The 57,671-nt window shown below is 43.3% G+C and carries 59 protein-coding genes; 32 read left to right on the forward strand and 27 right to left on the reverse strand.

What is annotated here, in order from left to right:
• Both AC13DA_RS13735 and AC13DA_RS13740 read left to right on the forward strand, forming a co-directional pair.
• A partial coding sequence (locus AC13DA_RS13735; protein WP_482945987.1) for a PQQ-binding-like beta-propeller repeat protein occupies window positions 1–1,102 on the forward strand: 1,102 nt, incomplete at its 5' end.
• A 139-nt stretch (window positions 1,103–1,241) separates the two neighbouring features.
• A complete protein-coding gene (locus AC13DA_RS13740; RefSeq protein WP_007144491.1) occupies window positions 1,242–2,123 on the forward strand; it encodes a quinoprotein dehydrogenase-associated putative ABC transporter substrate-binding protein in 882 nt (293 codons plus the stop codon).
• 28 nt (window positions 2,124–2,151) lie between these two features.
• Here AC13DA_RS13740 and AC13DA_RS13745 read toward each other — a convergent pair whose 3' ends face one another.
• Window positions 2,152–2,619, reverse strand: a complete 468-nt coding sequence (locus AC13DA_RS13745; RefSeq protein WP_007144492.1) for a DUF302 domain-containing protein — start codon at window positions 2,617–2,619, stop codon at window positions 2,152–2,154.
• Window positions 2,620–2,695: 76 nt separating this feature from the next.
• Between AC13DA_RS13745 and AC13DA_RS13750 the strand changes: the two genes are divergently transcribed.
• Genes AC13DA_RS13750 through AC13DA_RS13760 form a run of 3 tightly spaced genes read left to right on the forward strand, consistent with a single transcriptional unit; the run spans window position 2,696 to window position 6,283 of the window.
• Window positions 2,696–3,376 carry a hypothetical protein gene (locus AC13DA_RS13750; protein WP_139031825.1) on the forward strand — a complete coding sequence of 227 codons (681 nt, stop codon included), beginning with the start codon at window positions 2,696–2,698 and terminating at the stop codon, window positions 3,374–3,376.
• 60 nt (window positions 3,377–3,436) lie between these two features.
• Window positions 3,437–4,894, forward strand: a complete 1,458-nt coding sequence (locus tag AC13DA_RS13755) for a sensor histidine kinase (RefSeq protein ID WP_284450456.1) — start codon at window positions 3,437–3,439, stop codon at window positions 4,892–4,894.
• Window positions 4,895–4,912: 18 nt separating this feature from the next.
• Window positions 4,913–6,283, forward strand: a complete 1,371-nt coding sequence (locus AC13DA_RS13760; protein ID WP_273181304.1) for a sigma-54-dependent transcriptional regulator — start codon at window positions 4,913–4,915, stop codon at window positions 6,281–6,283.
• Window position 6,284: 1 nt separating this feature from the next.
• Here AC13DA_RS13760 and AC13DA_RS13765 read toward each other — a convergent pair whose 3' ends face one another.
• The 7 genes from AC13DA_RS13765 to AC13DA_RS13795 all read right to left on the reverse strand — a co-directional run bounded on the left by AC13DA_RS13765 (window position 6,285) and on the right by AC13DA_RS13795 (window position 12,478).
• A complete protein-coding gene (locus tag AC13DA_RS13765) occupies window positions 6,285–6,689 on the reverse strand; it encodes a ClpXP protease specificity-enhancing factor (protein WP_284450457.1) in 405 nt (134 codons plus the stop codon).
• Window positions 6,690–6,692: 3 nt separating this feature from the next.
• On the reverse strand, window positions 6,693–7,310 hold the full coding sequence (locus tag AC13DA_RS13770) for a glutathione S-transferase N-terminal domain-containing protein (RefSeq protein ID WP_284450458.1): 618 nt from the start codon (window positions 7,308–7,310) through the stop codon (window positions 6,693–6,695).
• Between the two features lie 43 nt (window positions 7,311–7,353).
• A complete protein-coding gene (locus AC13DA_RS13775; protein ID WP_284450459.1) occupies window positions 7,354–8,058 on the reverse strand; it encodes a cytochrome c1 in 705 nt (234 codons plus the stop codon).
• Window positions 8,058–9,284, reverse strand: coding sequence for a cytochrome b (locus tag AC13DA_RS13780; protein WP_007144499.1), 1,227 nt, complete (start codon window positions 9,282–9,284; stop codon window positions 8,058–8,060). Before AC13DA_RS13780 ends, AC13DA_RS13775 begins: the two co-directional genes overlap by 1 nt.
• Complete coding sequence (petA, locus tag AC13DA_RS13785; protein WP_007144500.1) at window positions 9,284–9,880, reverse strand: ubiquinol-cytochrome c reductase iron-sulfur subunit; 597 nt, start codon at window positions 9,878–9,880, stop codon at window positions 9,284–9,286. The genes AC13DA_RS13780 and petA overlap by 1 nt, the downstream gene beginning before the upstream one ends.
• Before the next feature lie 184 nt (window positions 9,881–10,064).
• Window positions 10,065–10,508, reverse strand: coding sequence for a plastocyanin/azurin family copper-binding protein (locus tag AC13DA_RS13790; RefSeq protein ID WP_007144501.1), 444 nt, complete (start codon window positions 10,506–10,508; stop codon window positions 10,065–10,067).
• Between the two features lie 200 nt (window positions 10,509–10,708).
• Window positions 10,709–12,478 carry an ABCB family ABC transporter ATP-binding protein/permease gene (locus AC13DA_RS13795; protein WP_284450460.1) on the reverse strand — a complete coding sequence of 590 codons (1,770 nt, stop codon included), beginning with the start codon at window positions 12,476–12,478 and terminating at the stop codon, window positions 10,709–10,711.
• 158 nt (window positions 12,479–12,636) lie between these two features.
• On the opposite strand from AC13DA_RS13795, the gene AC13DA_RS13800 reads away from it, so the two are divergent.
• The 6 genes from AC13DA_RS13800 to nadA all read left to right on the forward strand — a co-directional run bounded on the left by AC13DA_RS13800 (window position 12,637) and on the right by nadA (window position 17,133).
• A complete protein-coding gene (locus tag AC13DA_RS13800) occupies window positions 12,637–12,909 on the forward strand; it encodes an FmdB family zinc ribbon protein (RefSeq protein ID WP_007144503.1) in 273 nt (90 codons plus the stop codon).
• A gap of 23 nt (window positions 12,910–12,932) precedes the next feature.
• Complete coding sequence (locus AC13DA_RS13805; RefSeq protein WP_284450461.1) at window positions 12,933–13,577, forward strand: DUF502 domain-containing protein; 645 nt, start codon at window positions 12,933–12,935, stop codon at window positions 13,575–13,577.
• Between the two features lie 71 nt (window positions 13,578–13,648).
• A complete protein-coding gene (aspS, locus tag AC13DA_RS13810; protein ID WP_284450462.1) occupies window positions 13,649–15,430 on the forward strand; it encodes an aspartate--tRNA ligase in 1,782 nt (593 codons plus the stop codon).
• A gap of 16 nt (window positions 15,431–15,446) precedes the next feature.
• Window positions 15,447–15,644: a zinc-finger domain-containing protein gene (locus AC13DA_RS13815; protein WP_284450463.1), complete on the forward strand. Its 198-nt coding sequence runs from the start codon at window positions 15,447–15,449 to the stop codon at window positions 15,642–15,644.
• Window positions 15,645–16,052: an 8-oxo-dGTP diphosphatase MutT gene (mutT, locus tag AC13DA_RS13820; protein WP_284450464.1), complete on the forward strand. Its 408-nt coding sequence runs from the start codon at window positions 15,645–15,647 to the stop codon at window positions 16,050–16,052.
• A 4-nt stretch (window positions 16,053–16,056) separates the two neighbouring features.
• Entirely contained in the window at window positions 16,057–17,133 is a 1,077-nt protein-coding gene (nadA, locus tag AC13DA_RS13825) for a quinolinate synthase NadA (RefSeq protein ID WP_284450465.1), read from the forward strand.
• 2 nt (window positions 17,134–17,135) lie between these two features.
• Here the strand turns inward: nadA and AC13DA_RS13830 are convergent, their stop codons facing one another.
• From AC13DA_RS13830 to pilB, 6 genes are read right to left on the reverse strand one after another with little or no spacing between them, the layout of a single operon-like run.
• Complete coding sequence (locus AC13DA_RS13830) at window positions 17,136–17,327, reverse strand: DNA gyrase inhibitor YacG (protein WP_040576155.1); 192 nt, start codon at window positions 17,325–17,327, stop codon at window positions 17,136–17,138.
• 2 nt (window positions 17,328–17,329) lie between these two features.
• Window positions 17,330–18,142: a cell division protein ZapD gene (zapD, locus tag AC13DA_RS13835; protein WP_007144511.1), complete on the reverse strand. Its 813-nt coding sequence runs from the start codon at window positions 18,140–18,142 to the stop codon at window positions 17,330–17,332.
• 27 nt (window positions 18,143–18,169) lie between these two features.
• Window positions 18,170–18,772, reverse strand: a complete 603-nt coding sequence (coaE, locus tag AC13DA_RS13840; protein WP_284450466.1) for a dephospho-CoA kinase — start codon at window positions 18,770–18,772, stop codon at window positions 18,170–18,172.
• A complete protein-coding gene (locus tag AC13DA_RS13845) occupies window positions 18,772–19,641 on the reverse strand; it encodes a prepilin peptidase (RefSeq protein ID WP_284450467.1) in 870 nt (289 codons plus the stop codon). The genes coaE and AC13DA_RS13845 overlap by 1 nt, the downstream gene beginning before the upstream one ends.
• Window positions 19,642–19,643: 2 nt before the next feature.
• Window positions 19,644–20,885, reverse strand: a complete 1,242-nt coding sequence (locus AC13DA_RS13850; protein WP_284450468.1) for a type II secretion system F family protein — start codon at window positions 20,883–20,885, stop codon at window positions 19,644–19,646.
• 3 nt (window positions 20,886–20,888) lie between these two features.
• Window positions 20,889–22,607: a type IV-A pilus assembly ATPase PilB gene (gene pilB, locus AC13DA_RS13855; protein ID WP_284450469.1), complete on the reverse strand. Its 1,719-nt coding sequence runs from the start codon at window positions 22,605–22,607 to the stop codon at window positions 20,889–20,891.
• A 141-nt stretch (window positions 22,608–22,748) separates the two neighbouring features.
• Between pilB and lptM the strand changes: the two genes are divergently transcribed.
• From lptM to AC13DA_RS13885, 6 genes are all read left to right on the forward strand, one after another.
• Window positions 22,749–22,877, forward strand: a complete 129-nt coding sequence (gene lptM / locus AC13DA_RS13860; protein WP_007144516.1) for an LPS translocon maturation chaperone LptM — start codon at window positions 22,749–22,751, stop codon at window positions 22,875–22,877.
• Between the two features lie 7 nt (window positions 22,878–22,884).
• On the forward strand, window positions 22,885–24,135 hold the full coding sequence (gene lysA, locus AC13DA_RS13865) for a diaminopimelate decarboxylase (protein WP_284450470.1): 1,251 nt from the start codon (window positions 22,885–22,887) through the stop codon (window positions 24,133–24,135).
• A gap of 3 nt (window positions 24,136–24,138) precedes the next feature.
• Window positions 24,139–24,987, forward strand: coding sequence for a diaminopimelate epimerase (gene dapF / locus AC13DA_RS13870; RefSeq protein WP_284450471.1), 849 nt, complete (start codon window positions 24,139–24,141; stop codon window positions 24,985–24,987).
• Entirely contained in the window at window positions 24,963–25,673 is a 711-nt protein-coding gene (locus AC13DA_RS13875) for a DUF484 family protein (protein ID WP_284450472.1), read from the forward strand. Before dapF ends, AC13DA_RS13875 begins: the two co-directional genes overlap by 25 nt.
• Complete coding sequence (gene xerC, locus AC13DA_RS13880; protein WP_007144520.1) at window positions 25,663–26,574, forward strand: tyrosine recombinase XerC; 912 nt, start codon at window positions 25,663–25,665, stop codon at window positions 26,572–26,574. The genes AC13DA_RS13875 and xerC overlap by 11 nt, the downstream gene beginning before the upstream one ends.
• 621 nt (window positions 26,575–27,195) lie before the next feature.
• Entirely contained in the window at window positions 27,196–28,449 is a 1,254-nt protein-coding gene (locus AC13DA_RS13885; RefSeq protein WP_284450473.1) for a hypothetical protein, read from the forward strand.
• Window positions 28,450–28,451: 2 nt separating this feature from the next.
• Here the strand turns inward: AC13DA_RS13885 and polA are convergent, their stop codons facing one another.
• On the reverse strand, window positions 28,452–31,202 hold the full coding sequence (gene polA / locus AC13DA_RS13890) for a DNA polymerase I (protein ID WP_284450474.1): 2,751 nt from the start codon (window positions 31,200–31,202) through the stop codon (window positions 28,452–28,454).
• A 95-nt stretch (window positions 31,203–31,297) separates the two neighbouring features.
• On the opposite strand from polA, the gene AC13DA_RS13895 reads away from it, so the two are divergent.
• Genes AC13DA_RS13895 through hldE form a run of 4 tightly spaced genes read left to right on the forward strand, consistent with a single transcriptional unit; the run spans window position 31,298 to window position 35,133 of the window.
• Window positions 31,298–31,630: a DUF2782 domain-containing protein gene (locus tag AC13DA_RS13895; protein WP_007144524.1), complete on the forward strand. Its 333-nt coding sequence runs from the start codon at window positions 31,298–31,300 to the stop codon at window positions 31,628–31,630.
• Between the two features lie 26 nt (window positions 31,631–31,656).
• The gene (locus AC13DA_RS13900) at window positions 31,657–32,604 is read left to right on the forward strand and encodes a homoserine kinase (RefSeq protein ID WP_284450475.1); all 948 of its coding nucleotides are present in this window, start codon (window positions 31,657–31,659) and stop codon (window positions 32,602–32,604) included.
• A gap of 7 nt (window positions 32,605–32,611) precedes the next feature.
• Window positions 32,612–33,649, forward strand: coding sequence for a lipopolysaccharide heptosyltransferase I (gene waaC, locus AC13DA_RS13905; protein WP_284450476.1), 1,038 nt, complete (start codon window positions 32,612–32,614; stop codon window positions 33,647–33,649).
• Window positions 33,650–33,687: 38 nt separating this feature from the next.
• Window positions 33,688–35,133, forward strand: a complete 1,446-nt coding sequence (gene hldE, locus AC13DA_RS13910) for a bifunctional D-glycero-beta-D-manno-heptose-7-phosphate kinase/D-glycero-beta-D-manno-heptose 1-phosphate adenylyltransferase HldE (RefSeq protein ID WP_284450477.1) — start codon at window positions 33,688–33,690, stop codon at window positions 35,131–35,133.
• Window positions 35,134–35,146: 13 nt separating this feature from the next.
• Here hldE and AC13DA_RS13915 read toward each other — a convergent pair whose 3' ends face one another.
• From AC13DA_RS13915 to AC13DA_RS13925, 3 genes are read right to left on the reverse strand one after another with little or no spacing between them, the layout of a single operon-like run.
• Window positions 35,147–35,953, reverse strand: coding sequence for an aldo/keto reductase (locus AC13DA_RS13915; RefSeq protein WP_284450478.1), 807 nt, complete (start codon window positions 35,951–35,953; stop codon window positions 35,147–35,149).
• The gene (locus AC13DA_RS13920) at window positions 35,953–37,143 is read right to left on the reverse strand and encodes an FAD-dependent oxidoreductase (RefSeq protein ID WP_284450479.1); all 1,191 of its coding nucleotides are present in this window, start codon (window positions 37,141–37,143) and stop codon (window positions 35,953–35,955) included. Before AC13DA_RS13920 ends, AC13DA_RS13915 begins: the two co-directional genes overlap by 1 nt.
• 8 nt (window positions 37,144–37,151) lie before the next feature.
• Window positions 37,152–37,706, reverse strand: a complete 555-nt coding sequence (locus AC13DA_RS13925) for a D-sedoheptulose-7-phosphate isomerase (protein WP_273178995.1) — start codon at window positions 37,704–37,706, stop codon at window positions 37,152–37,154.
• Between the two features lie 128 nt (window positions 37,707–37,834).
• Between AC13DA_RS13925 and rfaP the strand changes: the two genes are divergently transcribed.
• Genes rfaP through AC13DA_RS13950 form a run of 5 tightly spaced genes read left to right on the forward strand, consistent with a single transcriptional unit; the run spans window position 37,835 to window position 42,799 of the window.
• A complete protein-coding gene (gene rfaP / locus AC13DA_RS13930; RefSeq protein ID WP_284450480.1) occupies window positions 37,835–38,635 on the forward strand; it encodes a lipopolysaccharide core heptose(I) kinase RfaP in 801 nt (266 codons plus the stop codon).
• On the forward strand, window positions 38,625–40,043 hold the full coding sequence (locus AC13DA_RS13935; RefSeq protein WP_482945988.1) for a lipopolysaccharide kinase InaA family protein: 1,419 nt from the start codon (window positions 38,625–38,627) through the stop codon (window positions 40,041–40,043). The genes rfaP and AC13DA_RS13935 overlap by 11 nt, the downstream gene beginning before the upstream one ends.
• Before the next feature lie 56 nt (window positions 40,044–40,099).
• Window positions 40,100–41,179 carry a glycosyltransferase family 4 protein gene (locus tag AC13DA_RS13940; RefSeq protein ID WP_482945989.1) on the forward strand — a complete coding sequence of 360 codons (1,080 nt, stop codon included), beginning with the start codon at window positions 40,100–40,102 and terminating at the stop codon, window positions 41,177–41,179.
• On the forward strand, window positions 41,176–42,210 hold the full coding sequence (gene galE, locus AC13DA_RS13945) for a UDP-glucose 4-epimerase GalE (protein ID WP_273178986.1): 1,035 nt from the start codon (window positions 41,176–41,178) through the stop codon (window positions 42,208–42,210). The genes AC13DA_RS13940 and galE overlap by 4 nt, the downstream gene beginning before the upstream one ends.
• On the forward strand, window positions 42,203–42,799 hold the full coding sequence (locus AC13DA_RS13950; RefSeq protein WP_273178984.1) for a YrbL family protein: 597 nt from the start codon (window positions 42,203–42,205) through the stop codon (window positions 42,797–42,799). The genes galE and AC13DA_RS13950 overlap by 8 nt, the downstream gene beginning before the upstream one ends.
• Here AC13DA_RS13950 and AC13DA_RS13955 read toward each other — a convergent pair.
• From AC13DA_RS13955 to AC13DA_RS13995, 9 genes are all read right to left on the reverse strand, one after another.
• Entirely contained in the window at window positions 42,743–43,786 is a 1,044-nt protein-coding gene (locus AC13DA_RS13955; RefSeq protein WP_273178982.1) for a DUF6625 family protein, read from the reverse strand. The genes AC13DA_RS13950 and AC13DA_RS13955 overlap by 57 nt on opposite strands.
• Window positions 43,787–43,805: 19 nt before the next feature.
• Window positions 43,806–45,527 (reverse strand): carbamoyltransferase family protein, encoded by a 1,722-nt coding sequence (locus AC13DA_RS13960; protein ID WP_273178981.1) that lies wholly within the window; start codon window positions 45,525–45,527, stop codon window positions 43,806–43,808.
• Between the two features lie 64 nt (window positions 45,528–45,591).
• Window positions 45,592–46,326, reverse strand: a complete 735-nt coding sequence (locus AC13DA_RS13965) for a lipopolysaccharide kinase InaA family protein (protein WP_273178979.1) — start codon at window positions 46,324–46,326, stop codon at window positions 45,592–45,594.
• A 63-nt stretch (window positions 46,327–46,389) separates the two neighbouring features.
• On the reverse strand, window positions 46,390–47,502 hold the full coding sequence (locus AC13DA_RS13970; protein ID WP_273178977.1) for a glycosyltransferase: 1,113 nt from the start codon (window positions 47,500–47,502) through the stop codon (window positions 46,390–46,392).
• Between the two features lie 6 nt (window positions 47,503–47,508).
• A complete protein-coding gene (locus AC13DA_RS13975) occupies window positions 47,509–49,017 on the reverse strand; it encodes a hypothetical protein (protein ID WP_284450488.1) in 1,509 nt (502 codons plus the stop codon).
• Window positions 49,014–50,045, reverse strand: a complete 1,032-nt coding sequence (gene waaF, locus AC13DA_RS13980) for a lipopolysaccharide heptosyltransferase II (RefSeq protein ID WP_284450489.1) — start codon at window positions 50,043–50,045, stop codon at window positions 49,014–49,016. Before waaF ends, AC13DA_RS13975 begins: the two co-directional genes overlap by 4 nt.
• 2 nt (window positions 50,046–50,047) lie before the next feature.
• Window positions 50,048–50,860, reverse strand: coding sequence for a ZIP family metal transporter (locus AC13DA_RS13985; RefSeq protein WP_284450490.1), 813 nt, complete (start codon window positions 50,858–50,860; stop codon window positions 50,048–50,050).
• Between the two features lie 39 nt (window positions 50,861–50,899).
• Entirely contained in the window at window positions 50,900–51,649 is a 750-nt protein-coding gene (pgeF, locus tag AC13DA_RS13990; protein ID WP_284450491.1) for a peptidoglycan editing factor PgeF, read from the reverse strand.
• On the reverse strand, window positions 51,642–52,439 hold the full coding sequence (locus tag AC13DA_RS13995; protein ID WP_284450492.1) for an inositol monophosphatase family protein: 798 nt from the start codon (window positions 52,437–52,439) through the stop codon (window positions 51,642–51,644). The genes pgeF and AC13DA_RS13995 overlap by 8 nt, the downstream gene beginning before the upstream one ends.
• A 97-nt stretch (window positions 52,440–52,536) precedes the next feature.
• On the opposite strand from AC13DA_RS13995, the gene AC13DA_RS14000 reads away from it, so the two are divergent.
• Genes AC13DA_RS14000 through pmbA form a run of 6 tightly spaced genes read left to right on the forward strand, consistent with a single transcriptional unit; the run spans window position 52,537 to window position 57,606 of the window.
• On the forward strand, window positions 52,537–53,265 hold the full coding sequence (locus AC13DA_RS14000) for a 16S rRNA (uracil(1498)-N(3))-methyltransferase (RefSeq protein WP_040576164.1): 729 nt from the start codon (window positions 52,537–52,539) through the stop codon (window positions 53,263–53,265).
• Entirely contained in the window at window positions 53,262–53,573 is a 312-nt protein-coding gene (locus tag AC13DA_RS14005) for a DUF3301 domain-containing protein (protein ID WP_284450493.1), read from the forward strand. Before AC13DA_RS14000 ends, AC13DA_RS14005 begins: the two co-directional genes overlap by 4 nt.
• 18 nt (window positions 53,574–53,591) lie before the next feature.
• Window positions 53,592–54,587: a response regulator gene (locus AC13DA_RS14010; RefSeq protein WP_284450494.1), complete on the forward strand. Its 996-nt coding sequence runs from the start codon at window positions 53,592–53,594 to the stop codon at window positions 54,585–54,587.
• Window positions 54,587–55,423, forward strand: coding sequence for a peptide chain release factor N(5)-glutamine methyltransferase (gene prmC / locus AC13DA_RS14015; RefSeq protein WP_284450495.1), 837 nt, complete (start codon window positions 54,587–54,589; stop codon window positions 55,421–55,423). Before AC13DA_RS14010 ends, prmC begins: the two co-directional genes overlap by 1 nt.
• A gap of 31 nt (window positions 55,424–55,454) precedes the next feature.
• A complete protein-coding gene (locus tag AC13DA_RS14020) occupies window positions 55,455–56,213 on the forward strand; it encodes a HesA/MoeB/ThiF family protein (protein WP_284450496.1) in 759 nt (252 codons plus the stop codon).
• A 58-nt stretch (window positions 56,214–56,271) separates the two neighbouring features.
• Window positions 56,272–57,606, forward strand: a complete 1,335-nt coding sequence (pmbA, locus tag AC13DA_RS14025) for a metalloprotease PmbA (protein WP_284450497.1) — start codon at window positions 56,272–56,274, stop codon at window positions 57,604–57,606.
• Window positions 57,607–57,671 lie beyond the last annotated feature (65 nt).

Consider the following 57,671-nt stretch of genomic DNA (forward strand, 5'->3'; position numbering starts at 1 on the left):
CAAAACCATGTCTATGCTGAAACCAGTTGGCAAAGATTCATCTTTGAAAACTTGGCAAGGTGACCAATGGAAAATTGGTGGTGGTACAACATGGGGTTGGTATTCATACGATCCAGATCTGAACATGTTCTACTACGGTAACGGTAACCCATCTACCTGGAACCCGGTTCAACGTCCTGGTGATAACAAATGGACCATGTCTTTATGGGGTCGTGACTTAGACACCGGTATGGCGAAATGGGTTTACCAAATGACACCACATGATGAGTGGGACTATGATGGTGTGAATGAAGTCATTCTCGCTGAACAAAAAGTGAATGGTAAAATGCATAAAACCGCTGTCCACTTTGATCGTAACGGTTTTGGTTACACCATGGACCGCGTCACGGGTGAACTGTTAGTGGCTGAAAAATATGATCCAGCGGTTAACTGGTCAAACGGTGTGAACCTGAAAACCGGTTTACATGATCGTGTAGCGAAATACTCTACTGCACGTAACGGTGAAGACGTTAACACAACAGGTATTTGTCCTGCGGCCTTAGGTTCTAAAGACCAACAGCCAGCGGCATTCTCGCCTCGTACAGGTCTGTACTATGTGCCAACCAACCACGTTTGTATGGACTATGAACCATTTGAAGTGGAATACGTCGCAGGTCAACCATACGTTGGTGCAACATTAAGCATGTATCCCGCACCAGGTGGTACACACTTAGGTAACTTCATCGCTTGGGATTCACGTGAAGGTAAGATCGTATGGTCAAACCCAGAACGTTTCTCAGTCTGGTCTGGTGCCTTAGCAACCGCTTCTGACGTCGTCTTCTACGGTACATTGGAAGGCTACTTGAAAGCCGTTGATGCGCAAACAGGTCGTGAGCTGTGGAGATTCAAAACAGCGTCAGGCGTTATCGGTAACGTCAACACCTACAAACATGACGGTAAACAGTATATTTCTGTACTGTCAGGTGTCGGTGGTTGGGCTGGTATCGGTATGGCGATCCCAAGCTTAGAAAATGACACAGATGGTCTTGGCGCAGTCGGTGCATATAAATCACTGTCTAGCTGGACTAACCTGGGTGGTATTCTGAGTGTATTCAGCCTGTAAGACCCAGATGATATAGATTACTCTGTAATCTTAATCTGAATAAAAGGCCCGGCATCTTTTGATGTCGGGTCTTTTTTTTGAAACAAATATGTTAGCTTTATGGTCGAAAGTTTTTCATAATCAAAAAAAGGAAGAGAGAATGACCAAAATACAGCGTTGGACACTAGTTATTATGGGAGTCCTTCTGGGTACAACCACAGCATTTGCTGCTGGTGATTTAAAACCCCTCCCTGGACAAAAAGCCGTGCGCGTTTGTGCTGACGGTTACAACCTGCCTTATTCAAATAAAGAAGGTGAAGGCTTTGATAATAAGATCGCAGAGTTATTAGGCAAAGAATTGGGGTTACCCGTTGAATATTATTATTTCCCGCAACGTATCGGCTTTTCACGTAACACAATTAAAAAAGTAGATCCTGAGACAGGATTGTTTTATTGCGATGTCGCAATGAGTATTCCTGAACATACAGATTTCTTAAAACCGACTAAACCCTACTGGAGTTCAATTGAAGCAATGGTCTACCGCAAAGGAGAAGGCTATGAGCTTCATCAGATGAAAGATATTGTCACGGCAAAAAAAGATGGTAAACCATTACGTATCGGTATCTTTGATCGTGGTGTAACAACAAAAGCGCTATTAGACCTCGGTTTAGCTGATCAAATTCAATATTTCCAAATGATGCCTGGTGATGCTCGAGTGAATGCTGGACGTATTATTAGTGATGAGCTCGCCAAAGGTAATATCGATGTTGCGTTATTGTGGGGGCCCATTGCTGGTTACTATGCTAGTGAGTCAGATGTGCCAATGGTTGTTCAGCCTCTAAATGAGCTGGGTGAGGCCTATGTGTTCAGCTTTAGTATGGGAACGCGTTATCAAGACAAAAAATGGAATGCGCTATTAAACCAATTCCTGACAGAAAATAAAGATGAGATTGATGCCATCATGGCGCAATATCATTTGCCGTCATTGGATAACGTTAACCCTTATCCTAAAAAGCGGGTTCGCAAGGATGATGACGATTAATATTTAGCTGAACATTTTATCGGGGTGACTATTCAATCGTTGCCCCGATAATTGTTTTTAAATTGTGATTAATTTTTTTTGCAAATACCTGTTGTTTAGTGTTGTGAGAAGTTTCATCCATTAATTCGGTACTGATAATAACCTGACCAGAGTTGGACTGACGTACACTGATATTACAGGGCATTTCATTGATGAGCTGGGGATTGATTTCCATCATTTCTTTGGCATAAGTGATGTTACAAAAATTAGTAATCGTCGCTAATGGAAAATCCGTATCACCACGATCTCGAATGGCTTGGCCAATGTGACTTCGATGAATGATGCGGTAATTTTGTTCTGAAATAGCGATATCTAAGTTTAATAAGGTATCTTCAAAAGAATACGGACTTTCTTTTTCATATAGTCTGTTTTCAGTCTGCTGCTGACAGGCTGTAAAGAAGAGAAATGTAAGAATAATAAGAGTGTAGCTGACAATGCCTGAGGAAAATATTTTCATGTATTAAAGCTATATTTAATGAATGATTGTTTAGAATAACACTATAAAATCAAAGTAAAAAAGAGAGAGGTTCAAAGTGAAAAAATTGTTAATGGTATTGATGTCTGGATGGCTTATGGTGCTTTTCAGTAATGCCTTTGCTGAGCCTGGATTCTCAGAAGTAAATAATGAATTATTTGATAAAGCTCATTTAAAAAATATTACACAGCCAGGCACATTAACCTATAAATATAAAAAAGAAAGCTTCGTTGAAGATTCGCGTGAAGACACAATAAAAGTACACGTATCAAATATCCGTAATACTGGTCGTAGTGACCTATCTTTTGATTTTTTCACCAACCAGTATAAACGTCCTTATGAACCCATGGAAAACCAGCGTGGAAATGGCGTTTTTGTGCTTTTCTTAGAGTTTGATGTACATGAAATGAAACGCCTGACAGGCGGCGAATGGCGTTATTTCCAACGCAAACTTCGTTGGGCATTAGCCGCTGGCGCTGAGAAAAAACAGGTCGATATTGACTACAACGGTAAAAAGGTAAAAGGTACACAATATATTGTCCAGCCATATATTAACGATCCTAAAAATGCACGTTATAAGCTATATGCCAGCAAATATTATATTTTCACCCTTTCAGAAGATATCCCGGGTGAGATTTATGAAGTTAGAACTATTGTGCCAGATGGTGATACGTGGCATGAAGGACAGGCTGCATTAGTCGATGAAAGTATTACATTTGAAAGCTATAAGCCCGAGTAAAAAAATAATTTACTTGATCTTGGACAGCATAAAACGGGCTGAAAAGGCCCGTTTTTTTATATGAAACTATTTTCCCGCTTTCGCCGAAGTATTCAAGGCTCACTTTTGTTACATGAGCTAAGTTTCTTGATTATTATTCTTGTGACTGCCAGTGTCGGAATCGTCTGGGCTTTTGCATGGCAAAAAAGTTCTGAAGAGTCTTTACGATTGACTTCGATGAATAATCACATGCAAAACATTCGTGGTGAGTTATACCGTCAATTGAAAGAAGTATTTGATGCGAACTTTCTTGCGGATACGGACGCCCCTGAAGAGTATGAACAATATACAGATAGAATTACAGGGTTTATCCAAGACTTAAAGCAGGAAGCTGAACAACAAAACGAGTTTCAGGCAGTGATTGATATCGAACTGGCTTATCAACGGTTCCATGATGAAACGCATACTCTGTTAAGAGTCATGCAACCATCTGAGCAACAAAAAGAATTGCTGAATCTACAACTGGAGAAATATACCTTTAAAAAACTCGAAGATGCTTTCAGCCAATTTGAAAGTCTACTCAATAAAAAGCAGCAAGCATTGACCCATGATCGACAGAAGTGGATGTCGCAGTTATTCATACTTGTACCCATCCCGATCTTATTAGCATTAACGCTATTATTACTATCACGGCGTTTTGTGAATAATAATGTCATAAAACCTCTTGCTAGAGTGATGCAAGGCGCAAGGCGGATAAGCAAAGGGGAATTGAATCATGAGATTAAAGGTGGTGGGGTAGATGAGTTAATTCGACTGTCTGATGCCATTAACATGATGGCCAGTGAGATTATTGTCAATCGTGACCGATTGATTGAGGCAAAAAAACAAGCCGCTTTGGGCGAGTTGGTTCCCTTGGTTGCTCACAACATTAGAAACCCATTGGCCAGTATTCGTGCAGCAGCCCAAGTCACATTAGATGAAAATCCGGAGCCTGAAATTCAGGAAGCATTAAAAGATATTATTATCGCTGTAGATCGCCTTGAACGCTGGGTGACTTCATTATTAACGTATCTGCATCCAATAAGTGCTCATTTCACTCAGAAACCTCTGACAGAGGTGGCAGACAATACCTTGGCTATGATGGATTTACAACTCAAGGATAAATCGATATACATCGAACGGAAAGGATGGGAGTTGCAGCCTACACAGGTTTTGATTGATATTAATTTAATGGAACAAGCTATATTCAATCTTATACAGAATGCCATTGAAGCCTCACCAATTTCGTCAAAGTTAAGACTGGAATATAAAGAGAGTTCAGACCAAATTGAATTAAGTATTCGTGACCAGGGAAAAGGAATGAACTTTGATCCGTTAGATGAAAATGCTGTTGGTAGGGATGATACTAAACGGCTTAGTTTTGGTCTGGGCATACCCTTTACACTTAAAGTTGTGAAACAACATCAGGGCGAACTCTTTTATTACGCTAATGATGTTCATGGAACATGCGTGATTATCAGACTGCCAAAAATTACCTAAGGTAAAGTGAAATTGATATTGAATATTTTATTAATTGAAGACGAAACGCTTTTTGCAAAATCTGTTATGAAGCGTCTGCAACGAGAGGGTCATACGCCAACAATTGCTGAAACCATTTCTGATGCATACATGGTGTTGGAAAAAACTTTACCAGACATTATTCTGCTGGATGTAAGATTACCAGATGCCAGTGGTCTGGACTTCTTACAGGTGTTAAGAGAGCATCAAACTTGGCATGTTATACCAGTGGTTATGATGACCGCCTATGGTGAATTAGAAGATGCTGTTCGAGCCATGAAGTTAGGTGCGACAGATTATTTGAAGAAACCTGTTGATTTGGATGAGTTAGTACTCACAGTCAATAAGGTGATGCAAACACAAAAGCTAAGTCAACAGCTTGACTACTCGCATGTCCGGGAGACGCATGGTTCAGAACCTGTGGTAATGGTCGGCCAAAGTAACGCCATGCAGGCTATCAAGCAACAAATGGAACGCGTCATTCAGTTGGTTGATCGCGCTCAGACTGAATATCCTGTCATTCTCATCAACGGTGAAACTGGAACAGGCAAAGATGTACTTGCTCGCTATTATCATCAGTCAGGTAAATGGCGAGACAAGCCTTTTGTCCACGTTGATTGTGCAGCCTTACCCAAAGATTTAATCGAAGCTGAACTATTTGGTTATGAGCGCGGTGCATTTACCAATGCACATCAGGCAAAAGCAGGCTTAATTGAAGTGGCCGAAGATGGGACACTTTTCTTAGATGAAGTCGGTGAACTACCACTTGAATTGCAATCAAAGTTATTGAATGTGCTAGAACGCCGTCAGATAAGACGAATTGGGGCAACACAAGAAAGGGCGGTTAATGCACATTTCATCGCAGCAACAAATCGTGACTTACCTCAAATGGTCGCTGATGGCGAGTTTCGTTCAGATCTTTATTTCCGTTTAAACGTGATTCAACTTCAGATGCCGCCGTTACGGGAGCGAAAAATTGACATCGCACCATTAGCTGCGCATTTTGTTGAGATGGTTGCAAGACGTTATGGTTTGAAACCTCCCGTTTTTACAGAAACGGCTGTCAGTGCGCTACAAGACTATGATTGGCCAGGCAATATCCGAGAGTTACAACATGTTGTTGAACGTGCAGTGATGATGTCTGCTGATGGCTTGATTGATGTATCACAATTGATCATGCAGACAACAATCACAACATCTCAACAGCTTGATCCTGTCGAAGTCTTGGGACATATGACGCTTGAACAGGTCGAGAAGTATCTGCTGGAAAAAGCACTGGAGCGAACCGCGGGTAATGTATCTCGTGCTGCACGTGAGCTAGGATTGACAAGAATGGCCATGCGATATCGCATGGAAAAATATCAATTATAGTTTATTTGACGACTTTTAAACTGGGACGGCTTCCTGACTTATTAGTGTTATTTTGAGTCGAGGGTTCAGTTTTTGGTGGCGGTGGCGGTGTTGGCATTTCTTCTTCCGGAAAGAACATACCTTCGTTATTTTCTTTGCTGTAAATAGCCTGAACAGCAATGATGGGGATAAATATATCCATTGGTTTGCCGGCAAATCTCGCTGAGAAACTCAGCCAATCATTACTAATATTTAAATCCCGAACTGCATCAGGTGCGATATTCAAGACGATACGACTATCGCGTACGAAGTCAGTAGGAACTTGTACACCCTCGTGGTCAGTATTGACCAGTAGATAAGGAGTAGAAGCATTATCTAGTAACCATTCATGTATGGCTCGAATAAGATATGGCTTTTGTGAAGTCATAATTTATCGCATTGCCTTTTCTGCTGCCGTTAAACTCTGTTGGAAACTGTCTCTGCGGAAAATCTTCTGTGCATATTTTTCTACAGCACTGGCACTTGCTGGTAATCTTATTTTTAATGCCGGAAGACGCCATAATAGAGGGGCTAGCGTGCAGTCCAACACAGAAAACTCATCACTCATAAAAAACGCTGAGTCTTCAAATAATGGCGCAAGCACCGTTAAATCTTCCTGAATCGTTTTACGTGCTTTACTGACGTTACCTTTTTCGCGTCCTGAAATAACATTCCAGTGTGAGTACCAGTCTCTGTCTATTCGGTAGAGCATCAGTCGTGTTTTTGCCTTTGCTACAGGGTCGACAGGCATCAGTGGTGGATGAGGGAAACGTTCATCCAGATATTCAGCTATCACACTTGCGTTGAATAACACTAAATCACGATCAAATAAGGTGGGACCAATTCCATAAGGATTGGCAATCGCGACCTCTTCCGGCCAAGCGCCATCAATTAAGGTTTCAATATTCGCATCAATATCTTTTTCCTGAAGAATAATGCGAACCTGATGACTAAAGGGACAAATAGGATCTGAGAAAACCGTCATTTTAGAACGGCGAGTACTATTCATTTTTTATCAAATCCTATCATGTCTTCGCTATGCCAAATAATGATCAATGTATATCTTTCCAGAAGGCTTTTTTAAGTGGATAAGCAATCAAGAAAAACACTATCAGGTAGAGCAGAACCCATTTTGCAAGAGCCATTCTTTGTAGTTTAGATGGCTCACTCATATAGGCAAGAAAGTTAACCAGATCATGCACTAATTGGTTGTACTCATGCGTTGATAACGGTGCATTTTCTGGAGCAATTAATTCGCCTGTCTCTGGATCCTTTGTTTGATAACCTTGTTGCTCCCATAGAACATGAGGCATACCAACATCTTTAAATGCAAGATTATTGGTACCCACTGGGCGAGAAGAGTCAAGATAGAATGTTCTCAGATAGGTATATAGCCAATCGGTACCTCTGGAACGAGCAATAACCGATAAATCAGGAGGCGTCACGCCAAACCATTTCTTTGCATCTTCCGGACGCATTGCAATAGTCATTGTGTCGCCAATTTTGTCAGAGGCAAACATCAGATTATCTTTAACCTGATCATCTGTTAAACCAAGATCTTTTGCCATACGGTTGTAGCGCATGTATGCAGCTTGGTGACAACTCAGGCAATAGTTAACAAATGTTTTTGCACCACGCTGTAAAGACGCTTGATCGGTGATATCAATGTCTGTGTGATCCAAATGGACACCACCCCCGGCAGCCATAGCCTGTACCGAAAACAGGCTGAGGAAAACAGTAAAAATTAAATGTTTCATTAGCTTGTTACCCTTTCTGGTACAGGTTTATCTTTATCAAATTTCGTGTAGAACGGCATAAAGATGAAAAATGCAAAATAGATAACTGACGAAATTTGAGCAATCAGCGTGTAAAGCTCTGTGGCAGGTTGTGTGCCTAAAAAGCCTAAAACTAAGAAGCTGATAATAAACAAGGTTAATGCAATCTTGAAATAAGGGCCACGGTAACGAATTGATTTTACTGGGCTTCTATCTAACCAAGGTAACAAAAATAAGAACACGATGGATAAGCCCATGGCAACAACGCCAGGGAATGCTGATGCATTGATGCTTGGCACCGCTCTTAAAATTGCATAGAAAGGCGTGAAATACCAGACAGGGGCAATATGCTCTGGTGTTTTCAACGGATCCGCTGGAATGAAGTTAGCATGTTCCAAGAACCAACCACCCATTTCTGGCATATAGAACAACACCAACGAAAAGATAAATAAGAAGACAATAACGCCAACAATATCTTTCACCGTATAGTAAGGATGGAATGGAATACCGTCTAATGGTTTGCCTTCTTTATTCTTAAGTTTCTTAATTTCAACGCCATCAGGATTATTAGAACCAACTTCATGCAAGGCAATGATGTGGGCAACAACCAGTCCCAGTAACACGATTGGTAAAGCAATAACATGGAAAGCGAAGAAACGATTCAGAGTTGCATCAGCTACAACGAAGTCACCACGAATCCATAAAGCGAGTTGTTCGCCAATGAAGGGAATAGCGCCGAACAGTGAAATAATAACCTGAGCACCCCAGTAAGACATTTGTCCCCACGGCAGCAGATAACCCATAAAGGCTTCCGCCATCAATACGAGATATATCAACATACCAAACAGCCACACGAGCTCGCGTGGTTGTTTATAAGAACCGTAAATTAAACCCCGGAACATATGCAAATAGACGACGATGAAAAAAGCAGAAGCGCCAGTGGAATGCATATAGCGGATTAACCAGCCCCATGGAACATCACGCATGATGTATTCAACGGAAGCAAAAGCTAGTGCCGCATCAGGTTTGTAGTTCATTGTCAGGAATATTCCAGTGACAATTTGTATGACCAAAACCAATAAGGCTAAAGACCCAAAGAAATACCAGAAATTGAAATTCTTCGGTGCGTAATATTCAGAAAGATGTTCTCTCCACATTTTAGATGCGGGAAAACGGGCATCAACCCAATTCATAAATCCGGAAAACATTATGCAGCTCCTTCTGAACTTTCACCAACGATAACGACGTTATCACCCTGGAAATGATAAGGAGGTACCAGCATATTCTTAGGAGCAGGCATATTTTGAAAGACACGGCCAGCTAAATCATATCGCGAACCGTGACATGGGCAAAAAAAGCCGCCTTTCCAATCTTTTCCAAGATCTTCCGGTGCTAATTCGGGCCTGTATGTAGGTGAGCAGCCCAAATGGGTACAAATACCGACAAGTACCATCAATTCGTCACGGATAGAGCGAGCTTCATTTTGACAGTATGATGGTTGTTGGCTGGCCATTTCACTACGAGGGTCAACGAGTCTATCGTCTAATGAAACAAGCGTTTCAATTGTTTCCTCGCTGCGTCTGAAAATCCAGACGGGTTTTCCTTGCCACTCAACGGTCAGTAATTGCCCTTTTTCTAATTTACTAATATCCACTTCAACAGGTGCGCCAGCAGCTTGAGCTTTTGCACTAGGTAGCATGGATGAAACAAATGGTACGGCAACGGCGACTGCACCAGCCCCACCAACAACACTGGCAGCTGCGGTTAGAAATCGCCTTTTGCCTGTATCGACATTGTGACTCATTGACGGAGTCCTCCCAGCTTTCTGAAAATCTTAAAATTCCCTATTAACCGCATGAATTATTATTGTTCAATGCTGCGGTTAACTACAAAACTCATAAATATTATCATAGTACTGGAAGCAAAGGATCAAAAAAGCCCGCCTAGAATTAGGCGGGCTTTTCATCTTGGAACGATTTTAATCGAACTTATTTAGCAGCTTTTGCGGCTTTTTTCACCAGACGTTTCAGAGCGCCTTTAGGTTTAGTGGCTTCGATAGCTTCTAAGTTAGTTGGTTTACCAACGATAACGACACCACCCATACCAGCACCCCAATGCGGGTCACATTTGTATAAGTAAACACCTTCTACTGTTAAAGGTTGTGTTGTGAAGTTTTCACCCATTTGTGAAGTCCAACCTGTTGCGCCTTCTGGGATGTACTCATGTTCACCATCAGCTTCAACAAATTTAGTGTTGGTGATGTGACCGTTCATGTTTTCGAAAGAAACTGTATCACCTGGTTGAATTTGAATAACCATTGGTTTGAATGATGTCACTTGGGCTGTTACTGTGTGGTTTTCAGCCATTACTGAAGTTGACATCAAAGTCGCTGCAGTTAAAGTAGCAGCAATAAGTGATTTACCATATTTCATTATTAATCCTCTTGTTTTCTTAGGTTATTTGACCCAGTGCGATGCAAGTTTGGCACAACCAAACTGAACCGAAACTGAACGGATAAAATAGTTATCTCTTTGGTATATATTGATTTAAGTCGGCTAGAACCGCGCGACATACTAACCTGACTTTTGTCATAAAGTCCAAAAAAGTGAGTGGTTAGCCTCAAATAACTCACTTATACAACGTTATTTGTTTCTGTATGACTTTGCTGTAGCTGCCACATGGAAGCATAGACACCGTTCTGGGCTAGTAATTGTTGATGAGTGCCTTGCTCTATAATCTCACCTTTGTCCATCACCAAAATCTGATCTGCGTCGATGATAGTGGACAGCCTGTGAGCAATAACCAAAGTCGTCTTATTCAGACTAATATTGATGATTTCCTTGCCAATACGTTGTTCAGAATGACTGTCCAGTGCTGAAGTGGCTTCATCAAAGCATAACACTTTGGGATTTTTCAGAAGGGTACGAGCAATGGCAAGCCGTTGTTTTTCGCCACCCGATAATTTCAAACCTCGTTCGCCAACGATAGTGTTATAACCATCAGGTAATTGTTGAATGAAGTCATGTAGATTGGCTTGTTTCGCCGCTGCAGTCACAGCTTCAGTGTTGGCAGATGGTTTGCCATAAGCAATATTGTGGTAAATCGTATCGTTAAATAAAACGGTGTCTTGAGGCACTATGCCAATGTGTTTTCGCAGGCTGTTTTGGGTCACGTGTTTAATATCTTGATTATCGATTTCTATATGACCCATTTGTGGATCATAAAAACGATAAAGCAGCCTGATAATGGTAGATTTTCCGGAACCACTCGGTCCTACAATGGCAAGTTTTTGCCCTGCTTTCGCGGTGAAACTGATATTTTTCAGGATTATTCTATCGGGGTGGTATGAAAAACCGACATTTACAAACTTGACCTCTCCCAAGCTTATATCAATATCCTTTGCATCGTCATTATCAGAAATTTCTTTTTCTTGTTCGAGTAAATGAAACATGCGTTCCATATCGGCCAGTGAATGACGAATTTCTCTGTAGACAAACCCTAAAAAACCCAGAGGCATATAAAGCTGGAGAAGATAAGCATTAATCAGTACAAGATCGCCGAGTGATAACTGACCATCAACCACTCCTTGTCCGGCAAGTAGCATGAGTGCGGTCAAGCCAGCAGAAATGATAACACCCTGACCAATATTCAAAACGGACAGTGACGTCTGGTTATGGATGGCAGATTTTTCCCACGACGCTAATTTTTTATCGTATTGCGAAACCTCCAGTTCCTCATTATTAAAATACTTAACGGTTTCGTAATTAATCAGACTGTCTATCGCTTGATTATTCGCTTGAGAATCCATTTCATTCATGCGCCTGCGATAGCGCATCCGCCACTCAGTGATAATGAGGGTATAAAAGATATATATGAGAATTGTACTGGTGGTGATAATCGCAAAAATACTGTCGTAATTAATGAGTAATATTGCAGTGACTAATCCAATTTCTACCAATGTAGGTAAGATATTGAATATCATGAAGTTCATCAGAAAACTGATGCCGCGACTACCGCGTTCTATATCGCGTGAGATACCACCGGTTTGTCTCTGCAAATGAAATTGAAGTGATAACTCGTGTAAATGAGCCAGTATCTGTGAGGCGATTCTACGAACAGAGCGAAAAATGACTTTGGCGAATAGCGCATCTCGAAGTTCACTAAATGCACTGCTAGCCAGTCTCAGAAGTCCGTAAGCTACTAACATCATCACGGGCAGATAGATGATATTCTGATGCTGGGGATCTAAAGCATCAATAGCGTGTTTAAGTGTCAGGGGGACAGCAACGTTAGCCAGCTTTGCTAGGGTGAGCAGGCTAAGTGCAAGTAATACACGGCCTTTAAATTTTTTTATAAAAGGAATAAGTCGGCGTATTGCCTGCCAATCATTTTTGGATGTCATTAGTATAGTTTAGCGCATTAAATTAGCGATGATGTAAGTGAGCACGGCGGCAATAAAGATTTTTAGTTATAATTAATGGGTTTAACTCTTGAAATGCGGCTTTCGAGACACTATAAAAGTGGTCTCCAATATTTGTTTTATCGTATGAGGAAGGAATAATGCCACTTTATGAATATCGCTGTGATGCGTGTGGTCATGAATTTGAAGCATTGCAAAAAATTAGTGATGAACCATTGGTTGATTGTCCAGCCTGTCAAGAAGCGCAGTTACGTAAATTGGTATCGGCGTCAGGGTTTCGTTTGAAGGGTGATGGCTGGTATGAAACTGATTTTAAAACAGGCAGTAAACGTAATTTAGCAGATACAGGAACGAGCGATAGCGGAAAAAAGACTAATGCAGCCGCATGCGGTACCGGTTGTGGCTGCCATTAATCATGTTTGAACCTAAGTCATAAATGCGTAAATATCTGATAGCGGGATTGTTAGTCTGGATGCCGTTGGGCATTACATTCCTTGTTATCCGCGCTATCGTTGGATTTCTTGATCAAACATTACTACTACTACCCGATGCTTATCAACCGGATAATTTCTTAGGTATCCATATCCCCGGGCTGGGAGTGTTATTAGCGGTTGTATTGGTATTAGCAACGGGTATGATCGTTGCCAATCTGTTAGGGCGACGGATAGTGAATGCCTGGGAATCCTTGTTATCAAGGATTCCTCTGGTCAGAACACTCTATGCGGGTATCAAGCAAATACTAGAAGCCGTATTAGCAACAGATGGACAGTCATTTCGCCGTGTACTTTTGGTGGAATATCCAAGAAAAGGGGCTTGGAGTCTCGCTTTTATGACGTCAGATCAGCTCGGTGAGGTACAAGAAAAAACACGATCCGAAGTGATCAGTGTTTTTATACCAACAACGCCTAATCCAACCTCCGGCTTTGTGCTCATGTTGCCAAAAGAGGATGTGATTGAGTTGGAGATGAGTGTCGAACAAGGCTTAAAAATGATTATCTCAATGGGGGTCGTTGTGCCTGATTGGGAAAAAGAACAATTATTGAAACAACAGGCTCAGCAGAAAAAGCCTGAACAAGCGTAAAATTAAGGGTTCGAATTCTATTTTTCAGAACTCAATTGCAAACTATAAAAATTTAAAGATTGGAAGTTATTATGCGTAGCCATTATTGCGGCGAGGTAAATGAAACCCTCGAAGGTCAGTCAGTTTCTATTGTTGGCTGGATGCACCGTCGACGAGATCACGGTGGAGTTATTTTTATTGACCTACGAGATCGTGAGGGATTAGTTCAAGTTGTTTGTAACCCTGAAGATGCTGAGTGTTTTGCTGTAGCTGAACGTGTCAGAAGTGAATATGTCTTAAAAATTGAAGGGCTTGTTCAGCTTAGACCTGCCGGTAGTGACAATGCCGATTTGCGTAGTGGCAAGATTGAGATTATTGCGAAAAAGCTGGAAATTCTGAATGCATCAGAAACACCGCCTTTCCCGCTGAATGAGCTGTTGGATGTGAACGAAGATATCCGTCTGCGTTATCGTTACATTGATTTACGCCGTCCAGAAATGCAGCAACGTTTGCGTTTCCGTTCACAGATTACCCGTCAGTTACGCCACTTTCTGGATTCAAACGGCTTCTTAGATATTGAAACGCCGATTTTGACGAAAGCCACGCCAGAAGGAGCACGTGATTATCTGGTACCAAGTCGTACCCATCAGGGTGAATTTTTTGCTTTGCCGCAATCACCACAGCTATTCAAACAATTATTGATGATGTCCGGTATGGACCGTTATTATCAGGTTGTTCGTTGCTTCCGTGATGAAGATTTGCGTGCTGATCGACAACCTGAATTTACTCAGATTGATATTGAAACTTCTTTTGTTGAAGAAGAAGATTTCATGAATATGATGGAAGAAATGATTCGCAGTCTTTTTGCCAATGTATTGGAAGAAGCCTTACCGAATCCATTCCCGAGAATGACCTATGCTGAAGCCATGGATCGTTTCGGTAGTGATAAACCGGATCTCCGTATCTCTCTTGAATTAGTCGATGTCAGCGATTTAATGGGTGAGGTTGACTTTAAAGTCTTCTCTTCACCAGCTAATGATCCACGCGGTCGTGTCGCAGCTCTAAAAGTACCCGGTGGTAATAATCTGAGTCGTAAAGAAATTGATGACTACACCAAGTATGTAGGAATCTATGGTGCCAAGGGATTAGCGTATATCAAGGTGAATGATATTGATGCGGGACGTGAAGGTTTGCAGTCACCGATTCTGAAATTCCTACCTGATGAAGTTATCAGTGCCATTATGCAACGTGTAGAAGCAAAAACTGGCGATTTGGTTTTCTTTGGCGCTGATAAAGCGACGATCGTTAATGAGTCTCTCGGTGCACTTCGTGTGAAACTGGGGCATGACTTAGACATGGTGGAACGTGGCTGGAAACCTTTATGGGTTGTTGCTTTCCCAATGTTCGAATGGGACGAGAAATCAGCTCGTTGGCATGCGCTTCATCATCCGTTTACCGCTCCCCGCGAATCAGATTTGGCACTGTTGGACTCTGATCCTGAGAAATGTCTGTCACGAGCGTATGACATGGTCTTAAATGGTACAGAGCTGGGTGGTGGTTCTATGCGTATTCACAAGACCGATATTCAGCAAAAAGTATTTGAATTACTTGGCATTAACGAAGAAGAAGCGCAGGATAAATTCGGCTTTTTGTTAAATGCATTGAAATACGGCTGTCCCCCTCATGGTGGCCTAGCATTTGGTCTTGATCGTTTAGTGATGTTGATGACCGGATCTGCCTCAATACGTGATGTGATGGCATTTCCAAAAACACAATCAGCAAGCTGTTTATTAACGGATGCGCCAAGTCCTATTGATGATGCATTATTGAAAGAACTGAATATCAGGTTGAGAAAAAATCCTCAGGCTGAGTAGTCGTTAAGGAGATCTTATGGGTGAGCAAAGTAATGATAAATCATGCACAGAAAAACATTATTGGGTTCACCCTAAAGATCTGCCGCTAAGCTGTCCAATGCCGGACATGGCGGTGTGGAATGCGCATCCCCGGGTTTATTTAGATATCGAAACAAAAGGTGAAGTGGCCTGCCCTTATTGTGGGGCGCTTTTCACACTAAGTGGTCAGGATTAAATGAGTCAAATACATGTCGCTGTAGGAGTTATTGTTCAGAAACAGCAAGTATTTATCGCCTTACGCAAGCCCGAGCAGCATCAGGGTAATTTATGGGAGTTTCCCGGCGGTAAGGTCGAGGCAGGAGAAAGTACTTTTCAGGCCTTAAAAAGAGAAATTAAAGAAGAGCTGGCGATTGAAGTTCAGTCAGCAAAACCACTCATTACTATTAGCCATGATTATGGTGATAGAACTGTTTTATTGGATGTGTGGTGGACTGATGCTTTTGATGGAACGCCAATAGGTCAGGAAGGTCAAATTACCCAATGGGTAGATATTTCTACCTTACATCAATATGAATTCCCGGCTGCCAATAAGGCCATCGTTGAATCAATACAACAGCAATTGAATACCATACAGGCATTTTAGAATTATGAGTTTAGCAGAAGCCATTCCACAATCACTTCAATCAAAGATTGACTCAATCATTGATAATGTTGCCCCAACGCCTTGGCTGTCTGAAGAGGAAAAAGCGGACTATATTGAGAAAATAAAACGTCTGTTAGAAGAAAAGAATGCCGTTATGATCGCTCATTATTATGTTGATGATGAGCTACAGGCTTTAGCAGAACAAACAGGCGGATATGTTTCTGACTCACTGGATATGGCGAACTTTGGAGCTAAGCATCCTGCTGAAACACTAGTGGTTTGTGGCGTTCGTTTTATGGGGGAAACCGCGAAAATACTGAGCCCAGAAAAGACGGTTATCATGCCAACACTCGAAGCCGAATGCTCACTTGATCTTGGCTGTCCGATTGAAGCCTTTAGCGAGTTTTGTGATCAGCATCCTGATCGTGTTGTTGTGGTTTACGCTAACACGAGTGTTGAAGTAAAAGCGCGTGCTGATTGGATTGTCACCTCCAGTAATGCTATTCAGATTATTGACGCCTTAAAAGCGGAAGGCAAAAAGATTATTTGGGGGCCAGATCGTCATTTGGGTCAGTACATCAAAAATAAAACTGATGCCGATATGCTGTTATGGCAAGGGCATTGTGTTGTACACGATGAGTTTAAGTTGTACGAACTGGAACAGCTTATGGCGAAATATCCTGATGCTGAGGTTTTAGTTCATCCGGAGTCGCCTGAGGCGGTGATTGCCAAGGCAGACTTTGTTGGTTCGACAAAACAAATTATTGCGGCAGGTAAAGCTTCTAAAGCCGATACTTTAATCATCGCAACAGATTATGGTTTGTTTTATAAAATGAGCCAGGCTGTGCCTGATAAACGTTTAATACCCGCGCCGACAGGGGGCAAAAGTGCGACCTGTAAAAGCTGTGCCCATTGTCCATGGATGGCAATGAATACTCTTGTGAACTTACACAAAACATTAGTCGAAATGAATAATACGATTGAAGTAGATGAGGATATTCGTCAAAAAGCGCTAATTCCGTTGAACCGCATGCTTAACTTTTCTTATGAAAAAGGTATTCTCACAGCCGGTGACGCTTAGTCTTAGTGATAATCGGATTCGTCGTTATCATCCAAAGGTGAGTGAACTGGTGGCCCAGGAATACGGTGTCCTTCAGAAGCCCATTCACCGAGATCAATTAGTTTACAGCGCTCACTACAAAAAGGTTTCCAGACTTGATCTTTTTGCCATGGCACTAATGTTCCGCATTGTGGACAATTAACAGTGGTTACCATAATTACATTGCACAACAGCTAAGTTTAAAAGGGATGGTTTCAAACGATTGCTGTGGTCTTTGCTGGATATCAAATAACATAAAGCGAACGGTAAATCGGTGTTTACCACCACTCACCTCCGGGAAGAAGGCCTTGTCACGAGGGATTTCAACACGGATAAGTTGATAAGGCTGATTTGAATCCAGGCTGCGTTGATAGAATCCCGCTTCTGCTACTTCATCTTTAAAACCCACACTACCACGAATAAGTCGAAGACTTAGTTCTACCGCATTTCTGACGGAAATAAATTCATTTAACCACAGCCGAAGTTGTTCACTGCGTGTTTCGGCAAGCGTATGCTGCAACCAGAAGTGGTAAGAGGGTAAGTCGAATTCACAGGTGCCGCCAGGAATACTGGAACGCTGCCGAATGCTGTAGAGGAATTCGTTATCACGTAACGGTTGACCTAACCCTGATTTTTGTACGTGCAAAGCATCCAAGCTTTGATCCAAATCAGAAAGCAATGCATCCAATGCCTCTCTATCAACACCTGGAGTATTTTCCAGCGCTGATAAATTAGCAATCAACCGCTCAATTTCTTTCATCAATTCTTGTTTCATATCGCTGCGCTCAAAGACACTGAGCATGCTTAATATTCCATCCAAAGCATCGCGATGATGCATCTCGGATTGGCCCATTAATGCAGAATCAACACGTTTAAATAGAAATTCTAACCTTAGGAAGGTTCGAATTCGTTCATTGAGTGGTTGTTCAAAAATTATCGAATCTGACACGGGTCTATTTTTTAACGATGAATGGATAGGTTTATTGTCCATGACTCTTTGCTGGCAAGCAACTTAATGTCATTTGTCAGCAAACTTTAAGTAGAGTTCATGCAATTGAGCAACTTGATGTGCTAAAGAATCTACAGAGTCATTATTATTGATAATATCATCTGCGTGTTGCAAGCGGAGTTGGTGGTCACACTGACTCTTAATCATCGCTTGAGCTGTTTCCATAGAGATATTATCACGCGTTTGTAATCTTTCTAGCTGCTTCTCAAGGCTGACATCAATCACACAGACGCGGTCTACTTGTTTATAGATGCCTACTTCAATCAGTAGCGGCACAGACATTATGCAGTAAGCAGATGTAGAGCTTGCCGCTTGAGTGAATAATTGCTGGCGAATAGCCGGGTGTAATATTTTTTCGAGACGTTGTTTATCATTATCATTGTGGAAGATACGTTCGCGTAAATAGCGTCGGTTAATTTCTCCATTATCCAACAAAACTGACTCACCAAAAGCCTCGACAACTTCGCTGTAGCAGTCTGAATCTATTGTTAAAAGTGTATGAGCAATACGATCGGCATCAATAATGTCGATGTGGTATTTATCATGAAATAGTGAAGTGACAGTAGATTTGCCACTGGCAACACCACCAGTGAGGCCAACCTTAAACACCATTAAACGAGACCTGACCAATGCAGGTAAGCACTGTTTATGATTTCTCCCCAGACGAGTGCTATCCACCCTGCAATGGCAAGATAGGGGCCGAAGGGGATAGGAATCTCACGTTGATGCTGTTTTAGCAGAACCAGTGTGATGCCGATTAACGCTCCAACAAACGATGATAATAATACAATCATAGGGAGTGCTTGCCAGCCCAGCCAGGCGCCCAGTGCGGCGAGAAGCTTAAAGTCACCATAACCCATACCCTCTTTACCAGTCACCAGTTTAAACAGGTGATAGATGCTCCACAGCGATACATAACCGGCAATCGCACCAATCACACTGCTATGAAGGTCTGTGTAGACACCTGAAAGGTTAAAAGCCAAACCTAGCCAGATAAGCGGTAGCGTGATTTTGTCAGGTAACAGTTGGTGATCAACATCAATAAACGTTAATGGTATCAATGCCCAACTAAGTAGCAGCGCACCAACTGCACTCCAGCCAAAACCAAAGTGCCAGGCAATAATGACTGACACCAGAGCTGATAGAGCTTCAATAGTAGGATAGCGTATTGAAATCGGGGTTCGGCAAGCTTTGCATTTGCCTGCAAGAAATAAATAACTGATCACTGGAATATTTTCCAGTGCCGTAATGGCATGTCCACAATGCGGACATGCAGACCGAGGCCTTGAAAGCGTGAATACCGCTTCGGGATGGCTTGCTTGGTCACGTAGTTCTGCACATTGTTCAGTCCACTCACGCTCCAGGATGATAGGCAGACGGTAAATAACCACGTTTAAAAAACTGCCAACGAGCAGGCCAAGAATGCCGGCAATGATGATCCATGCAACTGGCGATGTTGCCAGGTAATCGATAAGCGACATATTTAGATCGCTGCGCCGAGTTTGAATATTGGCAGATACATGGCGATGACTAGTGTACCTACGATGCCACCCAGGAAGACCATGATGAGTGGCTCTAATAAGGCCGTCATATTATCTACCGCGTCATCAACTTCACTTTCATAGAACTCGGCGACTTTGGCCAGCATGGCATCAAGTGAACCAGACTCTTCACCAATAGCTACCATTTGCACAACCATATTGGGGAATAACTCGACATCAATCATCGCTTTATTCAATTGTGTGCCTGTAGAAACATCATCCCGCATAATCAGCGTTGCTTCACCGAAGACCACATTACCTGTCGCACCTGCAACAGATGTCATCGCTTCGACCATAGGAACACCTGCTTTGAACATGGTGGAGAATGTTCTGGCAAAACGTGCAATGGCCGCTTTTCTCATGATTTCACCGACCACAGGGATTTTAAGTAGCATCCTGTCTAAAAAGTGTTGAACTTTACGTGAACGCTTGCGTGACTCCATGGCGCCGTAAACCGCCGCAATCAGTAGCCCGAAGATTAACCACCATTTTTCCTGAAAGACTTCGGATACCCGAATCACTAATTTTGTCAGACCCGGCAAGTCAGCACCAAAGCCTTTGAATAAAGACTCAAATTGTGGAATAACAAAGATCATCAAGATGGCTGTGACAATAAACGCAACGACGATAATCGCCGAAGGGTAGACGAGTGCTTTTTTAATTTTTGCTTTTAATGCTTCGGTTTTCTCTTGGTAGGCGGCAATTTCATGCAAGAGTGTTTCTAATGCACCTGATTGCTCACCAGCATTAATCAGATTGACGTATAAATCATCAAAGTGATGAGGAAATTTAGATAAGGATTCAGCTAAGCTGGTACCTGATTCAACGTCAGCTTTTATCGCCAGAATCATTTCTTGCATACTACTATTTTCATGGCCTTCGCCGATAATTTGCAGTGACTGCATTAATGGCACGCCAGACGACATCATGGTAGCAAGCATACGACTGAAAACGGCAATATCGGAAGGCTTGATTTTCGGTTTTCTGGGAGCGAAAAGATCTTTGGGTTTTTTACGGACTTTTAACGGGGTTATTCCTTGGCGTCGTAAATCGACTTTGGCCTGATTCAGGTTTTCTGCACTGATTTGGCCTTTGACTTTCCGACCCTGTTTGTCCGTTCCCTGCCACAGGAAGATATCGGGTACTTTGACTTTTTTTGCTTTAGCCGCTTGTGCTTGTGCCACATCTTACTCCTTGATTACCCGATTGACTTCTTCGAGGCTGGTTAAGCCTGCTGCGACTTTTTTGAGTCCGGACTTACGAAGATCATCAATACCTTCTTTTTCTGCCTGATCCGCCAACTGAATTGCATTTCCGCCTTCCATGATGATGCGACCCATCGCATCGGATACCGGCATCACCTGATAGATACCGACACGGCCTTTGTAGCCTTCGGTACAACTATCGCATCCCACCGCTTTATAAACTGTGACACCAGCATCAATTTGCGCTTGTGTGAACCCTTCAGCCAACAGCGCTTCGTTTGGAAGCGTATCCGGTGCTTTGCATTTTGAGCACAGTCTCCTAGCCAGACGTTGTGCAATGATAAGGGAAACAGCGGAGGCGATATTAAATGCTGGCACACCCATATTCATTAATCGCGTTAAAGATTGTGGTGCGTCATTGGTATGCAGAGTTGAAAAAACCATATGTCCGGTTTGTGCCGCTTTGATGGCAATTTCTGCTGTTTCCAGATCACGAATCTCACCGACCATGATGACATCCGGATCTTGACGTAAAAATGCACGTAAAGCTTCAGAGAATGTCAGTCCTATCGCTGGGTGAACGTTAACTTGATTAATGCCGGGCAAACTGATTTCAGCCGGATCTTCTGCGGTAGAGATATTACGATCACCGGTATTGAGAATATTCAATGCGGTATAAAGCGAGACGGTTTTACCACTACCTGTCGGTCCGGTAACGAGCACCATGCCGTAAGGTTTGTGCATGATTTCCAAAAAGGTTTTCTTTTGGTTTTCTTCATAACCCAAGGCATCAATACCCAACTGTGCACTGGTGGGATCCAAAATACGCAATACGATTTTTTCACCAAACAAAGTTGGACAGGTGTTCACACGAAAATCAATGGCTTTGGTTTTCGACATTTTCAATCGCATACGGCCATCTTGTGGGACACGGCGTTCTGCGATATTCAAGCGTGATAATACTTTTAAGCGAGCAGCGATGCGGCCACCAAGAGCGACAGGCGCTGTTTTCATTTCGTGAAGCATGCCGTCGATTCGAACCCGGACCCGGTATTTTTGTTCATAAGGTTCAAAGTGAATATCGGAGGCACCTGACTTGATAGCATTCGTTAAAATGCCATTTATAAAACGAACGACCGGGGTGTCATCAATATTTTTGTCGTTGAGCTGATCGTTTTTGTTGTCATCTTCGTCTGGACCAAGATCGATATCGTCGAGCTCTTCGTCATCAAAGTTATCCAGTTTTTCGTTGGTTTTATCTAATGCCTTTTCGATAATGTTGGAGAGTTTTTGTTCATCGACCAAAACCGGAAAGGTGTTCATGGCCGTATTGAACTGGAATTCGTCCAAGGCCTGCAAGTTAGTGGGGTCTGAAACAGCGACATATAAACGTTTGCCGCGCTGGAATAATGGTAAAGCGTTATGCTGGCGAATTAATTTTTCTTGAATTAATGAGGTCGCCGCAAGATCCAGGTTCATTGCGTCAATATCGAAGAGCGGAACACCAAATTCCTGGGAGGCAATTGCCGCAATGTCGGCACTAGCGAGAATTTTGTGATTAACCAGATACGTAACGAAAGGCTGCTTGGCTTCTTTGGCTGCGGACTGGGCATGCAGTGCTTGCTCTTCAGTTAAAAGACCTTCATTAACCAGTCGTCGAGCGAGGCCACTGAGTCTCATGGGGGCTGCCATATTTGCCATGACTATTTGTGATTCCTTAACATAAGCTGATCTAGGAACCCTAATAGTATGTAACTTAAACAAGAAATTCTAGTTTTCAGATTCAAGACGAATAAGTCTGCGACGTTATATACTGCCGAATAAATTTTTTGAGGAAATAAAATGCGAGCAATTTCTTGCTGGACCAGACTGGCGTTGCTGGTTTGTGTACTGATGGCCGTCACAGGCTGTGGACAAAAAGGTGATCTTTACTTGCCGGAAGGCCAGACTAATTTAATCGCGGCAGGGTAAGGTAATAATGAACTATTTTGATTATCAGGCGGGCACCTTGCACGCAGAGAATGTGCCGGTTGATAAAATTGCGGAGCAATATGGCACGCCAGTCTATATTTATTCTCGTACCGCTCTGGAAAACCACTGGAAGGCCTTTGATGAGGCTTTTTCGGCCTATCCTCACCTTGTCTGTTATGCCGTGAAAGCAAACTCTAACCTTGCTGTGTTAAATGTGCTGGCAAAACAAGGCTCTGGTTTCGATATTGTCTCCATGGGGGAATTAGCGAGAGTGCTAGCTGCTGGCGGTGATCCCGCGAAAACCGTATTTTCTGGTGTCGGCAAAACGGAGCAGGAAATTGAATATGCACTGCAACACGGTATACGTTGCTTTAACGTAGAATCGATTCCTGAATTGGATCGCATTAACACAGTAGCTGGTCGTTTAGGCAAAAAAGCACCTGTGTCAATTCGAGTCAATCCTGATGTCGATGCACAAACGCATCCTTATATTTCAACAGGACTGAAAGAAAATAAGTTTGGTATCGCTATTGAGGATGCACGTGAGGTATATCGTTCTACCCAAGCCATGCCGCATTTGGATGTGGTTGCGGTGGATTGTCATATCGGCTCGCAACTGACCTCTGTTTCGCCTTTTGTGGATGCATTAGAGCGTGTTTTGTCATTGATTGATGAACTTGCTGAAGATGGTATTGAGATTAAACATCTGGATATTGGGGGCGGATTGGGTATCCATTATCGCGATGAGACACCACCTACACCTGCAGAATATGCACAAGCGCTGGCACCGTTATTAAAGGACCGTGAGTTGGATATTCTGTTGGAGCCTGGACGTGCAATTGCTGGCAATGCAGGCATTTTATTAACAAAAGTGGAATTTATTAAGCCAACAGAAGCGAAATGTTTTGCGATTGTTGATGCGGCTATGAATGATTTGTTACGTCCCGCACTTTATCAATCATGGCAAAATATCCAAACAGTCAAACAACATTCTGATACAGAAGTGGTCAGCTATGACATAGTAGGTCCTATCTGTGAAACGGGTGACTTTTTGGGTAAAGATCGTGAGCTTGCGATTAAGCAGGGCGATTTATTAGCTATTCGTTCGGCGGGGGCTTATGGTTTTGCCATGAGTTCAAATTACAACTCTCGTCCACGAGCCGCAGAAGTGATGGTAGAGGGCGATAAGGTTCACCTTGTTAGAGAACGTGAAACGATTAATGATCTATTCGCTGGCGAGCATGTTATACAGGCATAAATGATGTTGAAATTCAGCAAAATGCATGGTTTAGGCAATGATTTCATTGTGATTAATGCCATACAGCAAAAAGTAGAGCTGACCACTGAGCAGATTCGTTTTATGGCGGATAGGCATTTTGGTATCGGTTGTGACCAGCTTTTACTGGTTGAAAAAGCATCATCGTCAGACGTGGATTTTCGTTACCGGATTTTTAATGCAGATGGTGGTGAAGTCTCACAATGTGGAAATGGTGCGCGTTGTTTTGCCCGCTATGTCAGTGATTATGGTTTAACAACCAAAGATACCATTGCTGTAGAGACCGCTTCAGGCATCATTTATCCGACAATCCAGGCTGATGGACTGGTCAGCGTTGATATGGGTAAACCCGTTTTTGCACCAGAAAAAGTGCCGTTTATTGCTGAATCAGAAGCGGTTACCTACCTGATCGATGTCCCGGATTACGATAAAGTCGAAATTGCCAGCGTCTCAATGGGCAATCCGCATGCAGTGATGCTGGTGGACAATGTCGACACTGCTGCGGTAGAAAAAATAGGTCCTGCCATGGAGTCTCATACACGTTTTCCAGAACGAGTGAATGTTGGCTTCATGCAACTTGTGAACTCAGAAACGATTCGGTTGCGTGTTTTTGAGCGTGGTTCGGGTGAAACGACAGCTTGTGGTACAGGGGCTTGTGCCGCAGTCGTAACGGGGATTCGCCGAGGATTATTAGCCAGAGATGTGACTGTCTCTTTACCAGGAGGGCAGTTGCACATTAGCTGGCCAGATGAAAATGCCTCTGTATGGATGACCGGCCCTGCAGAGCATGTATTTGACGGAGAAATTGCGTGGTCGACACTACAACAGATTTAACACTGGAACAGATTGAACAGTATTTAGAGGCCCACCCCGATCTGTTTCTTGAGCAGCCTCATCTGCTGGAGTCGCTGAACCTTAACAGCTCTCCGGAAGGGACGATTTCCCTTGCCCAGAGACAAACTCAACGTTTACAAGAGAAAAACCAACAGTTAAATGAACAGTTACATGCTCTGATAGACAATGCACACAGTAATGCTGCGCTAGAAAAGCGTGTACATAGTTTATGTTTAAGTGTCATGGATGCAGTGGATTTGGCCGATCTGATTAACTTAATCCAGACCGAGCTAAAACAGGAGTTTGCAGCGGATGATGTTGCGCTAAGATTGTTTTATCAGGGACAGCACAAACTTGATTTGCCTCAGGTTGCAGCAAATGTGTCACAGCTTCATGCTGATGATAAAAAACTACGTATATTTGATAATTTATTTACCAAACAGGAACCCGTGTGTGGTCGACTGACAAAAGCACAGAAAGGGCTATTGTTTGATGAGCGTGCAGAGGCAATTAACTCTGTTGCCTGCCTGCCTTTAGGGCATCAACCTTGTGCGGGCTTATTGGCCATTGGCAGTGTTGATGCTAACCGGTTTCATGCGGATATGGCCACCGATTATCTGAGTTTTTTAGGTGAAGTGGTGATGCGAGTGATTAGACAACATACTCACCAACAGCATGCGCAATGAGATAATCAATCCGATAGACGATTTCCTTGACAATTTGTCGCTGCAACGTCGTCTGTCGGAGCATACGGTGAGTAACTATCGCCGGGACTTGCTCCAGCTTGCTGAATATGTCGAGCAACAAAACATCTCAGACTGGACCGTGCTTAAGTCCAGTCAGCTCAGACAGTTCATTGCTTTTTTGCATAGAAAAGGACTGTCTGGTCGGACCATCCAGCGTATGTTGTCTTCGATACGTTCCTTTTATCAATTTCTTATCAAATTTGGTTTGGCTGAGAGTAATCCGGCTAAAGCGGTTCAAGCCCCAAAAAGTGAAAAAAGATTGCCATCAACATTGGATGTTGATCAGATGAATGCCTTACTGGACAACACACGTCCCGATACCTTTGTCGCAGCCAGAGACAGAGCCATAATGGAATTGTTTTATTCCTCAGGCTTACGTTTAGCCGAGCTGGCTGCACTGGAATTACGAGATATCGATTTTGGTGATCATTTGGTTCATGTCACCGGCAAGGGGAATAAAGACCGTGTCTGTCCTTTCGGTGGCAAAGCCTTGGCAGCACTGAAGGACTGGTTAGATAAACGCGATCAGCTGGGTTTTTTTGACCAGCCAGCCGTGTTTATTACTCAACAAGGACGACGTTTAGGGGTACGTTCCATCCAAAAACGATTGAGCTACTGGGGTAAAAAACAAGGGATTTCTGATCGTGTTCACCCACACAGATTAAGACATGCTTTTGCTTCGCATATGCTTGAAGCCAGTGGTGATTTACGTGCGGTCCAAGAGCTGCTCGGGCATGCCGATATCAGCACGACACAGATTTATACTCATGTGGATTTTCAGCATCTTGCTAAGGTGTATGATTCGGCTCATCCGCGAGCGAAAAAGCGTTCAGACTCCTAAATATAATCACTATTTATCGTCTAAGTCTGACTTTATAAATAAAATCCAATTTAACATCAGTTGCTGACTAGTAATATTATTTTGAGTTAATCGCCGTACATTTACATTGATATCGCTGCCGCAAGGCATTCATTTATTTTGCATGCCCAAAATAAACGAACCAAACAAAAGGGCACCCGATATTGCCTTTTCTCTAAAAATTCACTGCATTTTATGGCGTGGACACCAACTCGCTGCGCTCAAACACGTGCCCACTTAATCCATAAAATACAGCGAATTTTTAGCGGCAATAGACGGGAAAATGGGGCTTTTCTAATCCCCCGTTTGTGCTGACGAGGAGTGACATTTATTCAGGTCTGAGGGAGGCTAGTGTTTGATTCGTGGCATCCATGCCACTCACCCTTTGGGCGCCATCGGCGTCCAAATTTGTTCCAGACAAATTTGTGAGCGAAGCGAGTTTTAGCCGACCGCCTGAATCAATGTTATGACGAGTGAAGCCGCAGGCCAGCACTGTGGGGTGCCCTAGGGTTGTTAGGGAAATGGGCAAACATTTCCCTGACTCGCCATTAAGGCGAATTTATAAGAGACTAAATCAAGCCAATATATTTAGTGTAGGCAGAAATGTTAACTGAAGAACAAGTTGTAGAGCTTTTAAGACGTTGTGAGTTATGTGTCGGGCATCGGCTTAATATGATCAGAGGAAATTTAATAAATGCTGAGACTCGTTCTGCTGCAATTTGGGAATTACTTGTTTTAGAGGAGGCTTCGAGACATGGCACTGTTGAGTATGAACCTTTATCTGGAGCCAGCCCAGATATTCTAATTAACCTAAAGTCAGGTGGAAAAATTTGGATTGAAGTAGCTTTCTTATACGGTCGGTTTTGGAAGCAAGAGCGTCTAAGTATGGAGGTGGTTAACTGGCTTAATAAAGAAGTGAGTAGACGCAATATTGACCCAGCGAAAGTAAGTTATCGATTTGATGGAAATAATGATCACAAAGCTGGACCAGTTAGAGTTTTACCTGGCTCTCATCAGAAAAAAATTTTTCTGAATGATCCTGAATTGAAACGGTTTTATTTGGAAATAGAAAAACACCCGGATACGGTTTTACAATTCAAACACTCAGCTTTCTCGATAGAACTTACTTATAACCCAAAAGCATCTATTTCATTTAGCGGAGGGCTTGTGCAAGAGGTTCCAACAGATATTAAACAACACTCTGTATATCGACTACTAAAGGAAAAAGCACGTCAACACTCTGTAGATGAGCCTCGAATAGTTTGCATCGGTACAGATCAAAACCGAGTATTATCTGATACAAATACTCATTTTCCGGAGATTACATTGAGTCAAGCCATTGGTGCTGGCTTCATGAAGTCTAGTGGGTTATCAGCGGTAATAACTGTATCTATTAATGATGCAGTAGAAGGTTTTAGTGCCAATTTTAGGAGAGCCTCTTCAAAAATATTTCTTAACCCTGATACAAAAGTCCCTCTTATGGAAAAAGACGTATCAGAAATTAAAACTTTTAATTTTAATCGTTGGAATTATTCTTTCAGATTAGAAAAGTTTGAGCCAGAAAGTACAGAGCCGTATAGGCGAAATAATGGAAACTTAACGATGAGAACAAGAGGAACTAGAGTCATTTTTGATGTACCCACTAATTTAGTTGTAGATGCTTTAGCTGGTAAAAGCAATCTTCGAGATGTGTATCGTATAGATGAGAATGATAACCTTGTGAGATGTTTTAACGATGGTTGGATCATAAAATCATGTAGCTTAAAAAAAGGGAATATAGAACAAGGCGAACCTGACATGATGACTTTAGAGCTTGAACCTCCATTCCCATCGGTATTGTTTCCTAAAAAAATATAAAGCTAATGTGCTTGTTCCCAGTTATCACCCACACCAATCCCGACTTCCAGCGGCACTTTTAATTCTGCAGCCTTAATCATAAAGTCTTCGATAGTGTTTTTTGCCATATCAAGCTGGTCTTTCGGTACTTCAAACACTAACTCATCGTGTACTTGCATGATCATTTTGATGCCAGTATCGGCGTTAGATAACCAAGTATGGATATCAATCATGGCGCGTTTGATGATGTCAGCAGCGCTGCCCTGCATCGGGGCATTAATCGCGGTACGTTCGGCATATTGGCGGCGCATACCATTACTGGAGTTAATTTCTGGTAGGTACAGACGGCGTCCAAAGATGGTTTCAACATAACCCTGATCTTTGGCCTGCTGGCGGGTGTTATCCATGTACTGACGAACACCGGGGTAACGTTCGAAATATACATTCATATAGTCCGCAGCCTGATGACGTTCGATGCCGAGTTGACGGGAAAGGCCGTGAGCTGACATGCCATAAATCAGGCCAAAATTAATGGCTTTAGCGCTGCGTCGTTGATCGCTGGTGACTTCTTCTAATGCGACGCCAAATATTTCTGAAGCGGTATGGCGGTGAATGTCTTCACCATTGGCAAAGGCATTGAGTAAGCTTTTATCACCTGATAAGTGCGCCATAATTCGCAGTTCAATCTGTGAATAATCCGCTGCCAATAAAACATAACCATCAGAAGCAACAAAGGCTTCACGAATGCGACGACCATTCTCACTACGAATAGGGATATTCTGTAAATTGGGATCCGATGAGGATAATCGTCCAGTAGCGGTGACGGCCTGATGATACGAAGTGTGTACTCGCCCACTGGATTTATTGACCTGCAATGGCAGCTTATCGGTATAAGTGGATTTCAGTTTGCTGAGTCCACGGTATTGCATAATGATTTGTGGCAGTTCATAACCTTCATCTGCTAATTCTTGTAAGACTTCCTCTGCCGTTGATGGCTGGCCTTTAGGCGTTTTCTTTTTCACGGGTAATTGCTGTTTCTTGTAAAGAATTTCCTGCAATTGTTTTGGTGAACCCAGATTAAATTTCTGACCAGCAACGGTGTATGCCTGTTCTTCGAGATCGGCAATTTGTCTGGCCATATTGTCGCTTTGTTGTTGCAACATCCAGATATCAATATTGACGCCATTACGTTCAAGTGTGTTTAACACTGGCAATAATGGCATTTCCAGCTCTTTATAGACCTTGGCGAGAGAAGGAATCTTTTCAATTTTTGGCCAGAGTGTCTGATGGAGTTGTAAGGTGATATCAGCATCTTCAGCCGCATATGGCGACGCTTGTTCTATGCCAATTTCATTGAAGGTGAGCTGTTTTTTACCCTTGCCGGCAATGTCTTCAAAGTGAATGGTGTCTCGGCCCAGATATTTTTGCGCTAAGGAATCCATATCATGTCGTGTGGCCGTACTATCAAGCACGTAGGACTCGAGCATGGTGTCATGAGCAATACCTTGCAGGTCAATGCCATGGTTGAGTAAAACATGTCGATCGTATTTCAGATTTTGGCCGACTTTGAGGTGCTTAGGACTTTCGAGTAAGGGTTTGAGATCATGCATAATCTCATCAAAGTCCAATTGGTCTGGTGCGCCTGGATAGTCATGTTTTAACGGTAAATAAGCGGCTTCACCTGCTTTCACGGCAAACGACACACCGACAATTCGGGCATCAAGATAATCAAGACTGGTGGTTTCCGTATCAAAAGCAAATAAATCGGCTTTTTGCAGTTTGTCTAACCAGGCCTGCCATTGCTGTTGTTCAAGAATCGTTTCGTAATGTTGCTCAGTGGTGTTTTTACTTGTTTCTGCGAGAGCATCGTTATCTGATATGGAGGCACTTTCAGACGATTGTAATTCGCTTATCCAACTGCGAAATTCCAGTTTTTTAAACAATTCAAGCAGTGCTTCAGTGTCTTGAGGCTGATTTTTAATGTCTTCAAGATGAATATCTAATTCAACATCACATTTTATTGTGGCGAGTTGATAACTTAGATCAGCCATTTCTTTATTTTCAGCCAGTTTTTCCGGCATTTTTTTCGCACCGCGAAAATCAAGCTCACGAACCGCTTCCAGATTGGCGTAAATATCTTTCAGACTGCCCAGGTTTTGTAACAGACTCAATGCCGTTTTTTCACCGACACCGGGCACACCGGGAATGTTATCCACCTTGTCGCCCATTAATGCCAGAAAGTCGATAATCAGTTCTGGTGGCAGACCAAACTTTTCTTTCACACCTTCGATATCTAGCACGGTTTCTGTCATGGTATTCACCAGTGTGACATGCTGGTTGACCAGTTGGGCCATATCTTTATCACCTGTGCTGATAACCACATCCAGACCTTTTTCGGTAGCCTGACGTGCAAAGGTGCCAATGACATCATCTGCCTCGACCCCATCAATGACCAGTAGTGGCAGGCCCATCGCTTTAATAATGTCGTGTACAGGCTGCACTTGCGAACGTAAGTCATCCGGCATCGGCGGACGCTGCGCCTTATATTCAGCAAAAAGTTCATCACGGAAGGTTTTACCTTTCGCATCAAAGATGACGGCAATTGGACTGTTGGGATAATCGGCCAGTAATCGACGTAACATCGCGGTCACACCTCTGACAGCCCCCGTTGGTTCACCGGCGGAGTTTCGGAGATCGGCTTTGAACATGGCATGAAATGCGCGATAAAGGTAAGAAGAACCGTCGACCAGAACGAAAGGGGCAGATTGACTCATAAGTTATAACGACCAATTGGATAATAGGGAACAGACTGCTTTTCTCCAAGCAGCGGAAATGCTATCTTTAGTGCCAAATGACACGGAGCATCCACATGTTTAACAAATTCGCTATTGTATGCGCAGTTACCCTGGTAATGACAACCCAAGTTTGGGCAGATGAAAAATCAGTGATGGAAAAACCACCTGTGATTCCTGAGCCATTACAAAGCGGTGAAAGCATGGAGCCCGATATTAATATTATTCAGGAAGATGACCGTACGGTTGAAGAATATCGTATGAACGGTCAACTTTATATGATTAAAGTCACGCCATCTATCGGCAAACCTTATTACTTGATGGATTCTGATGGTGACGGTTCTCTGGAGACAAAAAGCTTTGAGCTGGACTCTGGTGCCGTGCCAAACTGGATTCTATTGGAGTGGTAAGTCGTTTATTTATCTGAGTTCTTTTAATGTCAGTTTATACTGAAGTCGAGCGCGACGATTTAGTCGCGTTTCTAAGTGATTATTCGGTCGGAGAATTGGTGTTCTATCAGGGCATCAGTGACGGCATCGAGAATACCAATTATTTTGTCACCACAAGCAAAGGTGAGTATGTGCTCACTTTATTTGAGCAACACACCTTTGGTGAGTTAGCGTATTTTCTAGATGTGATGACGTTTTTCTACATGAACGACATTCCTTCTGCCCATCCGGAAGCAGATAGCCAGGGGCATTATCTCAAAAAATTGTGTGGTAAACCCGCAGCTTTAGTTGTGCGATTACCTGGTAGAGGTGTCAATGCCACCGCCACCATTGAACAATGCGCACAAATTGGTGCTGTGATGGCTGATATGCATTTAGTTGGACAGTCGTTTCAATCACGACGGCCCTCTGAACGCGGACCTGAATGGCGGCAGCAAACGGCACAACAGTTATTGCCTCAGTTGGATGATGAAAGAACGAGCATATTGAAAAATGAACTTGCTTATCAGCAAGGTTATGCGACGTTAGGTCTCCCTGAAGGGGTTACGCATTCAGACTTGTTTCGTGATAACGCTTTATTCGAAGGGAACAAACTAAGCGGTATTATCGACTTTTATTTTGCCAGTGATGAATATTTACTTTATGACCTGGCCGTTGCCGTCAATGACTGGTGTGTCGGTGAGGATGGTTTACCCGAAGCCACACGTTATCAGTCGCTTATGACACACTATCTGCAGAAAAGGGCATTAACAGAATCTGAGCAGGCTAACTGGAATATGGTTTGTCGGGCAGCAGCACTGCGTTTCTGGCTGTCTCGATTACAGGATCAACTCTTTCCCCGTGAAGGTGAGCTGACTCAAATTAAAAACCCGGATGCGTTTTTATCCATTCTCAAGTATCACCGTGAGCATCCTCTAACGCTGGATTTTAACTAAACAGCTGATGCGCGTTCTGATAATTAAACTGACTTCAATGGGCGATCTGATGCATGCTCTGCCGGCGCTCACTGATGCCGCTCAAGTATTCCCAGATATTGAATTTGACTGGGTGGTTGATAGTGCCTTTGCCGCCGTGCCGCAATGGCATCCTCGTGTAAAACGAGTCATCACCACATCACATCGGCGCTGGCGTCAGAATTGGTTCGGTCATTTGTTCAATGGCGAGATTGGACATTTTTATAAAGCATTAAATCTCGATGACTATGACCTTGTGATTGATATGCAAAACAATCTGAAAAGTGCGTTGGTCAGCCTGTTAAGAAAGGGTCCTGTTGCGGGTCTGGATAAATACAGTTGTCGTGAGAAGCCTGCTTATCTGGCCTACCGTCATAAAATCAATGTGAATCCTAACCAACACGCGGTTGAGCGTATGCGTCAGATCATGGCGAAAGCCCTTGATTATCCGCAGCCTGACACTGAGCCAGACTATGGTGTGGATTTAGCACATTGCCAGTTGCCGCAATTAGCATTTGAGTTACCCAAAAAGTATGTGATGCTAGTTCACAATGCGAGCTGGTTAACTAAATTATGGCCAGTGCAACACTGGCAGGCGCTCACATTAAAAGCCGTTGAGGCTGGGTATTCTGTGGTGATTCCATCAGGGAATGATGAAGAGTATCAACGTGCATTGCAGATTGCCGCTGTGAGTGACCATGCTTATACCTTGCCCCGGTTACCACTTGATAATGTCGTGGCTATTATGCAAGGCGCAAAAGCGGCTCTCTGTAGCGATACCGGTCTTGCGCATATGGCCGCGATGATGGATAAACCGGCAATTACCTTATATGGCTCAACAGATACCCATCTGATTGGTACCGCCGGTCATCATCAGCAACACTTGATTACCGGAATGTCGTGTTCACCTTGTTATAAACGTCGTTGTCCTTTGCCTGAGGCGAAATCCGGTATGCCGGTGTGTATGGCTGAGATGCAACCCGACCAAGTCTGGAATAGACTCGCTGCCGTTTTACAAGCACAATAACGCCTCTGACTTCTATTCTGGCGTGATAAAACCGCATTATGAAATTTGATTTTCCTGAATTCCATCAAGCTCGCATTGCTGTTATTGGTGACTTGATGCTCGATCGTTTTTACTATGGCAAAGCTAGCCGTATTTCACCTGAAGCCCCGGTGCCGGTAGTGAATGTGGACCGTTTGGAAGATGTGCCGGGTGGCGCGGCCAACGTAGCCATGAATATTGCTTCACTTGGTGCGCAATGCAATATTACGGGCATTACCGGTGCCGATGAAGCCGCCAATGTTCTCAAACAAAAACTTCATGCGGTGGGTGTGAATTGTCTGTTCCATCAAGCCGCTCATGCCTGCACAATTATCAAATCGCGAGTCATTAGCAGTCATCAACAACTGATTCGTCTCGACTTTGAAAAACGCTTTACTGAACAAGTGGCTCAGGATATGGAGCACTTAGCAGAGCATGTCACTGACAACGCGAAAGTGATTGTCCTGTCAGACTATAACAAAGGCACCTTAGCTCACCCTCAGTACTGGATTGAAAAAGCCAGAAACAAGCAAATTACCGTACTGGTTGATCCTAAAGGCGATGACTTTACTAAATATCGTGGCGCCGATCTGATTACACCGAATATGAGTGAATTTGAAGCGGTTGTCGGTGCAGTAGAATCAGAACAGGATCTTATCAGTAAAGCGCAGACGCTGATTAAAACACTGAATATTAAAGCGATTCTGATTACTCGCAGTGAACATGGTATGACGCTGGTTCAGGTGGAACAGCCGGAATTCCACTTACCCGCTATCGCCAAAGAGGTCGCCGACGTTACAGGTGCAGGCGATACCGTGATTTCAACATTAGCCACGGCATTAGCGGCCGGTGTAAGCCTTGAGCAGGCGGTGACATTAGCTAATGTGGCTGCCAGTATTGTTGTCACAAAACTGGGAACCTCTACGGTCAGTGAGCCTGAACTACGTCAGGAATATGAACGTCATCAGGGCATTAACAACACGGATCACTGTATTGGTGGTGCTGTTACGGTTGAACAGTTAAAAATGGCGGTAGAACAAGCCAAAAAACGTGGTGAGAAAGTCGTGTTTACCAATGGCTGTTTTGATATTTTGCATGCCGGGCATGTGACTTATTTGCAGCAGGCCAGAGCATTGGGTGACCGCCTGATTGTTGCTATTAATACCGATGAATCAGTCACCAAGTTAAAAGGCGAAGGTCGGCCGATTAATACCGCAGACCGACGCTTAACGGTGCTTGCCGGACTGGCGGATGTGGACTGGGTGACCTGTTTCCCCGGTGATACACCAGAAGCTTTATTGCGACTGATTCAACCAGACATTCTGGTGAAAGGGGGCGACTACGACAAACAAGGTGTCGTTGGCTGGGAAATCGTTGAAGCTTACGGCGGTGAAGTCAAAGTGATGGGGCTGGTGGAAAACTGCTCAACGACGGCTATAGTGAATAAAATCAATCAACGAAGCTAGTTTTAGTTCGTATTTATTTCGTCAAAGCCTTAACAACTTTACTGATATTGTCACGCAGATGGTCAGGGTTAATCGTACCGATAATCACACTACTGACTGCTGGTTCATTAAAGATAAAGTCGAAGTTTGCCTGAACATTATCATCGGCTGAATTTTTTGCAAGATGACCGCTGCCCAAAGCCTTTTTAATAAAAATGCCTTTATTAAGTTTGGCGGCTTGTTCAATCACCGACTGTTCTTCCTGATACTGCAGATTATGCATCACCATGGCGATATCGGACTGTTCCAACGTTAATAGACCGCCTGTGACGGTCTTAGTCGACATGCCACTGGCGCGAATCCAGCCGCGTTGTTTTAAGTCAGCTAAGACTTCCAGCGCCCCATGATGACGAATAATCTGTTCATCATTGCCATCAGAGTGAATCAATACAATATCTAATTCATCTCGATGTAGGGTTTTCAAACTGTTTTCAATACTTTTAATCAGTGATTCAGGGGTGAAGTCATAATGCGATTCACCTGTTTCCGCATCAAAATATTCACCGGCTTTGGTGGCAATGATCCACTCGCGCCGGACTTTTTTTAATAACTGTCCAAGACGTTGTTCACTGCGTCCATAAGCCGGTGCCGTGTCGATCAGATTGATACCGGATTCCCAGGCTTGTTCAAGTAATATCATCACTTGTTCATCATCTGGAATCTGAAAGCCATCAGGGTATTTCACTGCTTTATCACGACCGATTTTAACGGTGCCCATCCCCAGTGGGGACACGCTTAGTCCAGTATCCGCTATCGGATTTCTTCGTTCTAAATAGGCCATCAGAATGCTCTGTCCCATAACGGTTTAGCGATTTCTGGATGAGGAAAGTCAGGATTGTCGTAAGTCTGTTTTTCTATGGCGTCGACATTGATTGCTTTCAGTACCTGATCGGCTAAATCTGGTGCCAAGGCTAATTTGGTTGGCCAGCAAATATGAATATTCTGTTGTGAATCAATAAAGGCATTATCAGGCCGAGTCAGGCTGGATTGTTTAGGCTCCGCGCGGTTAACGGCATGTGTTGCCCAATCCAGATCTGGAAGTTCAAACCAGGGCAGAATATTGTTGAGTAGCTGCTTTGCTTCAGCAATCAAGTTTTCTCGGGATTTACCGACACCTTCTTCGGCAATATAACCGCCGATGTACCATACGGTCTCGCCTTGTTGTGTTTTATGGCTGGAAATCGTTGCTATCGGCTTGGAACCACTTCCCAGGCTATGAGCATAGATCGTTGGCAATGGCTGAGTTGAGTCGTGACTTTTGCATAACACCATCTGCAAGGGGCGACGTTGCATCGCGGGCTGTTTGATACCTAATGATTGCAGCAGGGCTTCATTGCCTTCGCCTGCGGTCAAAACAAACTGCTTTGCATGGATTGTCATATCACCAATCTGAACCGTTTCTACTTTTTGCCCTGTGCGTTGCCAATGATATTGACTATCTTTAGGTACTAAAAGCATACGTGAGTGCCACTTTTCAGTGATCTTTGTTAGCAGACTTGGAATATCTAACACAGGCTCATCAAGCTGATAGAGCGTGCCTTTAAAGCCGGCATCCTGAAATAATGCCGGTGCCTCGCGTTTCTCTACCCGTTGCATACGACTACTTAAAGCTTTGCTGGCAAAAAACGACACCATTTTTGAGGACAGCTTGTCTTTAGACCATAACAATTGATGATCCGCCAGTTTTCTCACTGAGCGGAGATCAATATCACCTTCACCATTTAAGGCGCTTTTCCAACGGGCAGGCATGGTGCTAATGACCTGCGCGGCTTTGGATAACACACCATTAAGGGCATATTTACTGCCACCATGAATAATGCCCTGTGAGCTGAGCGTTTGTCCTTGGCCAATGTGTCCGTGTTCCAGCAAGATGGCGTGAATACCCATATCGTTAAGGCGATGATGAAGCCACAGGCCAGCAATACCTGCGCCGATAATGACAACATCGGTGTTAAGTGTGGTTTGCGTCATGAATAAATTTAGTCTGTTTCGTCGAGGGTTTCACACAGCCAGTGACCGATCAGAATATGCCCTTCCTGCACGCGTGCCGTTTCTTTGACTGGGACGGCAATATATTCATCAGCTATTTCAGCTAATTTCCCGCCACCTTCACCAGTAAACGCACAGCTCCAAATGCCCATTTCTTTTGCGGTTTTAATACCGTTAATGACATTACCGCTATTACCGGATGTGGATAAACCAATCGCAATATCACCTGGACGCCCTAAAGCAGCAATTTGGCGATCAAATACGGTATCAAACTGATAATCGTTACTGTGAGCAGTCAGAATAGACGTATCTGTTGTTAAGGCGATGGCACCATAGGGACGACGATCTTTGTGATAACGAACCACAAATTCGGCAGCTAAATGTTGCGCATCAGACGCGCTGCCACCATTGCCAAAGAACAGAATTTTATTGCCTTGTTTCACACAGCTTGCAATACGAGCAGCAAGTGCTGTGACTTGTGGTTCAAGTGCAAACAGACTTTCGATCATCGCCTGATGGCGTGTGATGGTGGCTTTAAATGACACGGCTTCCCCTTAAACTGGTGTAGTGATGATAACATCTCACTTTTTGACATCGACAGTTTAACAAAATTCAGACTGACTGGCGGTTTTAAGCCATAACTGAGTTTGACTGAATCACATCATAAAACTGAATGAAAACATACACTCTCTATCTACGTGAAGAATTAGCTCATGCCTGGCAGGATAAAGCCATATTTACCTGGTTACAGACCATACCGGGTGAGATTTTTCGTGATAAAGAGGGGCGACGTACTTTACGGTTTAAGGTGAATCAGAAAAGCTATTTTCTTAAATATCATCAAGGCGTTGGCTGGGCTGAAATTGTAAAGAACCTGCTGTCATTACGTTTGCCGATCATCAGTGCCCGTAATGAATGGCAGGCGGTGCAGTTTTTACAGTCTCATGATCTGGATACAATGACCCTAGCCGGTTACGGTGAAAAAGGCTGGAATCCGGCGAAGCGTCATTCATTTGTGATTACCGATGATTTAACCGACACGATGAGTCTGGAATATCTGGGCCAACAATGGCGAAATACGCCGCCATCATTCACAAGTAAATACCAGTTAATTCAGAAGTTGGCCCATATCGCAGGGACTATGCATAAAAACGGCATGAACCATCGGGATTTTTATCTTTGTCACTTTTTGTTGGATAAGTCGTTTGCTGAAACGAATATTTATCAGCCAACAATGCCAATCTATCTTATCGATCTTCACCGTGCTCAGATCCGGCTGAAAGTCCCACGTCGCTGGCAAATAAAAGATCTGGGTAGCTTATACTTCTCGGCTTATGCCGTGCCGCTGACACAACGTGATTTATTTCGGTTTATCAAAACTTACACTCAGCTACCTTTGCGTGAGGCATTAACCCAACAGGCTGATTTGTGGCAGCAGGTTAAACAGCGGGCAGATACCTTATATGCTGAATAAAATGTCAGATATCAATGCCATCATCAATCCTGTAACTCGGCCTGAGCTGCCTTTTGAGTTACAGCTGCAGCAGCAAACGTTTCAATGCCAGCAAGTTCTTCGTGATTTGCCTGGGCGCCGTTTAGTGATTAAGGCATTAGACAGTGCTGGAAAGGCTGTAATCATTAAACTTTTTGCGAGTGAAGGCAAAGCGCAGAAAGACTTTCAGCGAGAAATTCAGGGTATTGATGCGGTAAAAGATAGTGAGGTAAACACGCCGGCATTATTAGCGACGGTTGAGGAAGCTCATGGTTCTGCACTGATATATCAATTTATAGAAAACAGTGAGCGTTTTCAGCTTGGTGATTCATCTCCAGAACGTTTGAAATTGCTATCAACGTTAATGCTGACTCTGCATCTGGGTGGGCTTTATCAAGACGATATTCATCTTGATAATCTATTGCTCAATGGGCATGAACTTGTGTTGCTTGACCTGGGTTCTGTTAAACAATCAAACGATGGAAAAGCACTTGATAAGGACACCAGTTTAACTAATCTGGCGCGACTCATTGCTCAATTCTCACTACAGGAACAAATGACGCTAAAACCACTGATCGAGATGTATTATCACGGTCGTGGCTGGGAATACACTGAGGATGAACAGCAGCAGTTTACAACAAGGCTGGAAAAGGTTTGGCAAAAAAGAAAGTCACAGTATCTTAAGAAGTGTTTTCGCCCCTGTACGATGACCTTTTATCAACAGAACTTTCGCTGGCAGGTCGCTGCCAAACGTGACTTTTGGCAACAGAGCCAGATTCAGTCAGTTGACGATATTGAAGCATTATTCACTGATGCACAGATATTAAAGGCCGGTAATACCGCTACGGTGTTACGTACTCAGATGGGCGGCCTTGATGTTGTGATTAAACGTTACAATATTAAAAGTCTTGGTCATGCACTGAGCCGTTGCTGGCGACCAAGCCGCGCTACTATATCCTGGCGTAATGCAAACTTACTGATGTTTATGGGCATTCCGACAACAATGCCTCTCGCTTTTATTGAGCAGCGCTTTGGTCCATTGAGACGTATAGCTTATTTTATTAGTGAATATCGGGAGGCTGAGGAGTTGTTGGATGTCTATCAACAGCGAATGCCTACCGAGTCTGAAGTGCACCAGATTCAAGACATTTTCGCTGGCCTTGAAATAGCGAAGTTGGGTCATGGCGATATGAAAGCACAAAACTTGTTATTAGATGTAAAAGGCAAAGTCTGGCTAATCGATTTAGATGCCATGCGAGAATATACCAATAAAAAACAGGCAGTCATGGCTAACTTGCAAGATAAAAAACGCTTCCTGAAAAACTGGAAGAATCCTGAGCTGGAGGCTTTTTTCAGAGTGATGCTACAAAGACAAAAAATACGTTTATGAAATACGCCGTTTGTTTATATAAATTTTTTCCTTTTGGCGGGCTTGCACGTGATTTTATGAATATCATGCAATGCTGTCTTCAGGACGATGATACGGTCGATGTTTATGTGATGGAATGGCAGGGTGAGGTGCCTGAACAGTTTAATGTGCAGATTATTGAAACATCCGGCTGGAGTAATCATGCCCGATTGCAATCTTATATAGATCAAGTTCTGCCACAATTACATCAGGGTGCTTATGACCTCGTTATTGGCTTTAATAAAATGCCTGGACTCGATGTTTATTATGCGGCAGATCCTTGTTATATCGACCGTATTAAATCCCACCCTTTGCATGTTTTATTACAGTATTCTGGACGAGTCAGATTTTATAAAGCCTGTGAAGAAGCCGTTTTTGGTAAACAGTCAAGCACCGTATCGATGATGATCTCCGATGTGCAACAAGCTTTGTTTGAGCAGCATTACGGTACGCCAAAACAGCGCTTAGTCAGCTTACCTCCAGGCATTGACCGTGACAGACAACGTCCAGCCGATGCTGAACAAATTCGTTTGCAACTGCGAGAAGAGTTTAATATTCGTGCAGATGAGTGGTTGCTATTGATGGTGGGCACGGGCTTTAAAACAAAAGGGGTTGATCGGGCGATTGCCGCCTTAGCCAACTTACCCGACAAACTTAAACAGCAAACCCGATTAATGATCGTTGGCGATGGTGATAACCGGTATTTACAGCGTCAGGCAAAACAATCTGGTATTGCTGAACGAGTAACATTTCTTGGTGGACGTTCAGATATTCCGCGCTTTCTTCTGGCGGCTGATTTATTAATTCATCCAGCCAGAAAGGAAAATACGGGTACGGTTATTCTGGAAGCCATGGTTGCTGGTCTACCCGTGTTAGTTTCTGATGTCTGTGGTTATACCAAACATGTGATTAAGGCCGATGCCGGTCTGGTTATTAAGAATGCCGATAGTGCACAGCAAACAGCCTTAGATCTTGTTGAAATGTTAGATAAAGATAAATTACAACAATGGTCTGAGCACGCTTTGCACTATGCTGCGACGGAAGATTTGTACAGTATGCCGCAACAGGCAGCCGCAGTGATTAGGTCACAGGCAAAACAAAAAAGGAAAAAACAATGACAACAACGGTCTTGGTTACCGGCGGTGCAGGGTATATTGGCTCGCATATCTGTGTAGTGTTACTGGAAGCAGGATTTGATGTCGTGGTCGTGGACAATCTTAGTAATAGCTCCTCTTTAGCTATCGATAGAGTAAGTCAGATTACAGGGAAAAAAATCGCTTTTTACAAAGCAGATTGTCGTGATAAAGCGGCTTTACAAGGTATTTTTAATACCCATCCTATTGATGCTGTTATTCACCTGGCAGGATTAAAAGCTGTGGGTGAGTCCTGTGCTTTTCCTTTGATGTATTACCAAAATAATCTGGATGCCACCTTTGTTTTATTAGAGGTGATGCAGCAATTTTCCGTGAAAAACTTTGTATTCAGTTCATCAGCCACCGTCTATGGCGATCCGGCTTCAATGCCCGTAAATGAAACGTTTCCGACTTCGGCAACGAATCCTTATGGCCGTACCAAACTGATGATAGAAGAAATTCTGGCAGATATGGTCAAAGCGACACCTGATGAACTTAGTGTGGTGTTATTACGTTACTTTAACCCAGCTGGTGCACACGAGTCTGGTCTTATTGGTGAAGACCCGAGCGCTATTCCAAATAATCTGATGCCTTATGTCACGCAAACAGCCATTGGTAAACGAGAGTGCTTATCCGTTTTTGGAGGCGATTATGACACCGTTGATGGCACAGGTGTTCGAGACTATATCCATGTGATGGATTTAGCTCGGGGACACCTTGAGGCGCTGAACTGGCTGGAATCGGATGCGACAGCACCCTGCTGTAAAGCGGTTAATCTGGGCACGGGGCAGGGATACAGCGTACTTGAAGTGATCGCTGCTTTTGAACAGGCATCGGGCAAGCAAGTGAATTATAAAATTGTCGACCGCCGTGCGGGAGATGTGGCAATTAATTATGCCGATCCGGCCTTAGCAAAATCACTATTGGGATGGACCGCTGAGAAAACACTGGATGATATGGTGACGGATGCCTGGCGCTGGCAAAGTCAAAACCCTAATGGATATGGCGATGCTTGAATTATCGCCCGCTACATTAGTCGGAAAAGGATTACACAGAGAAGTCCATGTCCATCCTGACGATGATTCAAAATGTGTGAAGGTCGTTGTTTTACGGGGTAAGGAAGAGACTCGTCGAGAACAGGCTTATTATCGGTTCCTGCAGCGCCGAAATATTGATTGGATCAGCTTACCCCAGTTTTACGGTAACGAAGAAACAAATATGGGCCCTGGCGCTGTCTTTGATTTGATTCGTGATGATGATCGGCAAGTGTCCAAAACTTTGGCGTTTTATCTGGATAATCTGAGCTCGACACCAGAGTTAGTCGAATCCATTAGTCAGGCGCTGATTAAATTGAAGCGGGACTTGCTAGAGCAGAATATTATTACCATGACGCTTAAGCCTAAAAATATGGTTTTGCAGCTGCGAAACGACGGCGTGAGATGTTTGATTATCGATAATATAGGTAACTCGGACATCGTACCGATTAGTAGTTATGTTCGTTTTTTCGGCAGAAAGAAAATTGAACGGAAATGGGGAAAGTTTAAACAATTATTGAAGCGTGATGATAGTCAACAGCAAATAGAGGTTATTTGTAAGAGAATTTGATAGTTGAGTTAACTTATCTTTGATTGCTTTTTTTATTGGAGTGAAACCGCTCTCTGAAATCTGAAAACCATTTTCATTTACGCTTTTCCAATCAATATTGATTATATCTTTCACCTCACTCCAAGCTGCAGGCATATGCCGATATTGTTTGGGTAACCAACGATTTGACTTCCAGTTCATAAAATGTAAGTACATAAATTCACGCTCATTTCGCTCATTTAATAATTTACCTTTGTACCAATACCATTCTTTAGGGTGCGTTTTCGAGCCATCAAACCAAGGTATCGGTGAGAGGATAGTTGTATATTGCTCACGAAAGAGGACTTTTCGTTGGTATCTTGAGCTTAAAGACCAGAGTTTGCGTAACCATAGAGGGTGTTTTCTATGAGGTATAAAAATTTTTGAAAACTTTGATTCATCAAGACTGACGTGGTTTGGATTTGATAAATATTTTTTCCAATCCTTTATCTGCATGAATGCTTCACGGTTACGCTGATTATTTCTAAACACACAGAAATGCCCGGAAAGACGCAAGTCATGCGTTCCTATTACATCGTATTTGTTTAGAAGGTCATCTGTAAGGAAACGACGTAAATCACCATAAATAACGTCAATATCACCAAAACAAAAAAAGTCATATTCTCTAATCTCATCTCTGTGGATATACCCCAAGGCTGGTTTTAAATCACAGAGTTTGTAGGCATTATTTGGATTAAATGTAATCCCTAGCTGTTTGGAGACTAAACACTTATATTCTGAAAAAGAGATTTGAATATATTTGATATTGTCTGAGTGATTCTCTGGCAAAGGGCAGTTTGTATAAAACAACCAATCGATATCATGGTTAAATTTACAACTTTCAATATACAAATTTATCCATTCTGGCCAATGCCCAAAATAAGGAATAACTACAACAATTTTATTATTTACTGTTGTAGCTGTCCGTCGCTTTGCTTGTGTAACAGTATCGTGAATTTGTTCCGTCATTTTCACTAATCCTGATGTATTATTTAGTAATGAGTATATCTTCCATGACTAAGTATTCTAAGTCTGAGCCAAAGAACATATTCAATGCATCTGTAGGGCTGCATACCATTGGTTCACCACGGCGATTCAGAGAAGTGTTAAGTACCACGCCATTACCGGTAAGTTTCTCCATTTCCTGAAGCAGTGAGTAATAACGAGGATTGGTGGCCTTTGTGACAATTTGAGCACGGGCTGTTCCATCTTCATGTACGACTTCTGGAATGCGTGATTTCCAGCTTTCTGCCACATCAAACGTAAATGTCATATATGGACTAGGGTGATCCGTCTGTAGTATTTCTGGTGCGATTGTATTCAGCATGCTCGGACAGAATGGACGCCAGCGTTCACGGTATTTGATTTGGGCATTAATTCTGTCAGCAACCCCAGGATGGCTGGGTGAGCCGAGAATACTGCGGTTACCTAAAGCGCGAGGTCCGAACTCCATATGTCCCTGAAACCAGGAAACCGGATTACCATCAGCCAGAATTTTGGCTGTTTCTGCAGTAACATTGGTCATTCGTTGCCATTTGACTGGCTGCTCGTATTGCTCACATGCTTCAATACATTGTTCTGTTGTATACGCAGGTCCTAAGTAGACATGTTCCATTTTTTCTACTGGTACCCCCGCTAATTGTGAAGCATAGCTGGCCGCACCAATGGCCGTACCCGCATCACTTGCAGCCGGTTGTACAAACAGTTCTTTAACGCCAGGCATGGCGATAATACGTTGATTCAGTTTGACGTTTAATGCAACACCGCCTGCATAAGCAATTTTGCCGGTCTCTTTAATAATGTCACCGAGATAAAAATCAATGAGTTTTAAGGCTGTCTTTTCTAACAGATCTTGGATACTGGCGGCATAGTCGATGTAAGGCTCGTCTTTTTCATCACCTTCACGCATTGGCCCGAGCCATTCAATTAATTCAGGGCTGAAAAAGTAACCTTTGCCGTTCTTTTTGAAACGGCGGGTACCTACAACGTTCACTAGTTTTGTATTGACTTTGAATTCACCGTCTTTGTAGTCAATCAAGCGTGAAAAATCGAAACGTTTAGGATCACCGTAAGGGGCCATACCCATCACTTTGAACTCGCCATCCAGCATTTCAAAACCAAGGTATTCAGTCAGTGCTCCATAAACCCCACCAAGCGAATCTGGATCATAGAATTCTTTGATTTTATGAATCTTGCCATTTTCACCATAACCAAAGAACGTGGTGGCATATTCACCCTTACCATCGATACCGATAATGGCTGTTTTTTCTTTGAAACCGCTTAGATGGTAAGCACTGCTGGCATGAGCTAAATGATGTTCGACGGGAACAAATTTAACGCGATTTGCGCCGATACCCAGATCATCTAATAGCTTCATCACATTTCGGTGATTACGCCAATATCGACGATTGCCACTGAATAAGGCGGTAAGTGCTCGGTCTGGAGCATACCAATGACGTTTAGCATAATGCCAGCGGGCGGGTGATTTCAGACCAATTTCGGCGTAAGGGAAAGCTACAATATCAATCTGATCGGGACGAATACCAGCTTGTTCCAAACAAAATTTAGTTGCCTCGTAGGGCATTTTTCCTTTGGCATGCTTGTCACGGAGAAAGCGCTCCTCTTCAGCAGCAGCTACAAGCTTTCCATCAATATATAAAGCAGCGGAGGCGTCGTGATTTACCGCGCCAGACAAACCTAAAACGATCATGATGTGATATATGTCTTTGAGTTAAACAGCGTGTAAGTATATCGCATGCAGTCGGCCAACACGACTAATGACGTTTTGCTTTTTTGGGCTTAGCAAGCTTCTGTAAAAGTTGTCTGGTTTTTTTAGATAACGGTTGCTCGTTGAAGTACTGCTGTAAAAAGAAAACGCGATCTTTCTTCGACCAGTCTTGATTAGCATGACGTTCTAATGTGCCCAGATCCCTCATCATCGATTGCCGCACGAACAATGTACGTTTCATTTTCTCCAAATCGATTATTTTTATATCCCAACCACTGCTGATTGGCTTGGCAAAAATATGTTTGGGATAAAGTGAGTTATGCTGAAAATGTGCCTGATGCATATCTGCTAACACATGGGCGACTGCTTTCAGCAACTGTTTACGAGATACACTTGATAGACTTAAAGGAGAAATGTTTTCCAGAGATTGGTAACCAGTCAGTTCTTTTGTTACCAGTATCGCCCTGGACTTGTCACATGAAAAATAAACCGGATCGAGCGTCGGAATGTGTTTTGCTGTCAGCCTGAGAATATTGTTATATTCCTTTTGAAAGGTATGAATGCCTTTTAGTGGATGACACCATGTTTTAGTGCGGTGATTCTCCTGACGTTTGATGAACACATCAACCGCGCCATTTGCTGTTTTCAATACATATTTAACCACACCACTCCAGCCGCCACGTCTATGATTTGGGGGCTCGAACCAGTCTGTATCCAGTTGCCATAACTGTTCAAAATACTCTGAGTTGGATAATAGTTGTGCTTCTTTTAGTACTGACATTTTAGCGCTCTGATTGCTTTTCTCTCTATAATCACAAACATAAATTATCACACTATTAAATACTTATTTCTTCAAACGTGCTTTAAGTGCAGGCATGGACCAGAAATATTGCCTTACCGCGCTTTCAGTAAAATGTTGGCTGATTTTCCTATTCACTTTACCAACTATGTTCATACGTTCAGCGTTATTGAGATGGAAGGTTTTCTTTAATTGTTCTGCCAATTTTTTATGGTCACCTATTGGAAAAGAGTAGCCAGCCTCTGAAATAGCTTCTTTATTTCCATTGCACTCAGAAGCAATACAGACCTGCTCTGCTGCAAACGCTTCAAGCAAAGAAACCGGTAATCCTTCACGAATAGAACTGAGTACAAAGGTGTCAAAAGCCTTCAAATATTTATAAAACTCGGGAACCATACCAAGAAATATCACCTTATCAGTTACACCTAACTCACTTGTTAATGATTTAAGTTCCGTTTCAAGTCTGCCTTTTCCAGCAACTATAAGTTTTGAACCTGGTAACGCATCGCGAGCATGAGCAAACGCTTTTATTAGCGTTTTCTGGTCTTTATCTTCATGCAAACGTCCTACATTCACAAACAAATAGTCATTATCAGGAAGGGATAAGGCTTGTCGAGCTTGATCTCGAGGTAGTTGTTTTTCCCTTATCGACTGAAAGTCGAGGGAGTTATAGAGGTGTTGAACTTTTTCATCATCAAATAAAAAAAGACTTTTTCTTATATCGTCTCGTATGGCTTTCGATACACCTAAAAGTAATAAGTTCTTGCGATGAAAGAAAGCAAATAACTTCCTCATTAAAGGCGTAAAAACGCCGTCTATGTGTGCGACACCGATAACAAACAAGTTTTTGACATGACTAGCGATGTATATAGATTTATAACGATGCGCTATTGCGAACTCAAATTGATATTGCTTATCAAGCTGGCGAATTTTTTTGATTAGCTGCTGTTTCAATCCTTTCATTTGCTTTGATGAAGCATCCAAGAATATCACTTCATCGGCACCACACTGCTCAACGACCTCAGAATTGTGTTGTCCTTTAATAAACACAGTAATAACCCTGAAATCTGTATTCTTGAATAAGGCAGCATATTGATTTGCCACGCTTAAGAAAGGGGCTTCATATCCATGACACAGCAGTAATACATTTCGCTCCACGAGCAACTACTCCTTCATTCCAGTGGGAGTAATATGTTTGTAGACAATGGCTCTGTCACCTCTGGCATTTTGACTTTGATGAACGGGTTCAAGAGCCCAGTCACTATAGATTTTTTCATCATCCTGATGAGACTTTTTTTCTACAACGAGCAAGTAATCAAAATCAGGCGAACCTTCAAGTTCTCGATTCAGTTTTAGTTGCGTCTTTGGCTCATTTTCATGGAAATAAAAATCAATAAAAATATCATTGGTGAGAACTTGGCTATTTTCTGGCAAATGTTGGCTTGCCCAGATCGCCGTTTCTTTTATATAGCCTTTGGTTACACTCGTCGTGCATGAATCAATCAGACTGGCTAGAAGCAATAGCGAAATTAATACAAGCGCAACTTTATTTTTTGCTTGCCAATACTCATCTATTAGTCTGCACATGGATGGTAGCATTAGTAACATCAGAGCAGTGATTAGCATCACAGCATAACGCGTACTCATGAAGTAATGTTTAAATAGGAAGGAAAGCAAAATGACGACGTTTATACCGACGAAAAAAAGTAAAAAACGCCGAGTCTTAGCATCAGATGAGCTCTTTTTGTGCTGAAGTCTCGCGAAGACAAATAAAATAAGATTAAGAGGTGATAAGCCAGTAATGATTTTTGCCAGTAACATATAAACCAGGCCTGAAGCCAAAATCATCCCGCTGTATCTTTCAGAATACTGATTCAATAATTCATTACCGAGAATGGCTGTTTTAGTATGAAATTCATCAGTAATGGCTGAGTAGTCTAGAAATTGCGTCACGCTAAGGACTTTACCAAATGCATTCATTAGTCCTTGCTGTTGGGTAAAGGTGACAGCACTTATTACTCCAGCGAACAGGAAGAATGAACAAAGCTTGACACTGGCTTTTGAGCCCTCTTTAACACCTAGTTGGAAGAGGATGAAGAGAGGTGTTGCCAGAATAATAGTGATAGCTTCAACACGAAATAACATGGCTAACAAGCTGGATAATTGCCAGTAAAAGCCATTTAACCAGCTGGGTTTTTCCAGAAAAATAATGGTTCGATACATGGATATAGATATAAAAGCCCAATAACCAATATCTCGAATAATATAACTGCGATAGTCATTTAAGGTGGAAAAGCACAGAATGAGCAACGCCGCAATAAAGACGTATCGCTGGGTTGTGAGTAGCTTGCTGGCGATAAGAAAAAGTGCATCGGTGAAAACGACAAAAAGCAGGCTATTGATTAGCTGACCGCTAAACTCCAGTTTGAAACCGCTAAATTGATGAAACTTTGCAATCAACATGGAAAAAAACGGCCAGTCATACATTGATGCTGTGGCTGTAAGTCCCCCGTCAATATAGGCTTTTGCCATATTCATGTACAAAACACCATCACTGTTGATTAGCTGATCATTGGTGAATGCCAATATGGAAAGTAGAAGACTAAATAACGCCGTAAATAAGCGTAACTGGTTATTATTAAGTTCTGAAAAAAACGAGTTTAGCGATTTCATTTTGTTGTTTTTATTTGTTCAATAACACTTTCAACAGAAAGTTGTTTCATACAGTTATGATGCCCCAGAGGGCAGGTGCGTTTAAAGCATGGGCTACAGTCTATATCAATCTGGATGATATTAGCGTTGTTGGCTAAGGGGGGAGTGAATGCGGGTGATGTTGGACCATAAACTACTACTAATGGCACCTGTAACGCCGCAGCAATGTGCATTAAGCCTGAATCATTGGAAACAACGTAATCTGCAGTGCCTAATAAGTCTATGGCTTCTTCTAACTGTGTCTGACCAGCAAGGCTGATTAAATTATCAGACTTATCCCGACAAAGACTGACGATTTCGTCTGCCGTGCTGATATCCGCCTTGGAGCCAAGAATTAATACTTGCCATCCTGACGTAAGAAAAGAGTCTGCTAGCGCTGCATAATGCGATGTCGGCCATTGTTTGGCTGGCCCAAATTCTGCACCAGGACAAAGGATAAGTCGTTTTTGCTGAACAGACTGGCGTTTAGGATTAATGACTTCATTTGGGGGCTCACCAATCATCAACGGTGCTTGATAAGTCGGTTTTATCTGTGACTGTGATGCTGGATGTGCCAAAGCAACAAAGCGCTGAACCATCATCGGTAAAGCTTTTTTGTCCAGTTTTCGGGCATCATTTAGTAAGCCATAACGATATTCGCCACGCCAACCGGTTCTTACAGGGATTTTGGCAAACCAGGGAATAAGCGCTGATTTCCATGAGTTGGGTAAAACAATCGCCTGATCGTAATGTTTATCACGCAGAGAGAGGCCTAATTCTCTACGCATTTTCCAAGCAAAGATACCATGAGATATTGGCATACTGATGGCGTTGTTAACTTCAGGCATACGCTGCAACAATGGTCGTGTCCAGTCCATCGCGAGGACATCAATGATAACCGCTGGATCTTGTTGCTTTAGCGCAATAAAAAGTGACTGTGCCATGACCATGTCACCCACCCAAGATGGGCCGACAATTAAGATCTTTTTATTGGGGTTCCTTCCCGCCATGACTAATGTAATGTGCTATGAGCGATATAAATAAACACGACACCGAGAGCAATCAAACTGATTTGCTGTAAAGATTCAATAGGTTTGACCTTTTCGTGCAGGCCAGGAATTAAATCGGCAACAGCCACATAAATGAAGCTGGATGCGGCAACCAGCAGAACATAAGGCAGGAAATGCTGCATACCGGATAACGCAAAGTAACCAATTAACGCGCCGGCTAATGTACCTAAACTCGACAAGATATTGTAATAGAGGGCTTTTTTTCGGCTAAATCCACTGTGTAATAAAATGACAAAGTCGCCCAATTCTTGTGGGATTTCATGAGCTGCAATAGCTAAGGCAGTGACGACCCCAAGATGTACGTCAGTCAGAAACGCTGCGGTGATTAAGATACCATCCACAAAGTTATGTATCGTATCGCCAATCAGAATTAACGGGCCAGCCGATTTATGCTTGTGACTATGGTGGTGTCCACCATGATGATCGGGTCTGTCCAGTTCAGGGATATGTTCATGACCATGATGAGTATGACAGTGTCGCCATAACACCATTTTCTCTAGTGCAAAAAAACTGAGTAAACCGAGAAGTAATGTTAAACCGATAGCATGCGCATCAATGGCATACTCATGCTCAATAGCATGTGGAATTAAACCCAAGAAAGAAGCGCCGAGCATCGCTCCTATCGCAAAACTAACAAGGTGTGGCACGGCCAGTGTGCGATGTTTTTCAGGCAATAATAAAAACGATGAAGCCACAACAACGCTCAAAAGTCCGCCTACCAGACTAAAAACAATGATCCAGATGAGTAATTCCATAATGATCCAACAAGGCTGAATTAAGCCGCTAATGATACCTTATTTATCACTGATCCAGATAAGCGAAACCATACGACCAGTCTCTCCATTCCGTCGATAGGAGAAAAAACGGGAAGCGTCAGTCATCGTACAATAATTGCCACCGAATAATTGCGAGACACCATGCTGTCTCAATCTCAGGCGGGCGAGTTGATAGATATCAGCCAAGAAATGACTGTCATCGCTTTGCTGAAAAGCGACTTCAGCCATCGGATCGTGACTGAGAAATGCCTCATAGACATCTAAACCCACTTCGAATTTTTCCGGACCGATGGCAGGCCCCAACCAGGCATAAATATGTTCTGCGGCAGCATCAAATTGCGCTAAGGTTTTTTCAATAATGCCATCGGCTAAACCTCGCCAGCCGGCATGTATTGCAGCAATTTCAGTACCAGATGCATTACTGAGCAATAGTGGCAGACAGTCAGCAGTCATAATCGCGCAGACGTGATTGGTTTGATTAGCGTAAATCGCATCCGCTTCGATGCCTTCATGCCAATCCTGACTATTAACTACCTGAGTGCTGTGTGTTTGTTGCAGCCATAGCGGGGAGGCTGGCAGTTTTAGGACAGAGCTAAGTGCCGCGCGGTTTTTTTCCACATTCTCAGGCGTATCGTTAACGTGATTGGCAATATTCAAGCTATCGTATGGGCTAGGGCTGATACCGCCCTTTCTGGTTGTTGTGTATGCCTGAATATGGTCAGGCATGGTCCACTCTGGCGTAATAAATTCCAGTGTTTTTCTAACCATTCACCGCATCCAGTAAGTAGCTTTGCCAAACCTGAAATAATTGTTCATCAATGGCGGCACATGAAGAACGTGGCTGTAAGGTGTAACGAAACGAAGGATCGCCATACAGAGTAGAAGCAAAACCACCTGCTTCTTCTAAAATTAAGTCGCCGGCGGCATAGTCCCAGATTTGCTGACTACCATGCAGATAAATATGTCCACGGCCAGCCGCTAACCAGCATAACTCCAACGCGATAGAGCCCAGATTTCGCTGTGAGGCAAAAGGGCGATCTGCCACGATTTTAGAGGCTAAGGCTGGCGGTAAACGCTTAAAGTCGACAAACGCAATGGTGTTGTCGAGGCTAAGATTAGGTGAGGTCAGACGCAGTGGTTCATCATTCAGCCAAGCGCCCTGACCGCGAATAGCGGTGAAACTCTCATTACGAGAGGGATCCAATACCATGGCAAAGGTCACTTCACCTTGTTCAATCAGGGCCAGTGAGATGGAGTAAAACGGTAAACCTGAAGCAAAGTTGCTGGTACCGTCCACAGGATCAAGACACCAGATTGGTTTGCCGGAATCAAATAGTTGTTGCTGCTGTTCAGCAGACATTTCTTCGCCGAGTAAAGCGATATCAGGATGCAAGTCAGCAAGCCGTTTGGTTAATGAGCTTTGCACCGCACTATCCGCGGCTGTGACGATACTACCGTCCTTTTTATAGTCACGGCTGACATTATTGGTATAGGGCAAAAGGGTCGTGGAGGCCACGTCCCTGACAAGTTGCTGAATTTGTTGCCGGTCTATATTCATGTCTCGAGTATAACAGCGAAAAAAGGAATTTGATTCAATCTATCGATGACAATCTGTAAACTGCTAGTCACTTTAGTAGCTTTTTGACTTCAACACCATGCGAATGCCCCGATTTTATACTGAAATATTGTCATCTTCTGAATCAGAATTTGTCTTGCCTGATGACGTGCATCGTCATGCCGTTCAGGTGCTGCGTCTGAAACCTGGAGCAAATATCCGCTTGTTTAACGGCCAGGGAATGGAGTATGAGGCAGAATTAACTCTTGTTGAAAAACGACAGTCACGCGTTTGTCTTGGTCAGCTTGTAGAAACGCAGAAAGAATCACCACTAGACATTACCCTGCTACAAGGCATTTCTCGTGGTGAACGCATGGATTTTGCCATTCAGAAAGCGGTGGAACTGGGTGTGAAAAAGATTGTTCCGGTGATTACCGAACGTTGTAATGTGCAGTTAAGTGGTGATCGTGCTGATAAGCGTTTTAATCACTGGACAGGCGTTATGGTCAGTGCCTGTGAGCAGTCTGGACGCAGTTTCCTGCCTGAGTTAACGGCCGTTCAAACCTATTCAACAGTGCTTGCTGACTATAAAGATGAGTTGAACTTAGTGTTGGATCCTTTGGCACAAAAAGGATTTTCTGAATTGAGCAAACCGGCGTCCCTGACCATGTTAATTGGGCCAGAGGGTGGTTTGTCAGATACTGAAATTGAGATGGCAAAAAACGCCGGCTATCAAGCAGTACAGTTTGGCCCTCGTATTCTTCGCACAGAAACGGCTGCGGTGGCAGCTTTAGCTGTTGCACAAACATTATGGGGTGATCTGGGATGAATGATAGTGGTTTACTACTGATTATTCTCGGTAGCCTCGCCTGGTTTTGGTGGGACAGTCGTGGCGTGGCTGAGCGGGCCACGATAGCCGCAAAATCTTATTGTGCCAATACCGGAGTCGCCTTCTTAAATGATACGGTGTTCTGGCGTAAAATCCGTTTTAAACGTAACCGCCAAGGACGAATACAGTTACAGCGTTATTATTTTTTTGAATTTGCCAGCGATATGCAGCAGCGCTATCGGGGGGAAGTCATTATGATGGGGAAAAAAGTGGAGTCGATTAGCATGGATGCGTTTCGGGTCGGTTAATCACATCAGAGGATAAACATGTCTAAATTTACGGCATTGGTGGTGGATGATTCTCGCGTTGCCAGAATGACGTTGAGTAAGCTATTACGTGACCACAGCTTCAACAGTATTGAACTGGGGAGTGCTGAAGAAGCCATGCACTGGCTGCAAACTACCGACAAACTGCCTGATCTCATTTTTATGGATGTGATGATGGCAGCAATGGATGGACTCACAGCCACTGCTCAGCTAAAACAGCATTCACAATGGGGACGGATTCCGGTCGTTATTTGTACCGGTAATGAAACCGAAGCCGATCAGAAAAAAGCCTTTGATGCCGGTGCCTCTGCTGTGTTGAGTAAGCCACCTGAGGCAGATAAGGTGGCCGCCATATTAGATGAGATTGAGCTCAGAACAATCGACTTCCCGGAGATGAGCCCATCAGGAGTCGAACCACAACAGCTTGATATTGAGGCGATAGTGACTTCGCTTAAAGCTGAGTTGATGAACGATCTTGATATGCGTTTGCAACAAATTCAGCTGCCGGAAAAGACTACAACGGAATCTCAATTAGGGGCAGTTGAGATTACTCAGTTGGTGAAAGAGCTGACGCAACAGCAGTTTTCTGATCTGAAACAATCTCTGTCAGTGCAATTGAATGAGCTGGTTACGATAACGGCTGAACCAGTTTTACAACAGGCGCTTAAAGATATGGATTTGAGTTCGAGTATTGATCGGGCTCTGGAGCAACATGCTGGGAAATGGTTGGATAAACAACAAAATATCGTACGTGAGTCGGTGTTAAGGCAGCTTAAGCACGATTTAAATCCATTGGTCGCAAAAAGTCTGGAACGATTAGTCAATGAAAAAATCCTGCCGCTTATCCGCAATCAAGTGACGGCGATGAAGCAGGAGTTTGACAACAGTCATCAAGAACAATGGGCTCAGCTTCATACACAACTGACCATGCAGCGTAATATCAGCATCGGAATCGGCGTTATAGCAATATTAGCGTTGGTGTTTGTGTTTATTTAATGTTGCCCTCTATACGTGAAGCTCAGGCCTATGGCCGTGCCTGTTTAAGCAGTTCAATCAGTCCAGATATCGATATACAGTATCTTCTGTGTCATCTTCTGGACTGTTCTCCAACACGATTATTACTGGATGCCGAAAGCGATCTCACAGAAAGCCAATGGCAACAATTTAAACAATTTATTGAACGCCGAAAGAACGGTGAACCGATAGCTCACATCACGGGCTCGCGAGGCTTCTGGTCGTTGGAGCTTGAAGTAAATGATTCAACACTGATTCCTCGGCCGGATACTGAATTATTAGTCGCACTGGCCTTGGCGAAAGTAGAAGCCGGCATGAAAATTATTGATCTGGGCACGGGTAGCGGGGCCATTGCTTTATCCATCGCAGATGAGCGGCCGGATATCACCATGTTTGCCACAGACTTTCATCTGCCTGCAGTGCAATTAGCTCAGGCAAATGCACGTAAACACATATTAAATAATGTGCATTTTATGCAGGCTTTCTGGCTGACGGCATGTCAGCAAAATCAATTTGATATGGTGATATCAAATCCACCCTATATCGAAGCGGATGATCCGCATTTGCAGCAAGGTGATGTGCGATTTGAACCTCTTTCTGCGCTCATTTCTGGCCCGGACGGTTTGGACGATATACGGCTTATTACCCAGCAGGCGGCAAACTGTTTGCGTCCAAATGGCTGGTTGCTGGTGGAACATGGTTATGATCAGTCTGTGGCTGTGCAACAGCTTTTTTCCGCCGCGGGCTTTTCTCATATTTCAGCACACCAGGATTTTGGCGGAAACGACCGGGCCGTGATGGGCCAACTCACGTTATAATGCTGCACTACGCTATTGAGTCTAATCACTGATGAATGACGAACAATTATTACGCTACAGTCGCCATATTTTATTGTCGCAAATGGATATTGAAGGGCAGCAGCGTCTGCTGGACGGCCATGTGATGATCATTGGTTTAGGTGGGCTAGGCGCGCCTGTTTCGATGTATTTAGCGGGCTCTGGTGTGGGTCATTTAACCTTAGTTGATGATGATGTGGTTGAGTTAGCTAATCTGCAAAGACAGATTGTTCATACCCATCAAAACATCGGTCGAAAAAAAGTTGAATCGGCGGCAGAACAATTACATGCCTTAAATCCTGATATCAGGATTGATATGATCGATAAACGTCTGGATAAACCAGCTATGCTGGCGGCATCTAGAGATGTCGATGTGATCGTAGACTGTACCGATAATTTTGAGACACGTTTTTTCTTAAATGAAGTCAGCAGGGAAAATAAGATTCCCCTGGTATCAGGTGCGGCCATTCGTTTTGACGGACAAGTGACAGTCTATGATCCACGACAGGCTGATTCACCATGCTACCGCTGCTTATATGAAGACAAAGGCGAATTACAGGAAACCTGCTCTGAGAGTGGTGTGTTTGCCCCCATGCTCGCGATGATTGGCGGAACGCAGGCCGCGGAAACATTAAAACTACTGGCAAAAATTGGGACACCTTTAACGGGGCGTTTATTACTGCTGGATGGGCTTTCCATGAGTTGGCGAGAAATAAAACTCAGGCCAGATCCAAGCTGCCCGGTTTGCTCCGATAGCCACCACAGAACATAAGCCGATAAGGCATCTCAAACCATTGAGAAAGACAAATAAGTCGAGGATTTGAACACAGATGAGTCAAATGACAAACACCGTTGAATTAGAACGTGCCGCTGATATGGCATTAACTGAAGCCAAAAAGCAGGGGGCCAGTGCTGCTGAAGTGGGCATCAGCCATAGTGAAGGACTATCGGTCACGGTCCGCCAACGTGAAGTCGAAACGCTGGAGCACAATAACGATACTGGTTTGGGCATCACGGTGTATTTCGGACACAGCAAAGCCTCATCCAGCACATCTGACTTAAGTGAAGCCGCTATTGCTGAAGCAGTCAAAGCGGCTTGTAATATTGCTAAACATACTCAGGCAGATGAAGCGGCAGGGCTTGCCGATGCAAATTTAATGGCCACAGCGTTTCCGGAATTATCGCTTTATCACCCCTGGGCAATTGACGTGGATAAAGCCATTGATTTAGCGACATTGTGTGAACAGGCCGGTCTTGATCGCGATAGTCGGATTTCAAACTCAGAAGGCGCCACTGTCTCCAGTCATAGTGGACAACGTGTGTATGCAAACAGTCATGGTTTTATCGGAGCAACACAAAGCAGTCGTCATAGTCTGTCTGCGACGCTGATTGCTCAAGATGAGCGAGGCATGCAGCGTGATTATTGGTATGACATTAAACGCGATGCTAACGATCTGGCTAGTGCCGAGTCGATTGGTTTAAAGGCCGCTGAACGGACGTTATCAAGATTAGGTGCCGGTGAAGTGAAAACCGGAAGTTATCCGGTGATTTTTACTGCGCAAATGGCCCCTTCTTTATTTGGCCAGTTAATCTCTGCTATCCGTGGTGGTGCTTTATACCGTAAAGCTTCTTTTTTGTTGGACAAAAAAGGCGAGCAAATTTTTCCTGAATTTATTCATGTGCATGAGCAACCGCATATTCTTAAAGCATTAGGCAGTGCAAGTTTTGATGGTGAAGGCGTGGCGACACAAAACCGTGACATCATATTAGATGGTGTACTGCAAGGTTATGTGCTCGACAGTTATGCTGCCCGACGCTTAGGCATGCAAACAACCGGAAATGCGGGTGGTGTGCATAATTTAACCATTGATAGCAGTACTGACGCTGATTTAGCGGCGCTGATAAAGCAGATGGATAAGGGCATTATCGTCACGGAAACCATGGGCATGGGCGTTAATATTGTGAATGGTGACTATTCACAAGGCGCAGCGGGGTTTTGGGTTGAGAACGGTCAAATCCAATATCCGGTTGATGAATTTACCATCGCCAGTAACTTGCAAGACATGTTTATGGGGATTGTGGACGTAGGCAGTGATGTGGATATACGAGGCAATACCCGTTGTGGTTCAGTGTTGCTCGAAAAAATGATGATAGCGGCGGCTTAAATGGAATTGCAGGTTCTCAATAGACATTAAGGCCCAATTCCGTATCACTGATAATTTAACGCAGC

The sequence above is a fragment of the Methylophaga sp. F-2 genome (assembly GCF_056859315.1).

Bases quoted from the DNA above. Each gene is read 5' to 3' on its own strand.
- AC13DA_RS13975 (WP_284450488.1), bottom strand. From the start codon at position 49,017: ATGAAATCGCTAAACTCGTTTTTTTCAGAACTTAATAATAACCAGTTA.
- AC13DA_RS13885 (WP_284450473.1), top strand. From the start codon at position 27,196: ATGTTAACTGAAGAACAAGTTGTAGAGCTTTTAAGACGTTGTGAGTTA.
- lysA (WP_284450470.1), top strand. From the start codon at position 22,885: ATGAACTATTTTGATTATCAGGCGGGCACCTTGCACGCAGAGAATGTG.
- AC13DA_RS14000 (WP_040576164.1), top strand. From the start codon at position 52,537: ATGCGAATGCCCCGATTTTATACTGAAATATTGTCATCTTCTGAATCA.
- waaF (WP_284450489.1), bottom strand. From the start codon at position 50,045: ATGGCGGGAAGGAACCCCAATAAAAAGATCTTAATTGTCGGCCCATCT.
- AC13DA_RS13765 (WP_284450457.1), bottom strand. From the start codon at position 6,689: ATGACTTCACAAAAGCCATATCTTATTCGAGCCATACATGAATGGTTA.
- dapF (WP_284450471.1), top strand. From the start codon at position 24,139: ATGTTGAAATTCAGCAAAATGCATGGTTTAGGCAATGATTTCATTGTG.
- AC13DA_RS13845 (WP_284450467.1), bottom strand. From the start codon at position 19,641: ATGTCGCTTATCGATTACCTGGCAACATCGCCAGTTGCATGGATCATC.
- galE (WP_273178986.1), top strand. From the start codon at position 41,176: ATGACAACAACGGTCTTGGTTACCGGCGGTGCAGGGTATATTGGCTCG.
- AC13DA_RS13995 (WP_284450492.1), bottom strand. From the start codon at position 52,439: ATGAATATAGACCGGCAACAAATTCAGCAACTTGTCAGGGACGTGGCC.
- aspS (WP_284450462.1), top strand. From the start codon at position 13,649: ATGCGTAGCCATTATTGCGGCGAGGTAAATGAAACCCTCGAAGGTCAG.
- pilB (WP_284450469.1), bottom strand. From the start codon at position 22,607: ATGGCAAATATGGCAGCCCCCATGAGACTCAGTGGCCTCGCTCGACGA.
- pgeF (WP_284450491.1), bottom strand. From the start codon at position 51,649: ATGGTTAGAAAAACACTGGAATTTATTACGCCAGAGTGGACCATGCCT.
- AC13DA_RS13830 (WP_040576155.1), bottom strand. From the start codon at position 17,327: ATGGTAACCACTGTTAATTGTCCACAATGCGGAACATTAGTGCCATGG.
- AC13DA_RS14010 (WP_284450494.1), top strand. From the start codon at position 53,592: ATGTCTAAATTTACGGCATTGGTGGTGGATGATTCTCGCGTTGCCAGA.
- AC13DA_RS13800 (WP_007144503.1), top strand. From the start codon at position 12,637: ATGCCACTTTATGAATATCGCTGTGATGCGTGTGGTCATGAATTTGAA.
- AC13DA_RS13805 (WP_284450461.1), top strand. From the start codon at position 12,933: ATGCGTAAATATCTGATAGCGGGATTGTTAGTCTGGATGCCGTTGGGC.
- AC13DA_RS13775 (WP_284450459.1), bottom strand. From the start codon at position 8,058: ATGAAACATTTAATTTTTACTGTTTTCCTCAGCCTGTTTTCGGTACAG.
- coaE (WP_284450466.1), bottom strand. From the start codon at position 18,772: ATGGTGTTTAAGGTTGGCCTCACTGGTGGTGTTGCCAGTGGCAAATCT.
- prmC (WP_284450495.1), top strand. From the start codon at position 54,587: ATGTTGCCCTCTATACGTGAAGCTCAGGCCTATGGCCGTGCCTGTTTA.
- AC13DA_RS13940 (WP_482945989.1), top strand. From the start codon at position 40,100: ATGAATATCATGCAATGCTGTCTTCAGGACGATGATACGGTCGATGTT.
- pmbA (WP_284450497.1), top strand. From the start codon at position 56,272: ATGAGTCAAATGACAAACACCGTTGAATTAGAACGTGCCGCTGATATG.
- AC13DA_RS13755 (WP_284450456.1), top strand. From the start codon at position 3,437: ATGAAACTATTTTCCCGCTTTCGCCGAAGTATTCAAGGCTCACTTTTG.
- AC13DA_RS13790 (WP_007144501.1), bottom strand. From the start codon at position 10,508: ATGAAATATGGTAAATCACTTATTGCTGCTACTTTAACTGCAGCGACT.
- petA (WP_007144500.1), bottom strand. From the start codon at position 9,880: ATGAGTCACAATGTCGATACAGGCAAAAGGCGATTTCTAACCGCAGCT.
- lptM (WP_007144516.1), top strand. From the start codon at position 22,749: ATGCGAGCAATTTCTTGCTGGACCAGACTGGCGTTGCTGGTTTGTGTA.
- AC13DA_RS14005 (WP_284450493.1), top strand. From the start codon at position 53,262: ATGAATGATAGTGGTTTACTACTGATTATTCTCGGTAGCCTCGCCTGG.
- AC13DA_RS13780 (WP_007144499.1), bottom strand. From the start codon at position 9,284: ATGTTTTCCGGATTTATGAATTGGGTTGATGCCCGTTTTCCCGCATCT.
- AC13DA_RS13770 (WP_284450458.1), bottom strand. From the start codon at position 7,310: ATGAATAGTACTCGCCGTTCTAAAATGACGGTTTTCTCAGATCCTATT.
- waaC (WP_284450476.1), top strand. From the start codon at position 32,612: ATGCGCGTTCTGATAATTAAACTGACTTCAATGGGCGATCTGATGCAT.
- AC13DA_RS13950 (WP_273178984.1), top strand. From the start codon at position 42,203: ATGCTTGAATTATCGCCCGCTACATTAGTCGGAAAAGGATTACACAGA.
- AC13DA_RS13965 (WP_273178979.1), bottom strand. From the start codon at position 46,326: ATGTCAGTACTAAAAGAAGCACAACTATTATCCAACTCAGAGTATTTT.
- polA (WP_284450474.1), bottom strand. From the start codon at position 31,202: ATGAGTCAATCTGCCCCTTTCGTTCTGGTCGACGGTTCTTCTTACCTT.
- xerC (WP_007144520.1), top strand. From the start codon at position 25,663: ATGCGCAATGAGATAATCAATCCGATAGACGATTTCCTTGACAATTTG.
- mutT (WP_284450464.1), top strand. From the start codon at position 15,645: ATGAGTCAAATACATGTCGCTGTAGGAGTTATTGTTCAGAAACAGCAA.
- AC13DA_RS13955 (WP_273178982.1), bottom strand. From the start codon at position 43,786: ATGACGGAACAAATTCACGATACTGTTACACAAGCAAAGCGACGGACA.
- AC13DA_RS13740 (WP_007144491.1), top strand. From the start codon at position 1,242: ATGACCAAAATACAGCGTTGGACACTAGTTATTATGGGAGTCCTTCTG.
- AC13DA_RS13900 (WP_284450475.1), top strand. From the start codon at position 31,657: ATGTCAGTTTATACTGAAGTCGAGCGCGACGATTTAGTCGCGTTTCTA.
- nadA (WP_284450465.1), top strand. From the start codon at position 16,057: ATGAGTTTAGCAGAAGCCATTCCACAATCACTTCAATCAAAGATTGAC.
- AC13DA_RS13745 (WP_007144492.1), bottom strand. From the start codon at position 2,619: ATGAAAATATTTTCCTCAGGCATTGTCAGCTACACTCTTATTATTCTT.
- AC13DA_RS13920 (WP_284450479.1), bottom strand. From the start codon at position 37,143: ATGACGCAAACCACACTTAACACCGATGTTGTCATTATCGGCGCAGGT.
- AC13DA_RS13815 (WP_284450463.1), top strand. From the start codon at position 15,447: ATGGGTGAGCAAAGTAATGATAAATCATGCACAGAAAAACATTATTGG.
- zapD (WP_007144511.1), bottom strand. From the start codon at position 18,142: ATGGACAATAAACCTATCCATTCATCGTTAAAAAATAGACCCGTGTCA.
- rfaP (WP_284450480.1), top strand. From the start codon at position 37,835: ATGAAAACATACACTCTCTATCTACGTGAAGAATTAGCTCATGCCTGG.
- AC13DA_RS13985 (WP_284450490.1), bottom strand. From the start codon at position 50,860: ATGGAATTACTCATCTGGATCATTGTTTTTAGTCTGGTAGGCGGACTT.
- hldE (WP_284450477.1), top strand. From the start codon at position 33,688: ATGAAATTTGATTTTCCTGAATTCCATCAAGCTCGCATTGCTGTTATT.
- AC13DA_RS14020 (WP_284450496.1), top strand. From the start codon at position 55,455: ATGAATGACGAACAATTATTACGCTACAGTCGCCATATTTTATTGTCG.
- AC13DA_RS13935 (WP_482945988.1), top strand. From the start codon at position 38,625: ATGCTGAATAAAATGTCAGATATCAATGCCATCATCAATCCTGTAACT.
- AC13DA_RS13960 (WP_273178981.1), bottom strand. From the start codon at position 45,527: ATGATCGTTTTAGGTTTGTCTGGCGCGGTAAATCACGACGCCTCCGCT.
- AC13DA_RS13795 (WP_284450460.1), bottom strand. From the start codon at position 12,478: ATGACATCCAAAAATGATTGGCAGGCAATACGCCGACTTATTCCTTTT.
- AC13DA_RS13915 (WP_284450478.1), bottom strand. From the start codon at position 35,953: ATGGCCTATTTAGAACGAAGAAATCCGATAGCGGATACTGGACTAAGC.
- AC13DA_RS13895 (WP_007144524.1), top strand. From the start codon at position 31,298: ATGTTTAACAAATTCGCTATTGTATGCGCAGTTACCCTGGTAATGACA.